Origin of the sequence: Kitasatospora aureofaciens (assembly GCF_019192735.1) — a bacterium.
In the GTDB taxonomy this organism is placed as follows: Bacteria; Actinomycetota; Actinomycetes; order Streptomycetales; family Streptomycetaceae; genus Kitasatospora; species Kitasatospora aureofaciens_A.
Map to the genome: position 1 here is coordinate 57,022 of NZ_JAHTKP010000023.1, position 57,149 is coordinate 114,170.

Genomic DNA, 57,149 nt, shown 5'->3' on the forward strand with positions numbered 1-57,149 from the left:
GAACGCCTGGAAGCCCACGCCGGCAGCCTCTACTACCACGTCCGCGGCAAGGACGAACTCCTCGGCCTGATGGCCGACCGCGTCTGCGGCCAGGCCTACGACGCCGGCACCGCCGCCCTCACCGCCCTCGGCCCCGACGCCACCTGGCAGGCCCGCATCGAGGCCCAGGCCGCCACCCTGCGCGACGGCATCCGCCGCCACCCGGGCGGCGCCGTCCTCCTCGCCGAGAGCCCCCGCATGCCGAGCCCCGGCGGCCTCTCCCTGATGGAACGCCTCCTCGCCACCCTCCGCGACGCCGGCCTCCCCACCGCCCACCGCCTCATCGCCGCCGACACCCTGCTCAGCCACGTCACCGGCTTCGTCCTCCAGGAGCGCGCCGACGACCGACCCCCGCCCGCCGTCACGGCCGACACTTACGCCGACCTGCTGACCCGCTTCCCCCTGATCATGGAACACGCCCCCGTCCTCGCCCAGGACGAGAAGTTCCGCCGCAGCATCCGCCTCCTCTGCGCCGGCTTCGCCTCGCTCGTCAAGGAGTGACCCCTGCGCCGCAGTTGAGCGCGGCGCAGGGGTGGCTCGGCGCTGCTTCATGCCCAGCGAGAACCCGCCGACCCGCAGGACGTCCTTTACGTGGACCACGGCGACGTCGCGGCCCCTCGTGCGGTCACGTCCTGTACGGGTTCTCCCCGTAGCCCGGCTGGCCCGGCTGGCCCGCATAGGGTGCCTGCGGGGGCATCGGCACGCCCTGCTGGGGGAACGAGGCCGGCGGCGGCACCGGGGCGCCCGCCTGCGGCGGGAAGGGCGGCTGGGCCTGCTGCGCCGGGTACGGCTGCTGCTGCGGGAACGGGTGCTGCGGCTGCTGCTGCGGGAAGGGCTGCGCCTGCTGCGCCGGATACGGCTGGCCCTGCGGCGCCATCTCGAACGGCTGCGAGCTCGGGTCGATCGATCCGGGCGGGAAGGCCGCGCTCAGCTGGTCCAGCTCGGCACGCCAGTAGCGGTGGACGTTCAGGCGCTTCGGCTTGGCGTCAGTCGGCAGCTGCAGGTACATCGAGCTCCAGATGGTGGCCCGCTTGACCCGGCTCACCGGGAAGGCGTGCCGCGGGAAGACCGCGACCACCTCGCCGGGACGGTTGGTCCAGCGGTTGGCCGTGTTGACCACCACGGAGCTGTTGGTGAGCGTCAGGAAGTAGAACCTGCGGGTCAGCGCGACGACCAGGCCGAGCCCGGGGATCTCGTCGAAGACCGCGTTGAGCCACGGGCTGGGGCCGGTCTCCACGTGCACGCACGCGACGAAGGTCTCCCCAGGCGGTGCCACCTGCGAGAGCTTCTCGATGACCTGGGCCTTCTGCTTTGCCCGGCGAATTGCCATGTTTCCGTTCCTCTTACCCCGTCTTGTCCGCCGATGTCGGTGCGGCGGAAATCGGCTGAGGTTAGCAGGTGTTGCTGACACACTCCCGGCCGCCCCACAGGGGCGGCCGTTGAACGGATGCCATCGAGCGGGTGAACCCGGCTCCGACCGGACCGCCCGGCTCTCCACAGCCGGGCGGTCAGGTGATCGACGCGTGAAGCTTTCACGCCCGCGACCTGGGAGCTACCGCTGCCGGGTCACTTGTGCGGGATCTGGACCGACGTCACCAACTGCTGCTGCAGGTGGCCCGGGTTGGTGCCGTCGTCGTATGTGCTGACGGAGGTGGTGTAGTCGGTCGTACCGCCCACCGTGTTGCCGAAGTAATCGCCGATGAAGGTGTTCCCGCTCTCGACCGGGGAGTCGAGTTGGGGGTCGAAGGAGTGGGCGCTGAGGCGGATGTTGTGCCCGATCGGGGTGAGGGTCGGGTCGTAGAACTGGATGCTGGTGTTCACGCAGTAGTTGGCGGCGCCGTAGGGGGCGCCGGGGTGCTTGGGGTTGGCGGTGTCGAGGGCGAGGCCGGCGGCCGTGGCCTCGGGGGTGCCGGCGGCGGGGCAGGCGAGGCGGCGGTCGTAGAAGGCGACGCTGACGGTGCCGTCGGCGGCCGTGGTGAGGTTCGGCTGGAACTCGTCGACCGGTGCCGCGTTGTCGTTGGCCAGGATCGGCGTGCTCCAGGTGGTGCCGCCGTCGTAGGAGGCGGTGAGGAGGACGTTGACGACGCCCGTGCTGTAGTCGTCGTACGCGACGTAGAGCGGGTAGTGGCCGTTCACCGGCTGCGCACCGAGGGTGAAGGTGTCCTCGATGCCGTCGCGGAACGTGGTGTTGGCGTACTCGCCGGGCGGCGGGGTGATGTTGCCCTGGACCGTGGACACCGTGGACCAGGTCTGCCCGCCGTCGTGGGAGACGTCGAGGAAGATCGTGTCGCAGCAGAACCGGTGCGCCGGATCGGAGTTGGTGAGGGTGGTGTACACCGTGCCGTCGGGGGCGACGTGCGGCAGCAGGTAGGTGGCGCCCTGCGGGGTGCTGGGCGGCTCGGGGAGCACCTGCGGGGTCGACCAGTCGGTGTGGGTGCCGTCGGGGCGGGCGTCGGCGTACGCGACGTACGGCACGGCGGTCTTGCTGTGGAAGTCGACCCACATCGCGTAGATGCGGTTGAGGTGCGGGCTGCCCGGGTTGGTGTCGATGGCGATCCACTGCTTGTCGGGGCCGTTGCCGATGCTGTCGTAGGTCGCGACGTAGTCGGGGTGGCCGCCGTGGGTGCTGAGCCACCGGGTGGCGGTGGTGGAGCCGTGCGGGCGGACGGCGACCGAGATGACCTGGGACGGGACGGCCGGGTTGGGCTCCTGCGAGGCGCCGGGGGTGAAGTCGTGGCTGCCGTCGGGATCGTAGAAGAACTGGTAGGGCAGCAGCAGTGAGTAGTAGTTGCCCCAGGTGTCGAAGGCGCCGACGGGGTCGGTGTTGTCGGTCCAGCCCTCGTAGCCGGGGATGTGGCCCTGGACCGGCCAGCTGTGCCCGCCGTCGTAGGATTCGTAGAAGCCGAGCAGGTGGTTGTAGCCCTCCGGGCTGACCACCCATTTCGAGGCGCCGATGAGGTGGTTGGGGTCGGTCGGGTCGACCCGCAGGTCCGACTCCGAGTGGCCCTTGACCAGCATCGGGGTGGCGGCCGGGTAGCCCGGGTTGCTGCCGGCCTGGGTGGCGTACGGGCCGGCGGCGCCGGTGTCCTCGCCGGTGGTGGCGCCCGTGGCCGGGCAGGGCGTCATGCCGCTGTAGCCCTCGGCCGGGCCGCTGTTGACGGTGTACGTCACCTCGGGGCGGAAGCAGCTCGTCCGACCGGCGGTGGCCAGCACGTTGGTGACGTGGTCGGCCGCCTGGCTGGCGGCGTAGGCGGCGTCGGTCTGGGTGCCCTGCGGGAGGACGGGGCCGGTCGCCGAGGCGGGGTACGGGGATAGGAGGGAGAGGCCGAGCAGAGCGGGGCCGAGCAGCATGGCAAGTCTTCTGGCACGCAAAGGGAGAAGCCTCCTGAGGGCGTGGGAGACGAGCATCGGGGGCGCGGTCATCCGCGCCCCCGAAGTCTTGTGACGGATCGTCAGCCGATAAAGGCCGCCGTCCCGTTCGGCGTGCCGAGCCCGGTCGGCCCGTCGTAGCCGGTGCCGGCCGTGCAGAGGTAGGACGGCGAGCAGCTGCCGTTGGAACCGGAGGTCACGTCGTTCAGCGCCGAAGTGTGCGCGTACGGGTCCGCCGACGGGTAACTGGCGCTCGGCGTACCGGCGTCGGCGTAGACGCCCGCGATGATCGGGGCGGCGACGCTGGTGCCGCCGTAGACCGTCCAGCCGGTGCCGCCGTAGGTCTGGTAGACGGCGACCCCGGTGGCCGGGTCGGCCACGGCCGCGACGTCGGCGACAGTGCGGTGGGTGCAGCCGCCGTCCTTCTGCCAGGTGGGCTTGCTGTCGTACGCGGAGCACCCGGAGCCCGCGCCACTCCACGCCGTCTCGCTCCAACCACGGGTGTTGGAGGCCCGGTTGAGCGAGGTGCCGCCGACCGCCGTGACGTACCGCGAGGCCGCCGGGTACTGCGCGCCGTAGCCGGAGTCACCCGAGCTCACGGTGATCGCGACACCCGGGTGGTTGTAGTAACTGGCGTCGTAGGACGTGTCGTTGGAGGACTCGGCGCCGCCGTAGCTGTTGGAGACGAACTTCGCCCCGAGCCGGACGGCAGTGTTGACCCCGGTACCGAGGTTCGCGGTGGTGGCGCTCGACGCCTCGACCAGGATGATCTTCGCGTTCGGCGCGATCGCGGAGACCATGTCCAGGTCGAGCGAGATCTCGCCGGCCCAGCCGCTGCTGTTGCGCGGGTAGCTGGTGCCGCCGTTCTGATTGACCTTCTTGAAGCAGCCGTTGGCGGTGGTGCAGGCCGGCAGGCCGAACTGCGCGCGGTAGACCGCGAGATCGGACTCGGCGTTGGGGTCGTTGTAGGCGTCGACGATGGCGACGGTCTGCCCGGCCCCGCCGTTCGCGCCGAGGTGGTAGGCGCTCAGCAGGTCGGCCGGGCCATAGCCGGAGGGAGCTGCTGCGCTCAGGGGGAGGCCCTGCGCGGTGCCGAGAACGTGGAGGGCGTGGCACGAGACGGTGTCACCGGCGGCGAGGGTGGCGCAGGACCGGACCCACGAGGTCCCGCCCTTGCTGAAGACCTGGGCGCCCTGCGCACCGGCGGGGGCCGCGGTGGCGAGCGCGGGGAGAGTGGCGAGGGTGAGGGCGGCGGTCACGAACGAGCTGTGGCGGATGCGGGTACGCAACGGGATGCCTCCTGCGGTCTGGGGGTGAACCTGGGGCAGTGCGTCCGAAACTGACGGGTCGTCCGGATCTGGGGGCGCCGGTCGACTCGGCGTGATGACGGTAGGTGACCGGGGTTACGTCAACAAGGCCGCCAACGCGAACTTGACGCTCCGTTGACCGAACCCCGGCGGCCGCTTTCCCCGCGGCGGCATGACGTCCGACGGCGAACGCCGAGGCGGGAACACCCTGCCGACCGCCGGACACCTACCGATCGTTCGGCCGGTCCGGACCAAGTCGGGCCGGGAGCGCGGACCGATGGCGCGTCAAACCCGGGCCGATCGCGGGATCCGCCCGACCACCTGGGACGATGGGAGGCATGAGCGAGGCCAGAGCCCGAGCCGGCGAACGCGGCGGACGCAGGCGCAGAGACCCCGAAGCGACGTACGCGGCGCTGGTCGACGCGCTCCTGGAACTGGTCGCGGAGAGCGGCCGGGAGCCGTCGGGCAAGGCGATCGCGGAGCGGGCCGGGGTGTCCGAGCGCACGGTGTTCGTGCACTTCGCCGACCGCGAGGCCCTGTACGTGGCGGCCGCCGTCCGTCAGGCGCAGCGCTGGCAGGGGCTGGCGGAGCCCGTACCCGCCGACTGGCCGACCGAGCGGCGGGTCGCGGCGCTGCTGGCGCAACGCGAGCGGATGTACGCGGTGATGACGCCGATCCGGGTGATCGGGCTCGGCCTGGAGAGCCAGTCGCCGGGCCTGCGGACGGTCATGCGCGAGGGCGACGCGTGGCTGCGGGCCGACGTCGCGCGCGTGCTGGCCCCGGAGTTGGACCGCACCGCGGACGCCGACGCGCCGGGCGGCCTGCTGGACGCGCTGGACGCGGCCGTGTCGTGGGCGGCCTGGAACCATCTGACGGAGCGGCGCGGCCTGTCGCCCGCCCACGCCCGGACGGCGCTCGGCCGCATGCTCTCCGCGCTACTGGCGTGACCGCCCTACTGGCGCAACCCTGCTACCGGCGCGACCGGCCGGCCGCTGAGCGGCGGGCTGCCCACGCGCCGAGCCACCCCACCGGGAGCCAGAGCAGCGGGCCGGCGACCATCCGGGTCGCGCCGAGCCAGAAGAGGTTTCCGGCCGCGTAGAGCGGGATCTCCAGCGGGTGGGTCCGGTGTCACGGCGGCCTCCGTGCCATGTCGTCGGGCAATCGGACCAGGGCGGTCGGAGCAGGGCGGTCGGAGCAGGGCGGTCGGAGCAGGGCGGTCCAGGCACATCTTGCGCACTATTACAGTCGCTCTGCAATAGTGGTTGCGGGGAAATCTCCCCAACCCTGCAGCGATGAAGCGATGGAGCGGCCATGACAACGACGAACGCGGCGCAGGCACCTGACGACCTCGCGGACGCCGACCGCGGCTTCATCGCCCGCCTCGACCCGTGCGTCGTCCGGGACCCCGACGGCCGGGCGGTGTGGGACAACGACGCCTACGCGTTCCTCGCCGAGGAGTGCCCGCCCACCGCGAACCCGTCGCTGTGGCGGCAGAGCCGCCTCACCGCCCGCCAGGGCCTGTACGAGGTGGTGCCCGGCGTCTACCAGGTCCGCGGCCTGGACCTCTCCAACATCACCTTCGTCGAGGGCGAGCGCGGCGTGCTCGTCATCGACCCGCTGATCAGCGCCGAGGTCGCGGCGGCCGCGCTCGCCCTCTACCGTGCGCACCGGGGCCCCCGCCCGGTCACCGCCGTGCTGTACACGCACTGCCACGTCGACCACTTCGGCGGCGTGCACGGCGTGGTCGACCGGCACGCGGTGGCGTCCGGCGAGGTGCCCGTCCTCGCCCCCGCCGGGTTCCTGGAGCACGCCGCCGGCGAGAACGTGATGACCGGCCCGGCCATGGCCCGCCGCGCCGCGTACATGTACGGCGCCGCCCTGCCCAAGGGCCCGGCCGGGCAGATCGGCTGCGGCCTGGGCCAGACCACCTCGCTCGGGTCGGTCGGCCTGATCGCCCCGACCTTGGACATCACCGCGACCGGCCAGGAGGAGGTGGTGGACGGCGTCCGGATGGTCTTCCAGCTCTCCCCCGGCAGCGAGGCCCCGGCCGAGATGAACATCCACTTCCCGGAGCTGCGCCTGCTCTGCGCCGCCGAGAACGCCTGCCACACCCTGCACAACGTGCTCACCCTGCGCGGCGCCCCGGTCCGCGACCCGAGCGCCTGGGCCCGGTACCTCACCGAGACCGTCCGGCTCTTCGCGGACACCACGGACACCGTCTTCGCCTCCCACCACTGGCCGACCTGGGGAGCCGACCGGGTCGTGCGCTTCCTGGAGGAGCAGCGCGACGCGTACGCCTACCTGCACGACCAGTCGGTCCGGATGATCAACGCCGGGATGACCGGCGCCGAGATCGCCGAGGAACTGCGCTTCCCGCCGGCCCTGGAAGAGGCCTGGCACGTCCGCGGGTACTACGGCACGCTCAGCCACAACGCCAAGGCCGTCTACCAGCGGTACATAGGCTGGTTCGACGCCAACCCCGCCCACCTGTGGCAGCACCCGCCGGTCGAACAGGCCCGCAGGTACGTCGAGTTCATGGGCGGCGCGGACGCCGTCGTCGCCAAGGCCCGGGCTTCGTTCGACGCCGGCGACCTGCGCTGGGTCGCCGAGGTGCTCGGCCACGTCCTGTTCGCCGAACCCGGCCACGCCAGGGCCCGCGACCTCCAGGCCGACACCTTCGAACGCCTGGGCTTCGCCGCCGAATCCGGCCCGTGGCGCAACTTCTACCTGACCGGCGCCGCCGAACTGCGCACCGGCGTCCTCGGGACGCCCACTCGCTCGGCGCCGGACATCGTGGCCGCGCTCGCCACCGAGCAGGTCTTCCAGTCCATGGCCGTCCGGATCAACGGCCCCCGCGCCGCCGAGCGCCGCCTGCTGACGCGCTGGGAGTTCACCGACACGGGTGAGGTCTGGACGCTCCTCCTCTCCAACGGCGCCCTCACCCCCATGCCCGGCGACGCCCCCCGCGACGAAGCTCCGCACGCGACCCTCCGTCTCCCCCGCACGTCCCTCAACGCCGTCATCGCCGGCACGAGCACCTTCGCCGACGAACTCGCCGACGGCCGCGTGGAGTTGGCGGGCGACGCGCTCGCCCTGCTCCACCTGAGCACGTGCTTCGACCAGCCCGACCCGGACTTCGCCATCGTCACGCCGTAACCCCGGCCCACCCACCCAACGCACAACGAAACGGCCCGCCATCGGAGATCATCCGATAGCGGGCCCATGTGCCGCTGCCGCCAGCAGGTCCCGCGTCAGGCGGACGAGGGCCGGGATCGCCGGGTGCGTCGGGGTGCCGCGGTGCCAGGCGAGGAACAGGGGCACCGGTGGGGCGTCGGCGAGCGGGCGGTAGACGATCGCGGGGTGCGTGTGCAGGCGGGGTGTGGCCGATGTCGAGATGCCCACGGCCCGGCCCACGGCGATGGAGGTCAGCCATTCGTCCGTGTTGGTGACCTCGATCGTCGTCGCGGGGCGCGCGGTGGTGGACCAGAGGTCCAGGGTGGTGGTGCCTGCCACTGTGTTCAGGGCGATCGGCCAGGTCGCGAGGTCCGCCAGCGTGAGGACGCTGCGGTCGGCGAGGTCGCTGTCCGCAGGGACGACCGCCACCCGCTCCTCGTCCAGTAGCAGCTCCGTGACGAGGCCGGGAGCGGTCACCTCCCCGCGCATCAGCGCGACGTCGACCTTGCCCTGGGTGAGGCCGGCCGTGCGGTCGTCGATGCGGCGCAGCTCCAGCGGCACGTTGGGGTGCTCGTCGGCCCAGCGGCGCAGCAGGGGGATGGTGTGGTCCCCGAGCGCGGCCCAGGGGTGGCCGAGGCGCAGCGGCAGGGCGGTCAGTGTGCGGGGGTCGAGGACCGTGTCCACGGCGGCCAGCGCGGCGGTGGCCTTGTCGCGGAAGGCCCGGCCCGCCGCGGTGAGTTCCAGGTGGTGCGTGGAGCGATCGATCAGGCGTACGCCGAGATGACCTTCGAGCTGACGCAGCGTGCGGGAGAGGGCGGGCTGGCCGGTGTGCAGCCGGGTCGCGGCGCGCGTGATCGTTCCCTCTTCGGCGATGGCGAGGAAGGCCCGCAGGTGCCGCAGTTCGATGGTCATGCCTGGTGAGCATAACGGCTGCGCGATCGGCATTTCACGCGGCACGGGCGCCTTCCTAGCGTGGGGGCATGACGAACACGAGGACACAGGTGGCGCCCGCGGGAGCACCGAACACATTGGTGGTCGGCCGTAGCCGGGCGACCACCGCGCGCCCCGGCGCCGGCATCGGGCTGGTGCTGGCCGGCACCCTCTCGGTGCAGTTCGGCTCCGCCGTCGCCGCCCTGCTCCTCCCGCGCGCCGGGGCCTGCGGCACGGTGACGCTGCGGGTGACGATCGCGGCAGTGCTGCTGCTCGCCGTCTGCCGCCCCCGGCTGCGCGGGCACAGCCGTACGGACTGGGCCGTCGCCGTCGCCTTCGGGCTCGCCCTCGGCGGCATGAACATCTTCTTCTACCAGGCGATCGACCGGATCCCACTCGGCCCGGCGGTGACGTTGGAAGTCCTCGGGCCACTCCTGCTGTCGGTCGTCGCCGCGCGCCGGGCGGTGAGCCTGCTGTGGGCCGGGCTGGCGCTCGCGGGCGTCTTCCTGCTCGGGCAGGACGGCTTCGGCGGGATCGACCCGGCGGGCGTCCGGTTCGCGCTCGGCGCGGGTGCCATGTGGGCGGCATACATCGTCCTCAACTCCCGGGCGGGGGCCCGCTTTCCGCGACTGGACGGACTGGCCGTGGCGATGGCCGTGGCCGCGCTGGTGAGCCTGCCGCTGGGCATCGCCTCCGCGGGCACCACCCTGCTCGACCCGGGGATGCTGGGGCTCGGCCTGGCCGTCGCGCTGCTGTCCTCGGGGCTGCCGTACACGCTGGAGCTGCTGGCCCTGCGCCGCCTACCCGCGGCGACCTTCGCGGTGCTCACGAGCCTGGCGCCGGCGGTCGCGGCGCTGGCCGGGTTCCTGGTCCTGGGGCAGACACTGTCGGCGCCGCAGTGCCTGGCGATCGCCGTGGTGGTGGGGGCCAGTGCGGGGGCGGTGCGGACGGGTGGAGCGGGGCGCGGATGACGGACCCGTAGGTAGGACGAAGCCCCGCTCCCTCCAGGGCGGGGCTCTCATCCACAGCGGGTCACTGGGAGATCGAGGCGATCTTGTTGGCGTTGAACTGGGTGAACCACGGGGTGCCGTCCGGGCCCAGCACGATGCGGACCGGGGCGCTGTTCTGGGTCGGGACCGGGGTCTCGGTGATCGCGGGGGTTCCGAAGGTGATGTTCCCGATCTTGTTGCCCTGGACCTCGCAGAACCAGAGGGCGCTGCCGTTGAGGCCGAGCGCGATGCCGTCCGGGACGCTGTTCGGCGTGGGGATGGCGAGTTCGACGATGGTGCCCGTCGGCGTGATCCGGCCGATCTTGTTGCCGGTGTGCTCGGTGAACCACAGGTTGCCGTCGCTGCCGGCCACGATCCCCTGCGGGTGGCTGTCGGGGGTCGGGACGGGGAACGTGGTGACGGTGCCGCCCGGGGTGATCCGGCCGATGCTGTTGCCGTTGTACAGGGTGAACCAGAGGTTGCCGTCCGGGCCTGTGGTGATCAGCTCCGGGTTGCCGGTGGCCGGGCCGACACCGGGGACGGGGAACTCGGCGATCGTGCCGTCCGGGGTGATGCGGCCGATGCTGTTGCCGCCGAACTCGGTGAACCAGAAGTTGCCGTCCGGGCCGGCGGTGATGCCGATGGGGTCGGCGTAGATGTTGTTGATGGGGAACTCGGTCATGGCGCCGTCGGTCGTCATCCTGCCGATCTTGTTCACCCTGGCCTCGGTGAACCAGACCGCGCTGTTGTCGGGGGCGGCGGCGATGCCGGCCGGCCGGCTGTTCGGCGTGGGGGTCGCGAACTCCTGGACGCTGCCGGTCGCGTAGATCTTCCCGATCTTGGCGACAGCCGACTCGGTGAAGTACGCGTAGCTGAAGATGTGCGTGATGTCCTCGGGCTGGGTGTTCGCCGTGGGAATCGGATACTCGTGGATCTGGGGACTCTGCGCGGGTAAGAACCCGGCTGCCGCGGCGCAGCACGACAGCACCGCGACCAGGTGCAGAGCGAGTCGACGGTGGATGGACATTCGGCCCCTCCTCACGAGCGGCACAGACTGTCTCCTCCAGGTTGGACCCCGCCCTGTGCGGCAGCCACTGCGGGATCACCACGAGGCATGCCATGACCATACGTATGCAGACGATGCCGGTCGGGACTACCTCTCCGACGCTTCCACCCCGGTGGGCCCCGACGGCGCCGGGCCGTCCGGACGGGCGCAGCGGAGTGGCACACGAACGACGTCTGGCCGAGGCTGGCACCCGGGGCGGCCAGTCAGATCGGTGGGTGTCGATGTTCGATACGAGCTTTGCGTTTCCGCGTGCCCTGCTGAAGCCGACGGCAGGTCCCGGCGGGCGGGTGGCCGTGATCGGAGCGGGCGTCGCCGGGCTGGTCTGCGCCTACGAGCTGCAGCGCCGCGGCTTCGACGTTGTTGTGTACGAGCGGGCGAACCGGCCGGGCGGCCGGGTGCGGACCCACCGGTTCTGGGACGGCACGCACGTGGACCTGGGCGCCATGCGGATCCCGGGCAACCACCACTGCGTGCTGCACTACGTGTCCGGCTTCCGGCTGGCGACCCGCCCGTTCGTCAACTCCAACCCGCGCGCCTACTACCACCTGCGCGGGCGGCGGGTCAGGGTCCAGGACGTCGCGGCGCTCTACCCCGCGTTCACACTCCGCCGGGCCGAGCGGCAAGCGCCGACGCCACTGCTCGACCGCCTGCTCGGCTCGGTGTGGCGCACGCTCACCGCCGAGCAGCAGCGCCGCACCCTGGAGGGGCACTGGGACGACCCGGCGCTGGAGCGGCCGGCCTCGGTGTCGCTGTGGCAGTTCGTCCACGAGCACCTGTCGCAGGACGCGTGGGACCTGGTCGGCCACGCCAGCGGCCTCGCCCACTACGAGCAGTCGTCCCTGCTGGAGGTGCTGGTCGACTACTTCGGCCTGTTCCACAGCGGGCAGGTGGAGCTCGTCGACGGGCTGGACGCGCTGATCCACGCCTTCGTCCGCTCCCTGCGCCCCGAAACCCTGCAACTCTCCACGCAGGTGGAGGAGTTGGCCATCGGCGAGGACGGCGTCCAGATCCGCGGCCGGCGGATCGGTGCCCGGCTGCGCGACGACGCCGACTTCGTCGTGTGCTGCGTCCCGGCGCCCGCGCTCGACCAGATCACCGTCTCCCCCGGTCTCCCCCACCCGCAGCGCCACGCCATTCGCGGCATCAGCTACGCGAGCAGCATCAAGACCGTCCTGCACCTGACGCGCCGCCGGTGGGAGCTGGACGACGGGATCCACGGCGGCGGGAGCTTCACCGACCTGCCCATCCAGCAGTGCTGGTACCCGTCGGACAATGCCGTTCTGGTCGAGGACGGGGCCAACGGCAGCGCCACCGCGCGCTGGGCCGCCCGCGACCTGCGGCACTCGGCCGAGCCGGCGGCCCTGCTCGGCGCGTACTTGTGGGGGGCGAACGCCCGGCGCTTCGCCGCGCTGCCGATGGCCGACCGAGACGCCCTGGTGCTGAACTGCCTGGAGAAGCTCCATCCCGGCATCACGGCGGACGTCGACGACATCGTGCACTGCAACTGGGACGTGCAGACCGGCATGGGCGGCGGCGCCTTCGCCCACCTCACGCCGGGCGAGCACACCCGCTACCTGGGCGTGCTCGGTTCCCCGCACCCGGCGGGCCGGCCGCGGATCTTCTTCGCCGGCGAACACCTGTCCGGCGCGCACGCCTGGTGCCAGGGCGCCGCGCAGTCCGCCCTGGGCGCGGTGAGCGCGCTGCTCGACCGCGCCGGGGACAGCCGGGTCGCGGCCCGGGTGGGGGCGGCGTGAACGGGCCGGGTAGGGCGGCGTGAACGGGCCGCCGCTTGGGCGGGACGAGCTCCGGTCGGTCTTCCTGCCGGGGCGGGCGGGCCGGGAACTGGTCGGCATCGAGGTCGAGTGCGGGCTCGTCGACCCGGCGACCGGGCTGGCCGCGCGCTACTTCGGCCCGCGCGGTGTCCTGGCCGTCCTGGAGGCGGTGCTGGACCGGTGGGGCGGCGAGCGGCAGGAGGACGCCGGGCGGCTGACGGGCGTCACGCTGCCGGACGGCAGCCAGATCACGCTGGAGCACGGCGGCCAGATCGAGTACTCGTCGACGCCGGCGCCGGGGGTGGGCAAGGCCGTGGACGACACGCGGGCGGCGCTGGAGCGGCTCGCGGAACTCGTCGGGCGGTTCGGGCTGGCGCTGCTGCCGGGGGGCAATCTGCCGTTCGACCGACTGGAGGACGTGTCGTGGGTCCCGATGACGCGGGGGGCCATCATGCGGGACTACTTCGCGCGGCTGGGGGCCGGGGGGCGTCGGGCGTTGCACGTCATGGCGCACTCGCTGTCGACGCAGGTCACGTTGGACTATGTGTCGGCGGCGGACTTCACCGAGAAGCTGCGGATGCAGATGGCGGCGGCGCCGGTGGTCTCTGCTCTTCTCGTCAACTCCCCGCTTGAGAGCGGGCGTTCGGACGGCCTGCTGTCCCACCGGTCCTGGGCCTGGCTGGAGATGGATCCGCGCCGCAACGGGGTCCTGCCACCGGCGTTGCGGCCCGACGTGTCCATCGACGACGTGGTCGACTGGGCGCTCGGGCTGCCGTTGATCTACTACCAGACGGCGGACGGCCGCTACCGTCCGGGGCCGGACCGTCCGTTCGGCGACCTCATGGCCGAAGGCTTCGAGGACGGATCGGCGCCGACGCTCGCCCACTGGGCCGGCCACCTCTCCCAGATCTGGACGAACACCCGGGTGCGTAGCACTTTGGAGTTGCGTGCGGCGGACGGGCCTCCGTACTCGTGTATCCCGGCGGTCCCGGCCCTGTGGGCGGGCCTGAGCTATCACCCGGAATCCCGCATCGCCGCCTGGGAGTTGCTCGGCGGGTATTCCTTGCATGACCATCGCTCCACGCTCGCCTCCCTCCCACGCCTCGGCCTCGACACGCGCCTGGGCAACGACCCCGTCCGCCCCCTGGCCACCGAACTCCTCCGCCTCGCCCGCGCGGGCCTCGCCGCCCGCATCGCTTCGGGTGTCGAGCCTCCGCACGTTTTGGGCTACCTCGACCCGCTGGACGAAATCGTGGCCACGGGACGGACCTTCGCCGAGCAGGCTCTTAGCCGCTGGCAGGGCGACCTTCGCGGCGACCCTGCCAGCTACGTCGCTGCCTACCGGGTCTGACGCGCGGCTGGCTCGTCGGCGATCGCGGCAAGGACGCGCCGACGGACGCGGGCGGACGCCTCGGGCAGCCACCGGGCCAACTCGGTTTCGAGGCGGTGGCGTTCGGCGCGGAGCAGGCGGGCGACGGGGGTGCGGGAGAAGTGGCGGAACCACCAGTCGCGGGTGCGGCCGATCACGCGGGGGCCTCCTCGGAGTCGGCCCAGCGGATGCGCAGTTCGTGCTCGCCGACGGGGAGGGTGAGGACGGGGTTGGTGGCGAGGTGCGCGGTGATGTTGCGCTCGGCGCAGGGGCTCTGGAGGTAGAGGTCCAGGAAGTTGTGCTGGGGTCTGGGGAGGGGGAGGAAGCGGATCGCGGCCCAGATCGCGTCGAGGGCGGCGGGGGTGAGGTCGAAGACGGTCGGGGGCTTGAGGCCGGTGATCTCGATGGCCACGGGGCGGTTGTCCTTCACGCGACGACCTCGCACCAGGTGATCTTGCCGATGGGGCGGCGCGGGCAGCAGCCCCAGCTCTGGGCGACGGCGTTGACGAGCTGGAGGCCGCGCCCGGCCTCGTCGTTGAGGCCGGGCGGGGAAAGGACGGGCTCGCGGTCGCCCCGGGCGTCGTGGACCTCGATGCGGAGGCGGGCGGGGGTGACGTCGAACGCGAGGTAGATGAGGTAGCCGGCGGGGGTGCCGTGCACCACGGCGTTGGTCACCAGCTCGGTGACGGCGAGCAGCCCGGAGTCGAGGAAGCGGTCACCGTCGGGGGCGCCGGCGAGGAGGCCGGAGAGCCGCCGGCGGGCCTCCGCCGGCGCACGGCGGCTGCGCGGCAGCCAGATGGAGGAGGAATTGAGGGACATCGCGAAGTCACCTTCTGGGAGAGGAGGTTGAAGGAAGGTGGCGGCCGGGCGGAGGCATAGGGATGCCCGGCGACAAGCCCACCTTGATCACTCAGGCGAACCATCGGACTACTCCCTGTAGAGTGCTCCGCGATGGCCCCATCACGCAAGCGCACTCCCACGCAATTGCGCGGCAGCGCAAGACTCTTGTGATCACAGAGGGAGGTGGCAGACTGTGACCCGACGTCAACCAAGAGGGAGCGACGAGCGTGGACAGTCCAACCGTGCTGCGCCGTAGGCTCGGCTCCGAGCTGCGACGATTGCGCGAAGGGACCGGGCTGCAGGCCAAGGCCGCTGCCGACACTCTCGGGTTCAGCGCGACCAAGGTGTCGCGCATCGAGTCCGGCCAGACGACGCTGAAGGAATCAGACGTTCGCGCGATGCTCGAACTCTACGGCGTCAGCGACGAGGCCGAGTTGCGGCAGTTCATCACCCTCACCCGCCGCAGCACCCAGCGCGGCTGGTGGCACGATTACGGGGACACCCTGCCGGAGTGGTTCCAGACCTACGTGGGCCTGGAGGCCGACGCCGCTCGCATCCGCAGCTACGAAACAGAACTGATCCCAGGGCTCTTTCAAACGCGCGACTACGCCCGAGCCATCTTTCGAGCCTCACTGGCCGGGCGAGGCGGCGACATTGAAGGCACTATCGATCGACGAGCACAGCTGCGATTGCAGCGGCAGGAAGTCCTGCACCGCCCGGACCCGCCGGAAGTCCGGGCGGTTCTCAACGAAGCAGCACTGAGCCGACCCGTCGGTGGCAACGCGGTGATGCGCGAGCAGGTTCTTCATGTTCTGAGCCTTACCGAGAGGCCGAACGTCTCTGTCCAGGTACTCCCACTCTCTGCCGACGCTCACGCTGCGATGAGCATGCCCTTTCACATCCTTTCGTTCTCGGACGTGCCGGGTCACATCGTCTATGTCGAAGCGCTGACCAGCAGCCTCTACATAGAGAAGGAAGCGGATATCGCTCGCCACGAGTTCATCTTCGACCAGTTGGCGGAAGCGGCAATGAGCCCGGAGCAATCCGCTGCATGGATGCATCAGCTAGCGAGGGAAAGGTACTGAAAATGGCAGCTGGCCTGACATGGCGCAAGAGCAGCTATAGCGGCGGCGAAGGCGGCAACTGTGTGGAGGTCGCCGACGCAGCGATCGACATCATCGCGGTCAGGGACAGCAAAGACCCTCATGGTCCGCTGCTGAACTTCACCGCTGCGGCCTGGCAGGCATTCATCGTCGGCATCGACACCGGCACCTTCCCCACAACCCCCTGAACCAGCTCCTGTGGGCGGCCCCGCGTCCCACGCGGGGCCGCCCGTTCCCCTCCGAACCCACCTCCGTATCGGCGAGGACCTGATCACCGAGATCCGAGGCGATCTGCCGGTCAGGGAGACCTGGGCCGCGGCGCTCGTGGCGACTCCAGAGGAGTAGCGCCGGTTTTCGTTCCGATGCCCCAAGCGGCGCCAATTGCATCCGATGCGAACTCGCGGCGGTTCGCGAATCGTCGTGGGCAACGGCGCCAACCAGCACGCTGACCGCTGAGGTTGGCCCGGCCTGCTGGTGGCGACGGTAGCGACGGACGTGATGATGACGCCAGCTGGTGTCACTCGTCCGGCTGACTGACCTGCGGTTTGTCCGTCGACTCGCATCAGATGCGGTTTTCTCGCACACGACGCGAGTGACGGAGGGTGGTGGACCGGTGGGGTTCAACGGGTCGATCCCAGGCGCGGCACGACTGCACCTGGTGGACGAAGTCGCGCTGCTGCGGCCGGAGGAACAGGTCTTCACCGCGATGCTGACCGGGTTCGCCAACCAGCAGCTCGCGCGGAATCTGGCCCGGACAACGGTGGAGGGCCGGGAGAACACGGTCAAGGCGTTCGCCGCGTACGTGAACTCCTACCCGTGGCACTGGACGCCGGCGATGGTCGACGAGTGGCTCGGTGACCTGCTCGCTGCGGGATCTGCGCCGTTCCACGATCCGGTCCTACTCGGAGGCGGTCCGAGCGTTCTGCCACTTCGTCACCGACCCGCTCTACGACTGGGCGGCCACGTGCGAGGAGCGGTTCGGCACCCACCCGGTCCAGGTCGTGCATGAGTGGAACACCGCGGTGCACGTCCAGGACAACGAGGCCGACGCCAAGAAGCGCGCGTTCACCAAGGCCGAGCTGCACGCGTCCTTCGAACACTGCGACGACGAGGTCGCCCGGATCCGGGCCTTCGGCCGCAAGGGCTGGCTGCCGGCGTTCCGTGACGCCACCCTGTTCAAGACCGCCTACGCCTACGGGCTCCGGCGCAACGAGACTCGGATGCTCGACGCCGCCGACTTCGGCCGCAACCCGCACGGCGCCGAGTTCGCCGCTGCCAGGTCCGGTTCGGCAAGGCCAAGAAGGGCTCACCGCCCAAGCGCCGCGGCGTGCTGACCGTGTTCGGCTGGACCCCTGACGTCTTGGACGAGTGGTTCACCGAGGTCCGCCCGTTGCTCGGCACCGACGGCAACCCGGCAGCCTGGCCGTCCGAACGCGGGCTGCGGATCGGCTGCCAGCGCATCAACTCCCGCTTCATCACCTACCGGAAGGCCCTGGGGCTGGACGACGGGCTGGACTTCCACTCCTTCCGAAGGTCCTACGTCACCCACCTCATCGAGGACGGCTGGGATCCGCGCTTCGTCCAGGAACAGGTCGGTCACGAGCACGCCAGCACCACGTCCATCTACACCTGCGTCTCCTCGGACTTCCGCACCCGCACCCTGCGCCGACACCTGGACGCCACCGTCGCCGCCGCCCTCCAGGCCCAGAGCGGGGAGCGGGCATGAAGCGCAAGGTCGGCTACACCTGGCGGCTGCGTGAGGTGATGGCCCAGCACCGCATCTTCACCGCTACCGAACTGGTCCCGCTGCTGCGCGAACGCGGCATCGACCTGTCCGCCTCCCAGGTCCACCGCATGGTCTCCGGAACCCCGGAGCGGCTGTCGCTGCAAGTCCTGTCCGCACTCTGCGACATCCTCTCCTGCACCCCGGCCGACCTGGTGGCCACCACCGCCGAGAACGCCGGTGTCCGCAAGACCGCCACCGGCGACCTGCCCGCCCCGCCCGCGAACGTCACGAAGCTCCGGCCCCGCGCGGCCCGCATCCTGCCCGACGCATGAGCCGCCCCTACGCCACCGACGAGCAGTACGAACGCTGGTACATGGCCGCGTGCTGCCGCTGCGGCCAGCGCAGACACAAGGCCGGCACCTGGCCGGACGGATACGTTTGCCGCACCTGTTCGGACCGCGCAGTGCGAACACGAGGCACCTGTCCCGGATGCGGCCAGGACCGTGCCCTCCCCGGGCGCCACCCCATCGACGGCTCCGCGATCTGCACCGCCTGCGCCGGCTTCTCCCAGACCTTCGACTGCTCGCGCTGCGGCTTCGAGGGCAAACTACTGGGCGGCCGGCTCTGCGAACGCTGCACACTCACCGACCGGCTGACCATCCTCCTGGACGACGGCACGGGCCGCGTCCGCCCCGCGCTGACACCCTTGTTCAACCTGCTGGTGGGGATGGACGAGCCCAGAAGCGGCTTGGCCTGGCTGGCGATGCGCCGCGGCCAGCCGGGAAACGCCTCCCAGATGTTGCGGCGGCTCGGTCTCGGACAGCTACCTCTGACCCACGACGCCTTCCACGAACTACAGCCCTGGCGGGCAGCGGCTCATCTGGAAGAACTCCTGATGGCCGGCGGAGTCCTGCCCGCCGTCGACAAGTACATCTGCTCCTTCCAGCGATGGCTGCCCGGCCACCTGGCCGACATCGCCGATCCCGAACACGTCAAGACGATCAAGTTCTTCGCGACCTGGCACGTCCTTCCCCACCTACGGGAACGGGCCGATCGGAGCCACATCACACCGAGCGTCCGCCGTTTCGCAGCCGAGCAGATCAAGTACGCGACCATCTTCCTGCGATGGCTCAGCGCCCGGGATAGATCCCTCTCATCCTGCGGCCAGCTCGACATCGACGCCTGGTTCGCGGAGAACACCGAACACGGCCGCACCTGCCTGAGGGCCTTCCTCAACTGGGCCAGTCAGAGCCGCCGTTGTCCACACTCTCTGTCCATCCCCGCTATGAAGATCTCCCGACGGCCCACGCTGAGCGAGGACAAGCGGCTGGCGGCTCTCGGCCGACTGCTGACCGACACAGCCACACCGATGCGCCTCCGCGTCGCCGGCGTCATCGTCCTCCTCTATGCGCAACCCCTGGCCCGGATCGTCCAACTGACGGTCGACGACGTGCTCCACGACGGGAAGACCACGCTTCTGCGGCTCGGGGAGCCCGCCTCGCCCGTCCCCGCGCCAGTGGCAGCCCTGCTGCTGGCATACATCGCGGACCGCGGCAACATGAACACCGCCACCAACCAGGCATCGCGCTGGCTCTTCCCCGGCCGCCGGGCCGGCCGACCGGCCCGTCCCGACCCCATGTCCGCACTCCTGGGCGAGATCGGTGTCCCGGTCGCAGCCGCCCGCGGCGCCGCCATCCGGCAACAACTCCTCGAACTTCCCGCCCCCGTCGTCGCGGACGCCCTCGGCTACCACGACAAGACCACCAGCCGACTCCTCAGAGAGTGCGGCGGGACATGGAGCCGATACGCCGCAGGCGACCACCTCCGGTCACCATCCGGCTGGGCTCCCCTGTAGGTTCCGCGTTTCGGTGTCCAACGACATTGCCACGACCTGCAGGGCTTCGGCGTTCCGCGCTCGTGTCATCCGAACGCGTTCCTGAGAACTGTGTCCAATCCTCGTTGGTCGGGCCCTATGACGTCGCTGGCCCTGAGCGGGGTCGGGGGCTATGCACCCGAAGCGTATTGAGCGCGCGCCTGGCAATCTCGTCGGACGTGCCGGCAGCGTCGACCGTGACGAGGAGATCCTGCCTGGCGTAGTGCTGGGTGATTGGCTCCAGCCACGCGTCGTGGGACCTGAATTTACCGCGGATGCTGTTCTCGTTGTCGTCCCCGCGTTGATAGAGCTCACCGCCGCAGACGTTGCAGACGCCATCGACGAGGAGCTGATCCACCTCTGGCTCGAAGCGGTGGGTCCGGTCGTCGCGGCAGACGCGACGGGCCGCCAGGCGGCGGACGTGGCGCTCCACCTCCCCCTCGGGAAGGCGCAGGTGCAGCACACTGTCGAGGGGTTTGCCGAGCTCGCGGAGCAACTGGTCCAGAGCGAGCGCCTGGGCGGCACTGTTCGGATATCCAACGATGAGGAAGTCCGGCTGGGCCGCCCCGTGCAGGCGGTCGCGGACGACCGCGGTGATGATTTCGTCAGGGAGCAGTCTGCCGGAGTTCATGATCTCGGCGGCTCGGATCCCCAGCTCAGTGCCCCAGGAGAGGTGGGTACGCATGAGATCGCCGAAGGAGATCCGAGGCACTGCCAGGGCCTCAGCCAGCAAAGCGGCCGGGGCTTCACGCCTGAACACTGGCGGTTGGAAGAGGACGACGCGCATCAGCCCATCATTCCTTACGTGTCACTTCTCTGTGTAGCGTCTCGAAAGCGATTCCGACTCTTCGCGATGTTCTGCTGTGCCAGTTCTGTGACGTGATTGGCGCCAGACCGCGGCCTGAACACCGCTAGCGTCGGGCCCATGATCGTATGGCTCAACGGCACCCACGGCGCAGGCAAGACGACGACCAGCGCCCTCGTGCAGCAGCTGATCCCGGACTCACGGGTGTTCGACGCCGAGAAGGTCGGCGAGACGCTCATGGACATCACGCCGGGGCTGCCCGGGACGGACAACTTCCAGCACTGGCCGCCGTGGCGGCCACTCGTGGTCGAGACCGCCCGCCGCGTGCTCGACTACACCGGCGGGACTCTGGTGATGCCGATGACTGTCCTGGTCGAGCAGTACTGGCGCGAGATCAGCACGGGCCTCGCCCAACACGCCATTCCGGTACGGCACTTCGTCCTCCACGCCGACCAGGAGACCCTCCGCGGGCGCATCGCAAGGGACACTGTCGTTGGTCCCAACTCCTGGTTCCGCCTCAAGTACCTTGAGCCCTACGCCGAGGCGGCCCGCACGTGGCTGCACGGCGAGGCCGAAGTCGTCGACACCACACACCTCACGCCCGCCCAGGCCGCCCTGCAGATCGTGGAGGCCGTCAACGGCTGAGGCTTGATCACGGCCCTCTTGAGCGTCGGCGTAACCCGAGAGAGTGAACGCGCTGACCAGCACTTCCACGTGGCCTGTCCAATTGGGCATCCGCTAGACATAGCGGTCCGGAATTGGACACCGAAACGCGGAACCTACATCCCCATCGACTCACCGACGGTTGAAGCTCAGATCACGGTTGTTATCTAGTGCTGTCAACTAAGCCTGCAGATCAGCGGCCTGAGACTATGTAAACCACGTAAGGCAAGTTGGCGGAGCATGATCCGGAACTGACGGATCGCGCAGCCGCTCGATCATCGGTCTTCGGCCGATCCGGCAGTGCCGCGCCCGCTTCGCTACGTCTTGCCGGACGGCGGCGAGAGTGCCCTTCCGCCGGGTGTGTTGGGCTTCCAGCCGCGCGGAAGCCCCGGCAGGGGCTCCTCCGGCTATCAACGGTTCGCATGGCTGAAATGGCTGTCTTCCCAGTTCGTGACGTTTGTTCCATTGCAACAGCGATGCCTTGCGGTGGAAGCTCGGGTCGCCGGGTGGCTGGTGTCCCCGGCCCCCGCCAGCGCCCAGGCGGCGCTGGACCCGCCGGACCCGGCCCGGCCGGTTCTCCTGGCGCGACATGAACTCCCGACCCGACCGGTCCTCCCCCGCCGTCGTGACCTCCGCGTCCATCACATCGAGCGGCAGCATGACCGCGCGCACCGGGTGGACGTCACGTCGCCGAGGTGCCCGGCCGCGTGGCGAGGCCAGAGCACCCACAGGCACGACGCCTGGCGTACCGCCACCACCAGCGTCCTCGCAGCAGTGCGCAGCTTGTCACCCGAGCGGTGGGAGGCGAGGACGTCCGCAATGGCCAACCGGCGGCGACTGTGAAAATCGCTGTCCGATCACCGGAGCACGGTGATAGACATCCGGCGTGGAAAAGAATCTTGAGTTCCCTGACCTGCTGCGACTGATCGATGAACGGTCGACCGCCTTCCGCGCCGCGGTCGCCGCCGCGCCCAGTCTCGACGCACAGGTGTCGACCTGCCCCGAGTGGACGCTGTTCGATCTGGTGAAGCACCTGGGTGGGGGAGACCGTTTCTGGGCCGCCATCGTCGGCGCGGGGCCTGCCGACGCTCCCCCGGCCGAGGCCACCGCTGCGCGCGCCGCTCTGGAAGTGCCGCGGGAGCGTGAGGCCCTGCTGGCCTGGCTGGCCGCGTCGACGCAGCTTCTGCTGAGCGCCCTGCGGGAGGCGGGCCCGGACGCCGGCTGCTGGGCGTGGTGGAGTGCCCTGCAGACGCCGCGGACCTCCGGCGGAGTCGCCCGGCACCGGGCCCAGGAGACCGCGGTGCACACCTACGACGCCCAGCTCGCCGCGGGCGCCCCGCAGCCGCTGCCGACCGAGGTCGCCCTCGACGGTGTCGAGGAGTTCCTGTTCACCTGCGTCGCGACGCCCAGCGCCTGGCCGCACAAGCCCACGGCCTTCGACTTCCACACCGCCGAGGGCCGCTCCTGGCGCCTCACGGTCGACGGCGACGGCGCACGCTCCACCCGCATCCCCGCGCCCACTGCCGCGACCGGCGAGGACTCGGACGCAGCCGGCGCCTCCATCCATGGCACGGCCAGTGAGTTGGTCCTCTACTTGTACGACCGTATCCCGGCCGACTCCTTGCACGTTGACGGAGACGCAGGGCTGCTCGACCTGCTCCGCGCCTGGGAGCCGGAGGAGTAGGACGTAGCGGGGGCGGTTGGCCGCGCCTCGAGCCGGTAGGACACGACTCTTCGCCAGGTTCGTCAGTCGCGGCACCGGGCTCAAACCCGCGAGGCGGCCTCGGGGCGTCACCAAGCCGACCGTCTACCTGGTCAGAGCTCGAACTCACGACCTCCGCACGATCAGAGACGAGTACATCGATAGCCGGGCAACCGCCGACCGGCTCGCTCTCCGTATCCAGCGAGCCGGCGGTTCTGCGTCGCGCCCCTGGCCGCGCTCCTGGTCCCACGAACCCGCCAGATGATCATTTGTCAGGTAGGCCATAGGTAGCTGCTCTCCTCCCCAACCCGCTCAGCGGCGACCTCCGCTCTCGCCATCGGTGTACCCACCGCCTGTTCCAGCGTGGGGAATCCAAGTGAGCATGTCTGGCCACACCTGAGCGGCGGGTGGGGAAATTCGAAGTGCCTCATCAGCATCGATCCCGCGTCACTGATCGGTCGTCGGCTGGTGCGGCTTGTGGCGTCCTGGCACGTGTATGAAGGACGAGAGCGGTCGGACCGGCTGCGGGTAGCTGATCTCGGCGATGTCCTCGGCCAGGTCTACGAGGGTGACCTCCGAGTTCAGCGATGACACGAGCTTCTGGCTCAGCGGTCGCAAGGCATACACATCGCGCACCGCTTCCAGGTTCACGGAAACCTCGTAGTAGTCCTCGGCGAAGCGCTGGAACGCTTCCGGCGAACGGTCGACCAGGAGCTCGAACAGGCCCGTTGCCCCGTCAGGGTCGGAACACCCGGCGGGGAAGTCGATCACGCCGTGCCGCCACCGATCATCCGTCGCCTCCCGCCACAGGCAGGCGGTCACGACTGGAACGTCGTCCTCGTCGGTGAACGCCGGCTCCTCGACGAAGGGCTTGAAGACCTCCGGAACCTCGTCGATCACTCCCGGCCATGGCTCGCCATCGTTGCCATACGGGCTCATCGGTGCTTCGTGGTCGAAGCCACGGACATAGGCCCCGGCCTCCGAGAACACGATGGAGTACTCGTCCCCCGACCCGTTGCGCATCGACGCCATCTCCTCGCCGTCGGCCCAGCCGGCATTGAAGGAGTAGTACCGGCCTTCCCAGTCCGGGCTCAAAATCGCATCGAGCATCGCCAGTGAGCGGCACAGGTTCCGCAGGTCAGCGATGGAAGGGAGCTGGCGAGCTACGTCATAGACAGTCACGTGCTCATCCAACCGGATGCCCCCGACACCCAGAATCTCCCCCCAAGGCTGTCACGCTCAGTAGCAGGGCCGGAGTGAGGTGGGTCAACTCGCGACGGTTGAATACGCGAGCCCACCAGTATCGGCCGCCGGCTACACGGGGAGGTTCCAGCCGGGGCCGTCCTCGTTGCCGATCCACACGCGCTGGCCGTCGCCGTCGATCGTGATGCCGAAGCCCTCCTGGTGGGGTGCTCCCTGGCTCTGCCACTCCTTGATGGCGTCCTCGACCTGGTCCCAAAGGCGCAGGGGGCCGCGCTGGGTGACGGTCCAGCCGCCATCAGGGTTCGGCCTTGTGCGGGCGTGGGAGCCGGTGGCGACGTCCATGAGGATCTGGTGGCCGCCGCTGCCGAGGACCTCGGCGGAGGGGGCGGCGAGCTGGGCGACCCACTTGCCGGTCCAGTCGGAGAGAAGCGCCGGGTTGATCTCGGCAGGACGCTCGTCCCCGGCGAGCAGGGTGAGGTTCCCGCGCGGGGGCCGGTCGTGCTGGCGGGCGATCATGAAGCTGATATGCCCCGGAAGGAAGCGGCCGGTGGCGCACCCCGGCTCTGTGACGGTCAGCAGGGCCTGGCCGAAGGCGAAGCTCCAGCCGGAGAAGGTGACGAGGATCTTCCCTTCCGGCGTGACCTGGTAGAGCCACGGCAGGGGGAGATGGCGGATCGAGCAGGTCGCGATCAGCCGGTCGTACGGGCCGCCGTCCTCGTGCCCGGCCAGGCCGTTGCCGACTACCAGGGCGGGGGAGAACCCGGCGGTCTTCAACGACGCTGCGGCACGCTCGGCGACTCCCGGGTCCACCTCGATGCTGACAAGGTTGCGCTCCCCGAGGCGGAGGGCGCCGAGCGCGGAGGAGTAGCCGGTGCACATCGGCGGGAAAGTCAGCGTGCCCCGCGCCATCCCCAGCGACAAGATCACGGGCATGCTGGACAAGGTCCCCTCCGCCTTCGGAAAGCTGTGCGTCGCCCTGGTCGCCATCCACGCCGCGCGACCGCTGGCCCTACGCTCCCTGCTCATCAGCGACCTCGACCGGGCGCACGGCCAACTGAAGGTCGGCACCCGCCTGATCTACCTCGATGAGCTCACCCTGCTGCTGATCGCCGACTGGCTTCGTGACCGCCACCAGCGGTGGCCGCTCAGCGCCAACCCTCATCTGCTGGTCACCCGCCGCACCGCCATGCACGCCGGTCGCCCGCCAATCAACAAGTTCGCAGTGCAGTACTACTTCAGGTTCACCGGGCTGACCGCCCAGAAGATCTGGAGCGACCGGATCCTCGACGAAGCCCACGAGGCCAAAGACCCACTCCACCTCATGCACGTCTTCGGCCTTTCGGCCACCACCGCGGTGAAGTACGTGCAGGCCGCCCACCCGGAGCGGTTCATCATCGACCCCACCCAGGCATAGACCCCACCAACCGGCACGCCCGACCGCCGTGGTCTCCAGTGCAACTACTGACGAAGGCAGCCGGGCGGGACCGGCGCTCCAAGTGAACTCGCCTTTCTACTCGGAGAGTTGCGCGATGGCTGCCCCATGACCAGGGGTTACTCCAAGATTCCTGCTACACCACTCCACAGGACGCCATAGCGCCTTGCCCCCGCTCACGGCAACGACGCCCGCCTCGCCGAGTGAATCACCGCCGCCCGCCACCGCACCCCACGCCAGCGATCCTTACGGCTGCGTCCTCGGTACGGTGGGGACCGATCCGGAGACGAACAGCGGCTCCGACGAGACAATGTTCGGGTGGCCGGACTTAGTGATCATTACCACGGCCTGATAGTCGACGTTGTGCGGGTTGGTCACCTGTGCCCAGGTGACTCCAGAGCACAGCACATCGACTGTCGCCTTGCCGTCCTGGGCAGGCTTCGAGGCGCGGCCGACGACGGTCCCGTTCGTTGTCGTAAGGTACGCGCTGACGGGATCTCCGCTCTGCGCGCGGTAGTCGACCTGGACAGAGTCCTTGCCCACGGGCACGCGGTAGACGGCCAGCGTGTTCGGGTCGGCCTGCCCCGCGATCTGTTGTCCGCAGGTGTCCGCCGCGGCCGGCGTCTCTTGGCCGCACGCGGCGAGCAACGGCACGAGCGAGATGGCGAGCAGAGCGGCCTTGCGCTTCAAGGGGTGCCTCCTCACGGTGGGCCCCTCTGGTGTCCCAGAGGGGCCCCGTTGCGTTAGACGTGCGGGTTCAGGTGCAGGTTCCACGCGTTGAGGATGTCGGGGGCCTCCGTCCAGAAGAAGGAGCCTCCCCCCATCGCGGACGCGATGCCACGGGCCTGCCGGGTGTTACTGCCGGAGATGCTGAACACCAGCGCCCCGGAGTCACCCGGTTCTCCCATCCAGCCCGAAGACTGCCCCTGGACGCCGCGAACGGTGTGCACCGTTCCGTCATCCCAGGTGATGTTGTATAGGACGTCCTGGTTGGTAACGGTGATGCCACAGGGCACGCCGTAGCCGTTGTAGTAGGAGCGGGCTCCGTCCTGGCAGACGGAGTCGCCGTTGTAAGAGCAGGAGGCGGAGGTCACCGGATACCACTGGCCCTGCGGCTGGTCGGCTTCGTCGGAGTTGGTTCCTGCGCCGTTGTATGCCTTGGTCCAGATGACCTGGGCGTCCCACTGGGGCTGGTCGTTGCCGATGTCCCCGACGTAGCTCCCGTAGTTGAGCTGCCAGTTTCCGACTGCGTCGCCTTCGCCGTAGATGTGGGTGCCGGATCCGGTGGCGAAGCAGTGGTCGGCGGTAATGAGGTAGTCGCCGCCGGAGCTGTCTTCGGCGGCGAGTCCTGCGGTGCACTTGCAGCGCCAAGACGTCGCAGTAAAGGACAGCAAGGCCCCCCACGGGCCGCTGCTGAACGTCACCGCTGAGGCCTGGCAGGCATTCATCGTCGGCATCCACACCGGCGACTTCCCCGCCACCCCCTGAACCAGCTCCTGTGGGCGGCTCCGCGTGCCACGCGGAGCCGCCCACTCCCCGGGTCCCGGCCGGTTTCGCAACAGGACGCCCAGTCCAGGACTCGCAACCACATCTCCGGTGCTGAGCTTGAATTGGTGATGTCGGCCAGCCGGAGGCAGGCTCAGCACGTATCGGGCTGGACGGAATCAACCGGCCGGCTCAGTCGTCGGTCCGATGGTCCCCGAGCCCGTCCAGCAGGGCGTCCAGGCCGGCCGCCAGTTCCTCCGCCGGATCGTGGTCGGCCAGCAGCCGGGCCAGCGCGCGCAGTCGCGGGTACTCCGAGATCGGCAGCCGGTGCAGCCCCAGTCGGAGCAGCGGCTCCGGTTCGTCCGGGTTGTCGACCACCTGCCGCCGGTCGACCAGCAGGTAGCCCAGCACCCAGCCGCCCACCGCACGGTAGAGGCGCAGGGTGGCGTGGTCGTCGAGCCCGGCCCGGTCGAGCAGGGCCAGGACGTGTTCGTTGAGCCGGAGCATCGCCGGGGGACGGCGGGCCAGCGGGACGTCGAGCGGGCGGGTGACCACCAGCGGGACCACCTGGGGGTGCGCATCGGCGACCGCGTGGAACACCTCGGCAACACGATGGAGCTCCGCACGCCAGTCCCGGCCGGTGCCGCCGGCGCCCTCGGCCGGCGGGCCGAGGCCCTCGTACACCTCGGCGCAGAACGCCTCCACCATGCCGTCCAGCAGCGCCTGCTTTCCGGAGGCGTACCGGTAGAGCGCCATCGGCTCCACACCGAGGTCGGTGGCCAGGTTGCGCATGGTCAGTGCGGCCAGGCCGTCGCGGTCGACCAGCGCGACGGCGGCGTCGAGCACCCGCGACCTGGTCAGCCGAGCCCGCCGGGGCGAGGGCGCGCGCTCCCCGCCGCGTGCGGCCGAGCTGCGTTCCCCTTCCCTGTCCACGGCCGCCTCCTGACCTGTACCCCGGCCGCTTGACTCACCCTCGCAGGGAGAGCAGGCTGTAAGTATACAACGTACATATCAGACATATGCGTACGGAAGACGCATACACGTCAACGGAGCGCGGGGCAGGCAGCTGCGCGCGTGCGAGTGAGATGCGAGTGAACGGAGAGAACGATGAACCAGGTCGCTGGAAAGCTCGGGAAGCTCGCCCCGCAGTTTCCGACCGCTCTCAAGGACTTCACCACCTACGCGAAGGCCCCGCTCCCGGCACCCCCGGCAGCGGTGGACTGGGCCACCAACGTCCCTGAGTGGCCCATGGACGGCAACGACCAGTACGGCGACTGCACCATGGCCGCTGCCGCGCACATGATCCAGTCCTGGAACGCCCAGACCAAGGAGCAGGACGCCATCCCGACGCCCCAGGAGGTCGTGGCCGAGTACTTCCAGCTCACCGGCGGCCAGGACACCGGCCTGGTCGAGGCCGATGTGCTCAAGAACTGGCAGTCCACCGGCCTGTGGGGCAACAGCGTGCTGGGCTATGCGCCGGTCAACGTGCACAACCTGACCGCGCTCCAGCAGACCATGTGGCTCTTCGGCGCCGTCTACGCGGGCATCCAGGTGCCGGCCAACGCACAGACGCAGTTCCAGGAGGGCCAGCCGTGGACCCTGGTGCCGAACTGGCAACAGCAGCCGATCGAGGGCGGACACGCGATCCCGCTGCTCGGTTACGACGCCGACTACATCTACGCGATCACCTGGGGCGGGGTCCAGCGGATCGCCTGGGACTGGTGGTCCACCTACTCCGACGAAGCCTGGGCCGTGCTGGCCCAGGAGTACAAGGAGGCCGGGACCGTCAACGGCATCGACATGACGGCACTCACCGCCGACCTCGCGCAGGTGTGATCCGCCAGGCCGGTTGATACGCTTCATGTCCGCCCTCCTCCAAGGCGACCAGCGCCGGATGGAAGCTCAGCATCACCGGCCCGCCAACGCCGCAGTCGTCGGCTGCGGCCAGCCAGCCGCTAAGGGCCAGGCGCGCGCGGACCCGCTCGCGCACGGCGGTCGGTGCGATATCGGTGAATTCGACGGGTGACTGGATAGCTGGTCACCGGCACCCGAGTTGATCTCGAGGCCCAGTTTCGTGATCATTGGGTCTCATGTCCCAGGCCGCGCCGCTTCCCAGCTACGAGGAACTCGCAGCGCTGGTGGTTGAGTTGCGGAGCGAGCCGGCCCAAGCCCGAGCCCGGATCGCGGACCTGGAAGCCCGGCTGGCCCAGAACTCCACGAACTCCTCGAGGCCCCCGTTCAGCCTGCCGCATCCGCTGCCGGGGCGATCCGGCAGGATGGCCGCCATGCCCACGACCCCGGAGTACACCCAGCGGTCACTCGCCCAGCGGCTGACCGAACACGCCCGCACCGCTTGGCCACAACTGACGGACCTGCACATCCGCCACCGCGGGCAGTTCGCCTACGTGGAAGGCGAACTGGCCGACGGCGAACGGGTCAAACTGATGCGCCTGCGCCACAGCGGCACCGCGAGCCGATGGGGCTTCGCCCTCTACTACGCCAGCAGCGACCGCTACGAGGACTCCCTGCTACCCACCGGCACCTTCGCCGGCACCCCCGAAGACGCCCTCGACTGCGCCTGCCAGCTCCACCTCGCCGGACCCGAACCCTGACCAAGCGAAAGACACACCAGCGACTCCGGAGTCAACCCCCGAAGACCTCCGGAGCCGACCACTTGGGGCGTAGCACCAGCGCCGAACCGCCCGCTCGGGCCGTCGGCCCGTTACATCGATCACTGACGGACCCCGTTCCGGCTCAACTCGGCGACCAGGCGGCGGAGTTCGGCCGCGAAGTCGGCCCCGAGAGCAGCGAGCACCGCTGGGTCCGCCTGGCCCTGCGCCGCCGAGAGAGTGGCGGTGAAGGTGCGTTCCTCCCAGACCTCCAGCATGAGTTCGCACTGCGGTCCGAGCGGCGGGCTCGGGAGGGGGGTGATCCGAAGCCCACCGGCCGCCCGGGCGGGCGCTGGGCGCTGGAAGAGGACCATGGTCTGGTAGAGCGGCATCCGACCGGCCTGCGGGCGTGGAACGAGGGTGGCGAGCTCATCGGTGGAGAGCGAGCCGTGAGCGATGGCGTCCAGCAGGCCGTCCCGGACTGTGGAGATCAACTCGTCGGAGAGCAACCGGGCAGGTGCAGTGATCCGGATGGGCAGATTGTTGGCCAGATAGCCGATCGTGCGGTCGAACTGCTCGCTGCGGTCCGCGACCGCCGTACCGATGACATGGTCGGCCGCACCTGTGTGCCGGGCGAGAGTACGCCACCACGCGGCGAGGAAGAGGCCGAGCAGCGGACTCCGAACCGTCGCCGCCGTCCGGCGGAGGCCCTCGACGTCGACAGCGCTGAGGTCGACCGCCGAGACGGCGGGTGGCGAACTCCACAGGGTGCGGGCGGGCACCGGGCGACAGCCCGGTATGGACAGAGTCGGGGCCTCGGCGAGGGTTCGCTGCCAGAACGCACGCAGCCGACTGTGCTCGTCCTGCGTAGGCGGCAGGTCCGCCGGCGGCGGCCCTGCGGGAGGTGGCTGGGTGCCGGCGTAGCGGTCCAGCAGGTCACCGAGAAGCACCGCCTCCGAGTCTGCGTCATAGGCGATGTGATGGACCGCCAGCAGGAGCAGGTGCTCCTGCTCGGAGAGGCGGAGCCCGCCGGCTACAAGCAGCGGGCCCTGTTCGACGTCGTGTACCTGTGCCGCGAGTTCCGACACGAGTTCACGCTCCAGCTGTCCGGCGTCGTGGCCGGCCGCGTCCCGCCAGTTGATCTTCGGGCCGGGAGCGCCGGAGAGCAGCTGTGGGCGTGGTCGGGCGCCCGCACGGGGGAAGACCGTCCGCAGGGCAGGATGGTCTGTGACCACCTCGCCCAGCACGCGCTCCAGCCTGCCCAGGTCCACGGTCCCGTGCAGGCGCGCGCGAGTGATCGCGACGTGGCCCGGGGCACCCGGGGCCAGCTTCTCCGCGAGCCAGAACCGGCGCTGGCCTGCGGTCAGCTCGATGGGTTCCGAGCCGGTCGGCGAAGCGGTCGCGGTGGGCACTGTGCGCTCGGTGTCCGCCCTGGTCAGGGCGAGCTGCTCCAGCGCGCCAACGAACGGTGTCCGGTAGACATCCCTGGGTTCGATCCGGGCACCCAGCAGCTTCGAGAAGCGCGCCGCGAGGCGAAGGACCTGCAGGGAGTTCGCGCCTGCCAGGAACAGATCCTGCTCGGCCGACAGCTCTGGCAGGCCCAGGAGTTCCCGGGCGGCTGCGAGCGCCGGCGTGCTCGGGCCGGTGTTCGGGCCGGTGTTCGCCGCCGTGGAGACCTCGGCGGTCCGGATGGTGAGGAGCGCGGCCAGCCGCTGCAGGTCGACCTTGCCGGTCGGGCCCAAGGGCAGGGCGGGCAGCTGCTCGACCCGGTCCGGCCGCAGCGGGGCCGGCAGGGCGGCGACGAGGTGCCGCAGCAGACCATCACGTGTCGCCGGTGCCTCGGGCGTGACGGTGTAGAAGCAGACGGCCTCCGAGACGGTGCCGCGCTCGTCCTTGAGCGGAAGCACCGCTGCGGCCGCCACTCCGGGGCAGTCCCGCACGGCCTGCTCCACCTCGGCAGGCTCGATCCGGTGCCCACGCCGCTTGAACTGGCGGTCCAGCCTGCCCAGGTAGTGCAGGAGTCCGTCATCGTCCATCCGCACCCGATCGCCGGTACGGTAGGCGCGGGCCGTGGTGCCGTCCGGCAGGGTGAGGTGGGCGAAGCGGCGCCGGTCCTCTTCCGGGCGGTTGAGGTAGCCCAGTGCGAGGCCGTCCCCACCGATCCACAGCTCGCCATCGGTGCCTCGCGGCACCGTCCGGCCCGCCTGGTCCTGGACGAGCAGCAGAGTGTTCCGCAGCGGTCGGCCGAGCGGGATCCCGTCCCTACGGTCCAGGTCCGGCCGGACGATCGGGTGGGTGGCGGCGAAGACCATGGACTCCACCGGTCCGTAACCGTTCGTCAGTGGGGTGCCCGGGTGGGCTTCGAGGAAGCTGCGCACGTGCTCCTCGGAGAGTCGTTCGCCCCCGATCATGAGCTGGCGGAGGCCACTGAAGGCCGTCAGGTCCTCCTCCACCAGGGCATTGAACAGCGAGCTGGTCAGCCAGGCGGTGTTGACCCCCTGGCAACGAATCAGATCACGCAGCACGTTCGGAGTCAGCAGCCGTTCGGGCGTCAGTACCAGGCTGCCGCCGTTCATCAGCGCGCCGAAGACCTCCAGCGCCGCGGCGTCCCAGTACGGCGGCGCCGTGTGCAGGAACACCGTGTCAGGGCCGAGATCGGCGAACCCGGCATCGTGGAACGTGCGGTGGAAGGCGCGGTGCGCGATGACGGCACCCTTGGGACGGCCGGTGGAGCCGGAGGTGAAGAAGACGCAGGCGGACGAGTCCGCCGTCGCGACCGGGGGCACCACGGTCGGCCGCTCTGCGGCCGGGATCGGTGTGGGGAGTGGGAGGGTCGTCGTCCCCGGCCGTGCCCATCCCTGGCCGGCGGCGTCGAGCACCACCTGCGCACCGCAGTCGGAGAGGAGACCCGCGATGCGCTCGTCGGGCCAATCCGGGTCGACAGCGGCGAAGGCCGCGCCCGCCGCCAGGACCCCGAGCGCTGCCCAGACGAAAGCGGGGCCGGCGGTGGCGATGACGGGAACCACCACGCCGGGGCCGATCCCGTGCCGCGCCAGCAGCCGGTGCACCGCATCCGCGCGCGCAGCCACCTCGGCGTAGGTCACCGTGCCGTCCGCCGTCCGGATCGCAATCGCCTCGGGAGCGCAGCGGGCGTGGGCCCGGACGGCGCCGTGCACGGTGGCATCGTCCGGCACGGGCGTGTGGTGGCCGGCGGCCATCGACGGGAGAGCGGGCTGGGGTGCGGGCATGACGGCCTGTCCGTTCCTGGGGCTCGCGGTGAGCCGGCTTCGGGGGATGGGGCTCGGGGCTACCGGGCTATCGGGCTGCGGAGCGCAGCGGTGCTTCGAGTGGTGTTTCGAGAGCCGCCTCCACCGTCTCCCAGAGCAGCTCCCAGTCCTCGGTGAGGTACATGTGACCGCCCGGGATCTCGACGAAGCGGTGACCCACCGCCGTCACCTCGCCCCACTGACGGGCCTGGGCGGTGTTGACGAGCCGGTCCTCGCTGCCCAGCAGGATGGTGACGGGCACCGGCAACGGGCCTCGGAGGCTGGGCGTGTAGGCCTCGTGCAGCGCCACGTCCGCCCGGAAGACCGGCAGCAGCAGCTCCCGCAGGCCCCGGTGGCCGAACGACTCGGGGACACTGCCCATCAGCTCCGCGACCTGCCGGACGAGTTCCTCGTCATCGGCCTGCAGGATGCCGGTCGCGATCCGGGGCACACCGGGGCCGGCGGCCCCGCTGACCACCAGGTGCTCCGGCAGCGGCCCACCGGCGGCGGCCAGCAGCTGGGCGGTCTCGTAGGCCACCACGGCGCCGAAGCTGTGGCCGAAGAAGGCGAAGGGGCCGCCGTCCGCAGCCTTGAGGACCTGCGCGGCGCAGTCCTCGGCAGCCGCCGTCAGGTCGGCGTAGAACGGCTCGGTGAAACATTCCTCCCTTCCGGCGTACTGGATCGGCTCTACTCGCAGCACCTCACCGGCGCGGCGGCGCGAGGGGCGGTAGACGCCCGCTCCCGCCCCGGCGTAGGGGAAGCAGCTGAGCGACATCGTCATGGCTGACCTCGTGAGGGATCGGTGGTCCTGAGGATCTCGGCAGTGTCGAGCACCGTGGTGGCGCCCTGCGGCCCGGCGTTCCCGATCACCCAGTGCAGCGCTGCGGCCGCCACCTGTTCGACAGAGACGGCGCCGAGCCGGGCGGTAGGGCTGTTCACCAGATCGGTGTGCATCTTGGGCGGCCTCAGCAGAAGCGTGCGCACGCCGTGGCGGCGCCCGCAGTAGGCCGCGTAGGACTCCAGCGCCGCCTTGGCCGCGGCGTAGTGGCCCCAGCCGTCGGGCGGGTCGGCGACCGCGTCCGAGGAGGCGGCCAGCAGCCAGCCGTCCCGGCGCAGCAGCGGCAGGGCGGCGGTCAGCGGGTGCAGGGCCATCCCGAGGCTGCGCTGGATGAACTCCAGCGCCGGGGCCACCGAGTCGGGGTGCAGCGTGGTGTTCTGGAGCGGCGGGGCCGCCACCACCGCCACGCCGTCCAACTCGATTCCGTTGCTTTCGAGTTGGGCGATCACTCGGGCGACCTCGGCAGGGTTGGTGGCGTCGCAGCGCAGCGGCCGGATCCGGTTCGCCCCGAACTCCTGCCGCAGCGCCTGCACACGGTCCTGGCTGCGGGCGTAGAGCGTCCACACGGTGGCGCCCTGACTCGCGAACGCGCCCGCCAGGGCGGCTCCGAACCCTCGGCTGCCACCGGTCAAGAGAATCTGACGGTCAGCCAGATTCTGACTCGGCGTCAGATGGGCGGCGACCGATACCCGGGTCGGGACGGGGACGGGAAGCCGTACGAAGGTGCGCAGTTCCAGGACCGCAGAGCCTTCCGGGCCGCTGCCGGTGGCCCGGAGGCCTACCGCACCGGTGCGTGGATCGGCCCGGGTGATCTCCATCGCGCTCTCGCGGTCCGGGGTGGGCGGCCCGTCCTGGCGGGTGAGCCGCAGTCCGGCAAAGAGCGCGTCCCGGCCGGGGGCCTGCATGCCCACCACCCAGCTGCTGCCGGCCAGCCAGAGCAGCAGCGGATCGGGTATGCCCTGGCCGCCGAGCCGGTCGGCCAACTCCCGCAGACGCTGCGGGTCGGGGTGGTAGGCCGCCGTCCAGCGGTCCGCACCGGCGAGTTCCGGCAGGCTCCACACGCGCGGCGCCGCGTCCTCGGGGACGCCTGTCCGGACGCTGTCCGCCGACAGGCGCTGCGGCAACGGTCGGTCGCCGTCCAGGGTCAGGCCGACCACCGCTGCGGTCTCGCCGCGGCAACTGATCCGCAGGCGCAGCCTGCCCTGCTCCGGCCCCTGCTCGGCCACCACCTGATAGGGGACGTCCGGGTACACCGGGCCGAGGAAGTCCGCGGTCAGCACCGTCAGCCGGGCCAGCCGGTCCGCCGGCACGACTGCCAGGGCGGTGAGCACGACCAGGGCGCCGTGCGCGATGGGACGGCCGTAGGGCGTACGGCGAGCGAAGTCCTCGTCGGTGTGCAGTGGGTTGACGTCTGCCGACGCCGCCGCGAAGTGCGCCACCTCCGCGGCCGGGAGCGTCACGGTGCGGGCGGTCATCCGGCGGCAGCCCGTACTGCCTCGGCAACGGTCGCCAGTGAACCACGGTGGACCAGCAGGACCTCCGGCAACGCGATGTCGAGGCGCGACTCGATCTCGTACACCAGGTGCACGTGCGTCAGCGAGGTCCACATCTCGACGTCCTCCGGGACGGTGTCCCCGCCGTTCGGCGCGGGCTCGCCCATGACGTCGGCGAAGGCCGCCAGGACGACGTCGAGCAGGGGTGCGGTCATGCTTGCTCCTCGGTGAGGTGGGGGCTGTCCGACGGACCGTCGAGGTCCAGGGGGTACATGTAGCTCCGGGCGCCGGCCGGTCCGCCCGCCGACTCGTCCACGGGCTGGAAGCCGAGCTCCGGGTAGAGTCCGGCGACCAGGGAGTTGCGGGAGGTCGGCACGTACCGTCCGACCAGTCGGTCGCAGCCGACGGCACGCGCCTCGGCTGCCGCGGCGGCCACCAGCCGCCGCTCTGCCGTCCGGCCGATCACCCGGCAGCTGAGCAGCAGGGTGTCGATCTCGCCGGCGGCGCCGTCCAGCCGCAGCAGCACCAACCCCACCGTCCCGTGGTCGGCGAAGCGGTCGCGCAGCGAGAGCGTGAGGCACCGCCAGTCGGGGTGGCCGAGGAGTTCTGCCAGCTCATCGCGGGAGCGGCGCCGGGTGGTCAGGTTGAACTGGTTGGTCTTCTGCAGGAGCTGAGCCGCCCGGTCGAGTCCACCCGGGGTGAGCGGGCGCAGCAGCGAACGCATCTGGAGGCTGTCGAGGAAGCCCTCCAGCGAGTCGGCCGCCACCCGCAGGCCCTCGACCTTCTGGAGCGCCTGGTAGGACGCGGCCCGCGCCCGGTCGTCGGCCGTCGGCCTGCCGGTCTCCAGCGTGGGGCGGCCGGCGAGCGCGCGCACGTACTGGGACGGCTGCGCCGGTAGCGCGATGACATCCACCTCGGGGAGCTCGCCCGCCACCTGGGACCGCTCGGCAGGGTTGTCGTCCACGAAGGCCAGGCTCTCCAGGCCGAGGCCGAGCCGGCCGGCGATCTCGCGGAGCTGCTCGGACTTGGGCCGCCAGTCCGCGACCACCACTGCGAAGTCCGAAGGGCGCAGCCGCATGCCCGGGATCTCCGCCAGTGCTCGGTGCGCCAGGTCGGCGTCGTTCTTGCTCGCGACCGCGAGCACCACACCACGACGGCGCAGCCCTCCCAGATACTCCTGGAAACGCGCATGGGCCTCGCCGACCGCGCCCTGGCCGACCTGCACCCCGTCGAGGCCGTCCTCCCCCAGGACGCCGCCCCACAGGGTGTTGTCGAGGTCGACCACCAGGCAGCGCCGGGTCAGCCCCAGGTCGGCGGCGAGCACTCCCGCGACCGTGCGGGCCAGCAGCGGCAGCGCGTCGAGCGACACCGGTTGGCGCAGCGCGTCCCAGTACCTCGGATCACGCCAGACCCGGCGCCCGACATCGGCTGCCAGCCGGTCGCAGTCGACGAAGAGCACGTCGTCACCGCCGCGTTCGAGCAGGGCGGCGTTGATCCGGCGGACCACGGCGGAGTCGCTCGACCCGACGGCGGCGCTCACGTTGCCGTACACGTCGTCGGCAGGAACGGTGAACAGGCACTGGACAACCCTGGCGCCGAGGTCCTCACGGACGCGCGTCCACAGGCCGCTCCAGCGGGCGACCGCCGCCTCGACCACCGCGTCCGGATCCGCCGCCCCGAGCTGGAGGTCCTGCTCGGTACCGGCGAGCAGCACGTAGTCCGGACGCTGGGCGCGCAGCTCGCCCGCCGGGTCCAGCAGCTCCGCTTCCACCTGTCCGTACGGAAACTGGCGGACAGTCAGATCGATGCCGACGGAGAGGGCACCGACCGGGAGGTACTCCGCAAGGAAGTCGGTCGTGTGGGTGGCCAGCACGGCAAGGGCGACCTGCCGTCTGCCGTGCCGCGCGCGTGCTCCGGGCTCCCGCCGCAGGCGTCGCGCTGCGGGCCGCCACAGCTGAGGTCGGGCCTCGCCGCGCAGCTCACCGAGCAGCTCGGGCCAGGGCAGGGCCGCAGCCGGCTGGGCGGCTGCGGGCTGGGTGCTCGCTTCTGTCACTGCTCCTCCTCGGATACCGGCAGTCGTGCGATCTGACCGAGCTGTCCGGCCCGGATCGGGGGTCCGCTCACCGCGCGGAGTACCCGGCGTCGACGGTCAGCGTCGTCCCGGTGACCCGCCGGGACTCGTCGGAGGCCAGCCAGACGGCGGCCGCTGCCACGTCTTCGGGCTCGACCAGGACGTTCATCGGCTGGTCGGCCAGGAAGGTGGTCTCGTAGTCGCTCATCGGCACGTCCAGGCAGCGGGCGACCTCGGAGAGCATCCGGCCCTCCATGCCCAGGTCGTCCCGGATGTTGCCCGGACAGAGCGCGTTGACCCGCACGCGCAGCGGCGCGTAGTCCAGGGCCGCGGCCTTGGTGAGCCCGATCAGGCCGTGCTTGGCGGCCACGTATCCGGCGAAGTGCCGGTAGCCGACCAGCCCGGCCGTCGAGGCCACGTTGATGATGCTGCCGGACCTCTGCTCCGCCAGCTGGGGAGCGAAGCACCTGATCATCCGCCAGGCGCCGGAGAGGTCGACATCTATCATGAGCTGCCATTCGCTCTCGGAGATGTCGTGCACCGGTTTGCCCGAGGGAGCGGCCAGCCCCGCGTTGTTGACCAGGACGTCCACGCTGCCGTAGCGGTTCAGGCAGCTGTCCCGCACGCGCTCGCAGTCGGCCATGCTGCGGATGTCGGCGAGCACGGTGACCGTGCCGGCACCGTACTGCCGACAGAGCTCGGCCGTGTGCTCCAACTGGCTCTCGGTGCCCAGCGGGTAGGGCACTCCGACCAGGTCGGCGCCCAGATCGGTGAGGACCAGGTCGGCGCCTTCCCGGGCGAAGGCCACCGCACAGGCCCGGCCGGCCCCTCGGGCCGCGCCGGTGATCACCGCGACCTTGTTCTCCAGGCGCATGCTCGCGTTCACTTCCTTCGTCACAGCAAACTTCGTCACAGCAGAGTTCGTCACAGCAGACCGCCAGTGGTGTCGAGCTCTTCGGGGAAGCGCTCCCCGGCACAACGTGCCTCGGCCTCCGCAAGACGGTGCAGGGTCTCGGGCAGCGCGGTCGCCGAGCGGCCGACCCGCCCCGAGCGGGCCAGCAGGCGGGCGTGGAGCAGCAGCGGGGGCAGCGTGCGCCAGAGCCCGAGCACCTCGGTCCAGGCGTCGGGGTCCGGTACCGGCACGCCCGCCGCGCGTTCCTCGGCGAGTGCCTTGGCGACGAACTCGCGCTGCCTGAGGGCCTGCCACAGATCGTCGGCCTGTTCGTAGGCGTCCGGCTCACCGGCGTGCTGGGCGAAGTGCGCCGCCAGCGCGGTGAGCGCGTCGGCACCCCCCATGCGGTCGGCCGGGGGCAGCTCCGGAGCCCCGGCGACACCGTCCTGGACCAACCAGCGGTAGGCCGGTCCGACCTGGGGGTCGGGTGTGCCCAGGACGGCGCTCTCGCGCAGCTCGTACACCGGGGAGCCGGGCGGCAGCGCGGCGCACAGCCCGGCCAGGCCGTCCGCCGGTACCGGGACGCGCACCGGCTGCTGGCGGCCCAGCTCACCGGTGAGTCCGAGCGGATCGTCCGCGACCAGCGGGTCACCGGAGAGCACGAACCAGTGCGGGGCCCGGGCTCGGCCGAACCCGGGGTGCCAGGGTAGCGAGAAGGTGTCGCCGGCCACCACGACCCGCCCGCTGCGCGCGAGTTCGCCGAGGATGCCGTCGGCCGCCCCCGACCAGTGCGGTGCGGTTCGCAGCGACAGGCCGAGGCTGTGGCAGAGCGGCCTCGGGTGGTGGTGGAAGCGGAACCGGTCACCCACCGGTTCGATGGCCAGGTACGGTCCGCCCGCGGCGAACGGACGCCACCAGTTCGAGCGGTCGTACGCCAGCCAGCTGCCTGCGGCAGCGGTGTAGCAGGTCAGCGTCTCGGCCCAGGCCGCGATGGCCGGGCGGCCTGCATCGGGGGTACTCACGCCGGCTCCGTGGCTCGGTCGTCCGCCGATTCGCGCAGCGCGCGCAACGGCCGGTTGGTGGTCGCGTACAGGATGAGCAGCAGGTAGACCCCCGCGAAGACTGCCAGGGTGCGTTGCAGACCCACGGTGGACACCAGCCAGCCACCGGTGAAGATCCCGACCGGGGCCGCTGCGAAGGCCATCGCCATCACGGCTCCGAAGACCCGGCCGAGCAGCTCCGGTGGTGTGTCGCGCTGGATCACGGTGGTGATCAGCGGGTTGAGCGGACCACTGGCCAGACCGATCAGGAAGACCAGTCCGGCCACCGGCCAGAGTCCCGGCCGGGCGACCATGACCAGCCGGGCGAGGGCGATGAGCGCGAAGGCGCCGATGAAGGTCGTGTACCGGTTGGCGAGGAGCCGACGGCTGGCCGGGACGTAGAGGAACGATCCCAGCACGGCACCGACACCGTTGGCCGCCAGCAGCAGTCCGACCAGTCTGGCGTCATGCAGGATCTGCTCGCTGTAGACCGGGAGCAGCACCGGGGTGAAGGCGTCGTCGACGAAGTTGGTGACCACGACCACGCTGATGATCGCCGCCAGCACCGGCGTCCGCAGGATGAACCGCTGACCCTCCCTCACCTCCTGCCAGAATCCCGCTTGCGGGCGTTCCGTGGAGGCTCCGCCGCCCGGCGGGACGGCGACCCGGATCAGCAGGGCGGAGACCAGGAAGGTCGCCGCGTCCACGTAGAGCACCGGCGCCGGGCCCAGCGCCGCCACCATCAGCGCGGCAGCCGGCGGCCCGGCCACCAGAGCGACCCGCTGGGCCGAGTGGAAGAGCGAGTTGCCCGTCTCCGGCCGCACCCGGGCGGTCTCCAGCACCGACGGCAGCAGGGTGAGCCTGGCCGCCGCTCCGGGGGCGTCGGCCAGGGTGCGCAGGAAGAGCAGCGCCATCAGCAGCGGCATGCTCAGGCCGAGAGTGGAGTCCAGCAACGGTACGGCCGCCATGAAGACGCCTGCGGCGAGGTCGGCGTAGACGCTGGTCGCCCGGGGGCCGATCCGGTCCACCACGACCCCGCCGACCAGACCGGCGATCACCATCGGGAGCGCGTTGGCGAATCCGGCGGCGCCGGCCTGCAACGCACTGCCCGAGACGTCCAGGACGTACAGCGGCACCGCTACCAGGGTCATGGTGTTGCCGATCCAGGACAGGTAGTTGGCGACCAGCAGACTGATCATCGGGGTTCGCCCGGTCCGGCTCATGAGGACATCCCTTCCCTGCGGTCACGGCTGATGCGGGCGAACATGTCGTTCACGGAGTCCAGCGACATACCGGCGACGCCGGCCGAGACGCCGCGGCGACCCGTTGCCAGCCGGGCGAACTCCGCCGCAGCCGTGCCCGCCGCGCTACGGATCGACTCGGCCTCGACGGCCTCCGGGTTGTAGCGCCAGGTGAAGACGGCGCTGCCGCTCTCGATGCCGACCAGCACGTCGACCGCGTGGTGACGTACCGCGCTCCCGTTTCCGTCCGGGCCGAGCTGCGCCACCGTACGGAACAGGCCGTCGGGGTGCGGCGATTCACCCAGCAACGAGCCGAGGTAGTTGAACGAGATCTCCACCCGGGGCCACCGCTGGACCTCGGCCCGGACGGCCGGGTCGGCGGACCAGCGCAGCGCGCCGTACCCCTTGCCGCCGTCCGGGACCGCGTCCAGCGCCTCACCGACCAGAGCGAGCTGACCTGCCGGATTCCCGCCCAGCGGCAGCCTGAGCGGGTAGGCGCAGGCGTGGTAGCCGACAGCGCGCATCGGGTCCCAGCCGGCCGCGGGGGTGAAGTCCCGGCCCGGCGCCACCACGTCGAGCACCACGTCGTCGCCGGGCGTCCAACAGCGCACCGCCCGACCGACCGCGGTCAGTGCCTCCGCCGTCCAGGAAGCGGCGGCAGCGGGCAGCGGGACTCGGACCGCGAACTCGGTCTCGCCAGCGAGCCGGTCACTGCCACCCGTACGGCAGGCCAGTGGTGCGGCGGCCGCCTGCTGAGCCCGCCAGTAGTCGAGTTGCCCGCCGAAGTCGTACCCGCGCAGCGCCGCGGCGTGTGCCAGGGCGGGGACGGGCTCGGGCGGCAGCTGCTCGCCGCGCAGTGCCCGGGCGAGGTCACCGACGAGCACGCCCCAGGAGAAGCCGTCCACCACAAGGTGGTTGGCGGTGAGCACGATCCGGTCCACCTCGCCGGGCAGCAGGGCCGCAGCGAAGAGCTGCCCCTGCTCCACGTCGAAACCGGCCCGCTGAGCCGCCGCCACCTGGGCGGGCTCCGCTCCGGGTTCCGCCACCTGCCGGCTCCACTGCTCACCGGTACTCGCCCGCCAGCCCTGCTCGGTACGCCGGAAGGCCGTGCACAGCCCCGGGTGGGCGGCGACCACCCGCTCGACGGCGGCCAGCGACACCTCCGGGTCGAGCGGACGGTCCGAGGCCAGGACCAGGGTGTGCGACCAGAGTTCGGTGCTCGGCAGGCCCGCCTCCAGGAGGTCCTCCTGCTCGGGGCTCACCGCGCCGGCAACTGCGGCCACCGGCCGGGCCGACTCGGAACCGGCGGACAGCAGCCCGAGCTGCCCGGCCATGGTCGGCTGGTTGAAGACGCCCCTGGCGGTGATCGCGAAGCCGGCCGCGCGCAGCGCGTGGGACAGCTCGATGGCCATGATGGAGGTGCCGCCGGCCTGGAAGAAGTCCTCGTCGGGGCCGACATCGTGGCCGAGGATGCCACGCCAGATCTCCGCGACCCTGGCCAGCTCCGCCGTGTCCGGTGCAGGGACCGGCGTCAGGGCGGGCCCGGTGGAGCCGAGCACGGTGGTGCTGCGCACCCGGGAGACGACCAGCGGCTCGTCCACGCGCTCGGCGAAGTCGCGGACCAGGCCCATCAGCCGGTGCGCGAGGCGGTCCACGGTCTCCGGCGTGAACAGCGCCGTCCGGTACTCGAAGCGTCCGTACAGGCGCGTCCCGGCCCGCCACCACCCGAGGGTGATGTCCATCGGGGAGACGCCGTCCTCGACCTCCGTCGCGTAGACCTCGGCTCCCGGCACCTCGAAGACGGTGTCGTCGAAGTCCAGTACCAGATGCATGGTCTGCAGCAGCGGGTAGCGGTCCAGGGTCCGCTCGGGCGAGACCGCCTCCACGATCTCGCTGAACGGCACCTCCCGGTGGTCGGCCACGGCGGCCGAGGCCGCCTTGGTGGCCGCCAGGATCTGAGCGGGCGTCGGGTGCTCCGGCAGCCGGACCCGGATCGGCACGTTGGTGAGGAAGAACCCGATGAGCTCGTGCGTCTCGGGCCTGGCCCGGGTGGCGCCGGCCAGCCCGACGACGATGTCGTGCTGACCGGTCTCCTCGTGCAGCAGGGCGACATAGACGGCCAGCAGCGCGTCCGAGAGGGTCGCTCGGCCGGCCCGGCCGGCGGCCAGGAAGTGGGCACTGACGTCGTCGTCGAGCAGGAAGTAGTGGTGCGCGCCCGTGTAGTCGACGCCGTTGGGCGGGGCGTCGTAGGGCAGCGCGAGCAGCTCGGGCGCACCCGTCAGCTCTGTGCGCCAGAAGTCGCGGTGCCGCTGCTGCCGTGCCCCGCTGAAGTACTCCCGCTGCCACTGCGCGAAGTCACCGAACTGCACCGGGAGTTCGGCCAGCTGCGCGGGCCGGCCCTGGAGCAGGGCGCGGTAGTGCTCCAGAAGTTCACGGTTGAAGCGCACATAGGACCACTGGTCGGTGACGGAGTGGTGCATGGTCTCGACGATCTGGTACTCGTCGTCGGCGAGCCGCAGCACCGCGACCCGCAGCAGCCCGCCTGCCAGCAGATCGAACGGGCGGCGCACCAGCGTCCGTACGGTCTCGTCCAGTTGCTCCGGCTGCGCCCGCAGGTCGATCAGCTCCACGGCGGAGGGCAGCTCCTCGTGCACCTGGAGCACGGGTCGGCCGTCCTGCACCGCCACACTGCTGCGCAGCAGATCGTGGCGCCGGACGATGGCCGCCACGGCGGCGGTGAAGACCTCGGTGTCCAGCTCGCCCACGAAGCGCAGGCCGACGCTGATGTTGTAGGTGTGGCTGCCCGGGTCGAGCTGGTCCAGGATCCACAGCCGTTCCTGGTCGAGCCCGAGCGGAGAGCGGGAGCGGTCGCCCCTCCGGGGCGCGAGCTCGGGGTCCGCGTCGGCCCGGCTCTTCAACTTGCGCTGTAGCAGGGCCCGTTGTTCGGGCGAGAGCCTGGCCAGCCGGGCGGCCAGCTCGCGGGAGTCGGCGTTGGTCACGAGGTGATCGTCTCCTCGGTGGTGGGGGAAGCGTCGGCGGAGCCCGCCGGGAGCAGCCGGGCCAGGGCCGGGAGTCCGCCGAGCACGTCCGCGGCCGGCAGCCCGAAGTCGATCAGGCAGCCCACCTCGTCCGCTCCGGCCTCGGCCAGCTTCGCGAGCACCGAGCGGGCCTTGGCCTCGGAGCCCAGCAGTGACGGGCCGGCCAGGTAGTCCTGGAACGCCGCCTCCAGCAGCAGCCGTTCGTCCGCGTCGCTGCCCCCGGTCTGGGCGCGGTAGGAGGAGAGGTAACCGTGCAGCGCGGGCCGCAGCGCCTCCTCCAGGTCCGGGCGGTCGCTGACGTAGGCGTGCGCCATGACCACGGCATCGCCCTCGCCGGGGTGCCCGGCGGTCCGCCAGGCCTCGCGGTAGCGGCGGATGTTCTCGCGAACCTGTGCCAGGGTCTGCCCCAGCAGGGCCGTCATCACGCCGTACCCGGCGGTGCCTGCCGCCTCGAAGGTCTCCGGGTTTCCGGCTGCGGTCAGCCAGACGGGCAGGCGGGGCTGCACCGGACGGGGCCCGGTACGCACCTCGGCGGTGTGCCCCGCCGTGCTGGGGAAACCGACGGTCTCGCCGGCCCACAGTGCACGGACCTGCTCGATGGTGCGCAGGGCAACGGCCTTGCGGTCGGCGTAGTCCTCGCGGGCCAGCACGAAATCGTCCGGATGCCAGCCACTGGCGAACGAGAGGCCGACCCGCCCGCGCGAGACGTTGTCGACGACGGCCCACTCCTCGGCGATCCGCACCGGGTGGTGCAGTGGTGCGGCGACACTTCCGGCGTTGATCCGGATCCGCTCGGTCCGCGCGGCCACCGCAGCGGCGAGCACCGAGGGGTTGGGGTGCGATCCACCGAAGTCGACGAAGTGGCGCTCCGGCATCCAGGCCGCATGGAATCCCGCCCGATCACCGAACTCTGCTGCCTGCAGCAGGAGTTCGTAGTAGTCGGGGGCGGAGATGGCGTCGGCGCTGGGGAAGAAGTACAGGCTCAGCCGCGCGGGCATGGTGGCGCTGGACGGATCGTCGTCCACCGCAGGCACGGCACGCTTGCTGTTCAGCCGCTCCCGCAGCAGCCTGCGCTGCTCCGGGCTGAGGCGCTGAAGGCGGTCGTCGAGGCCGGTCATGAGTTCTGCTCCTGAGTGCCGTCGGCTGCCTCCAGCTCGGCCAGCAGCCTCATGAGTTCCGAGTCGTCCCGGTCTGCGATGAGGTCCTCCACCCGGGCCGCGAAGTCCGCGAACGACGAGTGCTCGTAGATCTCCTGCAGCCGCAGGTCCACCAGCAGCCGGTCGCTGACCACGTTGAGCAGTTGCGCGGCCTGCAGCGAAGTACCGCCGAGCTCGAAGAAGTTGTCCTCGGGACGGATCGCCGGTCCACCGAAGGACTCCTGCCACAGCTCGGCGAGGATCGCGACTGTCCCGCCGTCGGCTGTCTCCGGTTCGGGCTCACGCACCACCTGCGGGACGGGCTCACCGGCCACGGCCGGGCCGGCCCAGTACCGAGTGTCGGCGAACGAGTAGCCCGGCAGCCGCACCGCTCCGGACGGGGCGGCGACCGGGGGCGTGATCCCGCAGCCGAGGGTCCAGGCCGCACCCAGCGCCGCCAGGTGGACGACGCTCTCCGCGCGGCGGCCGTCACCGAGCAGCTCGGCGACAACCGGAGTACGCCCGGCCGCCCGGGCGGCCCTGCGCAGCTGGCCGGTGAAGGCCCGGCCGGGCCCAGCTTCGAGGACCACCTGCGGGTCGAGCTCCAGGAGGGCGTCCACGGCATCGCCGAAGCGCACCGTGCTGCCGAGCTGCCGGCCCCAGTACGCGGCGGAGGTGGCCTGTTCGGCGGTCAGCGGCTGCCCGGTGAGGTTGGACAGGACAGTGACCCGCGGCGCCTTGAGCGGGAGCGTGCCGAGGAAGTCCGCGAAAGCGTCGGCGGCCTCGGCCATGGTCCGGGAGTGGAAGGCGTGGGCGGTCGCGAGCCGGACCACCCTGATCCCACGCCCGGCGCAACGCCGTTCCAGCTCGGCGACCTCCGGCTCGTCGCCCCCCAGCACCACGGTGTCGTGGGCATTGACGGCACAGACATCGAGCGCGAGACCGTCGGCGAGCTCCAGGGCCGCTGCCTCGCCCGCGCGCAGCGCCGTCATGGCGCCGGCTGCCGCAAGGGACATCAGCCGACCACGCTCGATGACGGCCGCCGCACCGTCGGCGACCGTGAACACCTCGGCCCAGGTGGCGGCCACGAGTTCGCCGACGCTGTGGCCGAGCAGCACCGAGGGCCGGATACCCTGCCGGTCGAGGCTGCGGAGCAGGGCCAGCTCCAGGGTGAAGAGCAGCGGCTGGACGACCGACGTGTCGAGCAACCGAGGGTCATCCGCCGACCAGTCGGCACTGCCCTGCAGGTCGGGCCCGCCGACCCGGCGGACCTCGCCCTGGAGGGCAGCCAGATCAGCGGCGAAGTCACTGTCGGCGCGGGCGAGTTCACGCCCGGCCCCGGGCATCGGGACTCCCTGGCCCGGCAGCAGTACGGCGATCCGAGGATTCGTCACGGCCGCCCTGGACTGCTCTGCGCCACGCAGCGCAGTGGCGAGCTCGCGCCGGGCAACGGAGTCGTCCAGGCCTTCCACCGGGACAGCCCAGCGGTACGGCAGCTGACGGCGGCCGTGCCACAGCGTTCCCAGCAGCTCCGTGATGGGCGGCTGCGCCTTGTCCAGCCGCTCGGCCAGCGAGCGGGCGGTACGCGCCAGCGCCTCGGGGTGGGCGGCGGAGAGCACGGCAAGGCCGGGCCGGTGCTGCTCGGAACTTTCGAGTGCGGCACTGTCGAGTGCGGCGGGAGCGGGTGGCTGGGCCAGCACCACATGGGCGTTGGTGCCGCCGAGACCGAACGAGCTGACCGCCGCCCGGCGCACACCGCCGCCAGGCCAGCTGACGGTCTTCCGGGGGAGGTGGAACCGCTCGGCGCCGAGCTCCACATCCGGGCCGTCACCGGGCTGGGCCGGGGTCGGCGGGATGTCGCCGTGCTGGACCGCCAGCACGGCCTTGATCAGACCGATCACCCCGGCGGCCGTGTCGGTGTGACCGATGTTGGCCTTCACCGAACCGAGCGCACACGAGTCGCCCGCCTCACCGTACGTCTCGGCCAGCGCCGAGAGTTCGACCCGGTCGCCGAGTTCGGTCCCGGTGCCGTGGGTCTCCACGAAACCGATGTCACCGGCCTCCAGCCCGGCGACCTCCAGCGCCTCCCGGATCACCGCGGCCTGGCCGCGCGGGCTCGGAGCGGCCAGGCTCATCCGGTCGGCGCCGTCGTTGTTGACCGCACTGCCGACCACCAGCGCGCGCACCGCGCCGCCGGCCTCCGCCGCGCGGCGCAGCACCACCACGCCCGCACCGCCGGCCGGGACGGTGCCCCGGCTGCCCTGGGTGAACGGGCGGCACCGCCCGTCGGGCGACACGATGTCGCCCTCGCTGTAGGTGTAGTTGGCGTCCAGCGGCAGCTGGACGGTGACGCCGCCCGCGACCGCGATGTCGCACTCGTAGGTGAGCAGACTGCGGACCGCGAGGTGCACGGCGACCAGCGAGGTGGAGCACGCCGTCTGGACGGTCAGGCTCGGGCCGGTGAGGCCCAACCGGTAGGCGATCCCGGTGGCAAGGAAGTCCTTGTCGTTGCCGAGCGAGATCTGCTGCCGCCCGGCGGCCCGGCGCAGCCGGTCATCAGTCTCGACGTACTGGTAGCGGTAGGCGTTGTCCCCGCAGCCCAGGAAGACCCCGACCCGGCCCGGATCGCGCTCGGTGTCGATCCCGGCGTCCTCCAGCGCCTGCCAGACCAGTTCGGTCGCTACCCGGTGCTGAGGGTCCGTCACCTCGGCCTGGGTCGGCGTCAGCCCGAAGAGCTCGGCGTCGAAGTCCGCCACCCGGTCGAAGTGCCCCACTCCCAGCGTGCCGTCCGGCAGCTCGCCGGGGAGTGACACCTGCTCGGTCAACAGGTTCTCCCAGAAGGTGTCCGGGTCCGCCGCACCGGGCACCCGTAGGGCCACCCCCACGACCGCCACCGCGCTGTCGAGTTCTTCCACGACGTGCTCCTCGTTTTCTCTGCCTGTGCCTGTGCCTGTGCGATTCAGCGCTTGGATCCGGCGCGGGCGCGCCATCCGGACAGGGCGCGCGCCCTGGCGGTGCCTCGGCCTGCGTCCGACGGTCCGGCCTGGTCCTCGGGGCCGCCGGACGCCTGCAGGCTCTCCAGGTGCGCGGCGAGACTCCGGGCGGTGGTGTGGCGGAAGAGATCCGCCACGGTCAGCCCGGGGTACCGGGGCCGGAGTGCGGCGAGCACCCTGAGCAACCCGCTCGACGTGCCGCCGAGCGCAAAGAAGGTGGCGTCCTGGTCGTCCGGCCCGTACTCGATCACCTGGCCCCAGGCCTCGCGGACCACGGCGGAGACAGCGCCCTCCGGGACAGTCCCGACGGGCGGCCCGGCGTCGGCCGCCGTGGCCAGGTCGGCGGCCAGGGCGACCAGTGCCCCGCGATCCAGCTTCCCGTTGGGCAGTTGGGGCAGCCTGGGCACGAGCAGCCAGGTCGCCGGCACCATGGCCGGCGTGAGCCAGCGGGTGGCGTGCTCACGCAGTTGCTGTGCCATCGCGGGCGGCGCGGGCCGTGGCTCCTGCATCGACTGATCGGACGGAGGCTGGTCGGACAGGGGCTGATCGAACGGTGGCTGATCGGCCACCACCAGGGCGGTGAGCACAGCGCCGCCTCGGGACACCGCGACGGCCGCGTCCCGTACGCCGGGGCCGGTCCGCAGCGCGGTCTCGATCTCCTCGAGCTCCACCCGCTGACCGAGCACCTTGACCTGACTGTCCCGCCGGGTCAGGAAGCGCAGCCCGTGCGGGGCCTCGAAGACGGCCAGGTCGCCGGTGTCGTACGCCCGGACACCGCTGGGTCCACCCAGATGCAGAAACCTTTCCTCGGTCAGCTCGGGCTGCTGCCAGTAACCCTCCGCGACCCCGGCGCCGCTGACCAGCAGGCGCCCCGGGCACCCGGGCGGCAGCTCACGACCGAGGCCGTCCACGACGTGGCAGCGCTCCCCCGCCAGCGGACGGCCGATGTGCACTGCCGTGTCTGCGGCGACCTGCCACACTGTCGACCAGACGGTGGTCTCCGTCGGGCCGTAGCAGTTGACCACCCGTCCGCCGACCACCGAGCGGAGCTCGGCCGCGAGGTCCGCAGGCAGTGGCTCCCCGCCCACCAACAGGGTGCCCAGCCGGGCGAGCATCTCCCGGCCGTCCTGGTCGCCGACCAGCAGCCGGGCCACGGTGGGCGTGCACTGGTAGAGCGAGCCCTCCGGGACGTCCTCCTCGGCTGCCCAGCGATGGTTGGTGAGAAGCACCGACCGGCCCCTCGCCAGCGGCCAGAACAGCTCCAACGCACTGATGTCGAAGGAGAGGCTGGTGCCCGCCAGAGTCACCGGCGCCGGGCCACCGAGCAGCCGGTCGAAGGAGCGGAACAGCGCGTCCAGGTTGCCGTGGCGCACCACCACACCCTTGGGCCGCCCGGTCGAGCCCGAGGTGTAGATCAGGTACGCGGGGTCGGCCGGGGTGCTGACGGGCAGCGCAGCCGCCGCCTCGCCGGGCACGACCGTGGTCGGCACGCCGAGCACCGGGATGCCGGGCACCAGCTCCCGGTCGGAGAGCAGCACGGCGAGCTGCGCGTCCTCGGCCATGTAGCGCAGCCGCTCGGCCGGGTACTCGGGGTCGAGCGGCACATAGGCCGCGCCGACCTTCCACACGGCGAGCACCGCGAGCAGCAGGTCCGGGGTGCGGGGCAGGCAGAGCCCGACCCGGTCGCCCGGCCTGACGCCGTGCTCGGCGAGAGCGGCCGCAAGCGCCGTCGCCCCCTCCTCCAGCGCTCCATAGGTCAGGCTCTGCTCCGCTGTCCGCACAGCGATCGCCTCGGGAGCACGGCGGGCGTGCTCGGCGACCAGCTCGTGCACCGGCCGCTCGGCCGCCGCCACCGGACCGCCGTCAAGCAGCGGCAGCTCCGCCCGCTCGGCCGCGGTCAGCAGGTCCAGCGAGGCCAACGCAAGCCCGCGCTCGTCGGTGAGCTGCCAGAGAGCCCCGACGAGATGCTCGGCCAGCCGTTCCACCTGCGCGGCGGAGAGCGCCCCTGCGCGGTACTCGACGTCCAGTCTCATTCCACCATCGGGAAGATGACAGAGCGTCAGGCCGAGATCGTACTCGACCTCGGCCGGGGGCAGCTCGGCCAAGGTCCAGCTGAGTCCCGCCCGTTCGACGGCGCCGGCGGGCAGAGCTTCGGTGCAGAGGATCTGCGTCAGCGGCTTGCGGCCCGGCTGTCGGACCACACCGGCGCAGGCCAGGATCTCCTCGATCGGCAGGTCGGCGTGCTCGACCGCGTCGAACAGCGCGTCCAGCGTCCGGTCGAGGATCTGCCCGGTATCCCCTTCGGAGAGGTCCAGCCGGACCGGCACGGTGTTCTGCAGGCAGCCGATCTGCTCCGCCCTGTCCTCCCCCCGGCAGCCCGCCACCACCGCGAGCACGAGGTCCCTGCGGTCCGCGTACCACCCGGCGACCATCCCGATCGCGGCGAGGAACTGGGTGAACGGCGTGGCGCCGGTGCTGCGCGCCCGCGCCCGGATCCGCTCGGCCAGCTCTGCGGCGACGTCCCCGGTGTGCACCGCACGCTGTCGGCCGCTCGTCTCGACGGCCTGCGGCAGTGCGGTGTCCTGCGGGCAGTCGGCGAGGTGCCCCGCCCAGAAGCGGCGCAACTCCGCCTCCCGTTCGGCGTCCGGGCCTGACGCCGCGCCGTCTTGACGAGCCGTCAGGCTTCCCGGCTCGGCGTAGGCCGCAGCCAGCTGCCGGAGCAGGATGGTGCTGGAGTCCTCGTCGAACACGGCGTGGTGGACGGAGACCAGACAGTGCGTCAGTTCCGGACCGACCACCGCCCATACCCGGCAGAGCGGTCCCTCACCGTGCACGAAGGGCGCGGCAGCCGCGTCCCGGGCGGCCAGCGGCAGCGTCCGCGCGGCAGCCGCCGGGCTCAGCTCGATGTCGACCGACACCGACTCCACCGGGTGCAGCCGCTGGACGAGGCCCTCCGGCTCCAGGTGCAGGGAGGTCCGTAGCGCGGGCTGGGCGCCGATGACCTCGCGCAGCGCGGCGTGCAACCGGTCGGGGTCCACCGGACCGTCCACCGTGATGTGCTTCACCAGAGTCCGAGCCGCGCCGCCTTCCTGACCGTCCAGCAGGAAGAAGCGCAGCTGCCCCGGGGTGGCAGGCTGACTCATGACGACGCCTCCTGGGCGGTGTCGTGGCGGGAGCGGATGAGTTCCGCCATCCGCGGCAGGGTCGAGTGGCGGAAGATCTCCCGCAGTTGCAGCGGGGGGAAGCCGACCTCGCGCAGTGCAGCGTTGAGCCGCACGGCGAGCAGCGAGTTCCCGCCCAGATCGAAGAAGTTGGCGTCCGCCTGGACCGGGGTACCCAGGACCTGCGCCCAGATCGCCACCAGCTTGGCGGTCACCGGGTCGAGGCCTTCGCCTGGCACCGACGGCACGTCAGCAGCCGTCTCGGGGGCCGCGCCGACAGCCACGCCGACCGCCATGCCGGCTGCCACGCCGGCTGCCGGGAGCAACGGCTCGGGCAGAGCACGCGCATCGAGCTTGCCGTTGCCGGTCAGTGGCAGTTCCGGCAGTGGTGTGACGGTGGCAGGCACCATGTGTCCGGGCAGCCGCTCGCCCGCCCGCCGGCGCACCGCCCGGGGGTCCGTGCCCGGCGTGGTGACGACATAGGCGTCCAGACGTGCCGCCGCCGTTCCCGGCCCGTGCACCACGACGGCGGCCGCGAGCACCTCCGGGTCCTCCAGCAGTACGTTGGTCACCTCGCCGAGCTCGATCCGGAAGCCCCGGATCTTCACCTGGTCGTCGAGCCGCCCCAGGTGCTCCAGCCGCCCGTCGGGGAGGTAGCGCCCACGGTCCCCGCTCCGGTAGAGGCGTGCCCCCGGGGCCCCTGAGAAGTGGTCCTCGGTGAAGCGCTCCGCCGTCAACTCGGCCCGGTTCAGGTAGCCGAGAGCGACACCTGCACCGCCCACGTGTATCTCACCGGCCACGCCCGGCGGCACCGGGCGGCCGGCGTCGTCGAGCACGTACAGATCCCAGCCCGGCAGCGGCCGACCCACCGACCTGCTGCCGGCCAGGGCGTCCGCCCGGGTCACCGTGTGACGGGTGCAGTGCACGGTCGTCTCGGTGATCCCGTACATGTTCTCGACCCGTGCCGTCGGGTACCGGTCGAACCACGGAAGCAGCGTCCTGGTCTCCAACGGTTCCCCACCGAACACCAGCAGCCGCACGGACAGCCGCCCAGTGGCCTCCCCGTCGACCGCGACCAGTTGGGTGAAAGCGGTCGGGGTCTGGCTGAGGACGGTCACCGCCTCGGCGGCGAGCAGCGCGTGGAACTCCTGAGGATTGCGCGAGGTCCAGTACGGGACCACCACCAGCCGGCCGCCCGTCAGCAGGCAGCCCCAGATCTCCCAGACCGAGAAGTCGAACGCGAACGAGTGGAACAGCGTCCACACATCGTCGGGCCCGAGCCCCAACTCACCCTGGGTCGCCGCCAGCAGAGCGGCCACATTGCGGTGGGTGACCAGGACGCCCTTGGGGCGCCCGGTCGACCCGGAGGTGTGGATCAGATAGGCGGTCGAGTCCTCGGTGAGTGGCGGAAGCGGCGCAGCGGGGTCGCTCGGTACAGCGTCAGGCGGCAGCACCCGAGGCCCGGCGAGGGGCTCGTCCGCCTGCCTGCCGACCACCAGGGACAGCCCGGCGTCTGCCGTGATGAAGGCCAGTCGTTCCTCGGGGTAGCCAGAGTCCAGCGGCACATACACGCCCCCGGCCTTGAGCACCGCGAGCAGCGCCACCACCAGTTCGCAGGACCTGCCCAGGCTGACGCCGACCCGGTGCCCGGGAGTCACCCCGGCCTCGACCAGGGCGCGGGCCAGCGAGCTCGACCGCACGTCCAGCTCGGCGTAGCTGACAGCTGATGTTCCGTCCGTGACGGCGATCCGGCCCGGGTCTCGGCGTACCTGACGGGCGAACAGCTCCGGGACCGTGGCCGGGGCGGCTTCGAGACGATCCGCGTTCCGCGCCTCGACCCGCTCGCCGCGCGAGCCCGTCAGCACAGCGGCCTGGTCGTCGGCGCTCAGCGACCGGACTGCGCCCAGTGCCCGCTCCGGACCATCCGCGAACTCGGCCAGCACCGCATCCACCTGACGACCGAACAGTGCGGCGGTTGCCGACGTGAACCAGGCGTGCTGGAACTGGATGAACCCGTCCAGCCCCTGCTCCTGGTCGAAGTAGGCGTAACAGGTCAGCGGGAACTGCGCGTACCCGAGGTCGGGGTCGGGGTGCGGCACCGCGTCGAGGCTCGGCGTGTGGACTTCGGGGAGTCGGCTGCATGGCACAACGACCGCCTGGGGTACCGGCGTTCCACCCATGGCCCGAGCCGGGAGCAGCCCCGTCAGAGGGACGTCGGAGTCGCGGTACGCCTGGACGCACCGACCGTGCACCTGCTGCAGGTACGCTGCGACGGTCAGCTCGTCCTCGGGCCGAACCGGCACCAGGACCGTGGCGCTGAAGTAGCCCACGGTGTCGCGCTCGCGCACCGGCCGCCGGGAGACGCTCGCCCCCACCACCGGTGCGCCCACTCCACTGTTCCTGGACAGCACCAGGCCCACCGCGCCCAGCAGGGCCGAGTACGGCGTGATCCGCAGGGTGCGGGCCGTCGCGGTCAACCGGCTCCAGGTGTCGGCTGCGACGGACAGGGCGACCCGACCGCCATCGCCCGGCGCGGCCCCGCCGTCTCCGCAGCCCCAGTCGAGGTCACAGCTCAGGTCCGCCGACGCCAGCTCGTCACGGAGGCGCTGGGCCTTGTCGTCGGCGGCCTCTGCGGCACGCTGCTGCCCGTCCACCCACGCCGGGTAGTCCCCCGCCGCGCCACCGGGTCGATCGGCGAGCAGCCGCTCGACGATCACCTCGACCGAGCGTTCGTCCACGGCGAGATGGTGCGCGACGAGGACGAGATCGGCTTGGCCGTCCGAGTAGCACAGCAGCAGCGCACGGACGAGCGGCCCGGCCTGCAGGTTGATCGGCCGACGGCACTCTCGCCTAAGCCGGCGTCTCCCGTAGGTGGTGTCCGCCGGAATCGGCAGCTGCTCGACATGCAGTCTCGGCGGCCGAGCCGGCGCCGACATCGGGCGGCCGTCCACCTCCACGACCCGCTCGGCGAGAACGAAGTGATCCTGCACCAGGCGCTCGAACCGCTGCACCAACAGGTCACGGTCGTAGCGCCCCGACAGGCGGTAGACGACAGACACGTTGTGGATCCCGGTGCTGCCCGCCCGACTGTCGGCGAGGTAGAGCCCCAACTGATTGGGCGCCAGCTGCCTCAGCCGATCCGGATGTACGGACCCGGTCATATCGACGCCTTGTCGGCCCCCTGGCCGACCGGCCCGACAGCGGAGCCGGCCTGCGCGAGCAACTCCTGCAGTGCGGCCGCATTCTGCGATTCCAGCACGTCCAGGTAGTCGATCTCGACCTGCCAGAGCTCAAATGCCCGAGTGGACAGGAGGACGGCCAGGAATGAGTCCCCGCCGTTTTCCATAAAGGACAGGTCCGAATCGGCCGAATCGCCGAGGACCTCGTTCCACACAGCAAGCAGATCCATGCCGCCCCCATTCATCGTCATGCGCAGCTACGGAAAGCATCGGCAGCAAGACAACCAGTTGTGGATCTTGCTTGGGCCGCAGCGTACACAACCTTCAACGCCAGGGCGATCCCTCCCCAACCGGCCTCGACCTGCCCTAACTCGCCCCCGGGCACCCCCGATCTGACCCTGCGAACCGCGCACCCGCGGGAGCAGCACGGCGCTCGACCGTCCGGTCACCACACGAACGGGTCGCAGGTTCACGTGACATTTGGTCAGCTATGTACCGATTATCGATCGCTCACAACAATTTGGTAACGCCATGGGGTGGCGGGCACGCCCTGGGGGGTTCCCCCAGCCATCGGACCCCTCCGCGCCATGGCCTCTCCATCGGAATACCACCGAGTTATGGCTGCTGGATTCAACGGCAACGCCGTTGCGTTTAGCGACGGGAGCGTGGGGCGATGCCGGTTTCGAAGATCACGACTTCGGTGTGGAAGGTGTAGGTCTGCGTGGTGGCCGGGTGCTTGCTGGCGTTCGGGCCGTACTTGCTGGTGGGGTTCTTGCGGCTGCGGGCCTTGACGCGGAGCCTGCGCCGGGCGGGTAGGAGGTCGCGGCCAGGACGGCCCGGGTGGCGCACTCGATCAGGACCAGCAGCCGCAGCAGCAGGTAGCCGAACTCCATCCTGTCGCCCTTGCGCTTGGGGTAGTGCCAGGCCACCTGCTCCTCGTCGGGCACGTGGAGGCTGGTGCCGTCGATCGCCACCGTGCGCAGGCCTCGGTAGAACGCACTCGGGGTCGTGCGGTGGGCGATTGGCCCGGCGAGCGTCTCGGACAGGCGCCGCAGCGGCGCGGCCCCGATCCGGCGTCTGGCCCTCGACAGCGAGGAGATGCTCGGGCGCACCGGGTTCAGCTCCTGCAGGGCGGCGGTCAGCTTGCCCCAGGTCGCCCGGTAGGAGCAGTGCTCGAACAGGGCCAGCGCCAGGACGAAGTACACCACCACCCGCGACGGCAGCAGCCGCAGCCGCCGCTCGCGCGCACCGGTCTCCTCCACCACCGCGTCCACCAGGGCGAAGTCCACTATCTGGGTCAACTCGCCCAGATGACCCGGCGCGTACACGCCCCCGGCTACCTCGACCGTCCGGGTGATGACAGACTTCTCCTGCAACGGGACCCCTGGAACTCTCGATCACCGTGCTCGACACAAGTTGATCTACCAGAGGTCCCGCTGCCCCGTCCCAGCACCTTGACGAAGCGCCGAAGGATCAAACGCAACGGCGTTGCGGTTGATACGCCATCAACACCAGCGCCCGCAACGCGCCGTCGGGGACTGCTCCTCGGCCGCGCGTTGCGCGCAGGTCGCGTATCGAGGCGAGGTAGGGGGCCACCCGGCGACGTCTGCGATTCCCCATAGGGTTGGGACGTCAAGCTCTCGCAATCGTCCGTCGTCTGTGGCTGGAAGAACCCGTGACCATCGCTGCTCGTCTCGTCACCACCGTTGCTGCACCGCTGGACCCGGCGTCGGCAGATGCTCCGCAGGTGCTGTACTGGCCCGACCGCAGGCTCCTCGTGCAGCGTGGTGACACGGATGTAGTGGCCGTCGATCTGGACATGCCCCACGCCGACCAAGCCTCCGAGGTTCGATTTCCAGCGCCGTGGCCGCGCCGCTTCGGATCGGTGACGGTGTCACCGGAGCGGGATGCGGCGGTGTTCGCCGGCGTGCACGCGGTGCGGTCGGTGGAGCCGACCGGTAGGACGCGGTGGGAGGTGCACCATGGTTGCTGGGCCGGCGGCTGCCCCCTCCTGCACCTTTCGTTCGACGAATACGCGCACGACGAGGACCACTTCTACGCCGACAGCGGTTCTGTCGCCGTCAGCGCAGACGGCAAGCTGGTTTGGGCCCACGTCCGCGGCCCGTTGGGCGGTGACGGGGACAAGGAGGACGACCAGGAACTGTGGGTGGTTCTGGACGCCACGAACGGCAGGGTCGTGGGGCGCGTGAACACGATGACCGTGGCCTCCGGCTCCGAGCACACTCCACACCCGGACCCCACGCAGATGGGATTGAGTGTCGGCGAGGGCGAAGAAGGATCGCCTGCGCTGTGGGGGCGCTGGGACGGGCAGCAGTTGACCGTCGAGCAGATCGGGATCGAGCAGGTCCTCCTTGCGGCGAGCCCGTCCGGCCGGCACCTCCTGACCGTTGACGTCGGGCAGTGGTCCCTCTGCATCCACCGGGTAGAGGACGGCTCGGAGATTCGGGAACTGGACGCCGCGGATACCGTGCCGGCACACCCGAGGAACACCGGCGAGGACAGGGTGTACTGGGACTACGACGCGGCCTTCGTTGATGAGGACACGGTTGTCGCCGGGACCTCCGAGTGCGACGCGCGGCACGGGTCGGTTCGTCACTGGCTGGTCGACGTGCAGGGGATGACCTTGCGCGGCGAGATCTGCTACCCCGCGCCCGTCTCGGGACCTGCCCGGGCTGCGGGGGGTGGCATGTGGTACACGATCTCCGGGGATGGGACTTCGGTGCATCTGTGGGAGCTGGCCAAGGACATCTGACTCGCCCACTCCCCCACCGGCAGCTACAGCGGCAGTGAGATGACAAGCACCCAGAACCGGCCCGCGATCCTGATCGACATCGGGGGCGTCATCGTCCTGGAGCGGCTCGGGGTGGGGCGTCGCCCGCCCCCTCTGGCCCAGCCCTGGAAATCCGCCGTTATTGGGGTGATCGCGGACCGGGCGTCCTGACAGACTGGCGCTGTGCAGCACAGTGAAGAGCATCCGCTCTCGGGCGGGAACGTCAGCGACGGCGTCGTCCGAGTCGGGGACACCGTCCGTCGTCCCGCCGGGCCATGGACTCCCGCAGTACATGCGCTGCTCGCGCATCTGCACGCGGTGGGCTTCCGGGCCGCTCCTCGCCCTCTCGGCATCGATGACCAGGGGCGCGAGGTGCTGACCTTCATGCCGGGCCAGGTGGTCTGGCCCGACCGGTTCTCCCTGCTGGAGCCCGCAGAACGGCTGGCCCGCGTCGCGCGCCTGATCCGGGACTTCCATGATGCTGTGCGGGACTTCACACCCCCGCCCGACGCCTGCTGGCAGGTGCTGATGCCGGCGGACGAGAGCGACATCAT

Annotated in this window: 50 protein-coding genes and 1 pseudogene (2 of these 51 only partly in view); 22 read left to right on the forward strand and 29 right to left on the reverse strand. The window is 71.1% G+C overall.

From position 1 onward, the window contains the following. Nucleotides 1-540: the 3' portion of a TetR/AcrR family transcriptional regulator gene (locus KV557_RS22500; protein ID WP_218203023.1), read on the forward strand. The gene continues 90 nt to the left of window position 1, outside the view; only the last 540 of its 630 coding nucleotides appear in the window; its start codon lies beyond the left edge, outside the window; the stop codon is at nt 538-540. A 124-nt stretch (nt 541-664) separates the two neighbouring features. On the opposite strand, the gene KV557_RS22505 is transcribed toward KV557_RS22500, so the two are convergent. The 3 genes from KV557_RS22505 to KV557_RS22515 form a co-directional block, all read right to left on the reverse strand. Then, on the reverse strand, nt 665-1,369 hold the full coding sequence (locus KV557_RS22505) for a hypothetical protein (protein ID WP_218203025.1): 705 nt from the start codon (nt 1,367-1,369) through the stop codon (nt 665-667). A 236-nt stretch (nt 1,370-1,605) separates the two neighbouring features. Next, entirely contained in the window at nt 1,606-3,390 is a 1,785-nt protein-coding gene (locus tag KV557_RS22510; protein WP_218203026.1) for a hypothetical protein, read from the reverse strand. Nucleotides 3,391-3,491: 101 nt separating this feature from the next. Continuing rightward, on the reverse strand, nt 3,492-4,697 hold the full coding sequence (locus KV557_RS22515) for a S53 family peptidase (RefSeq protein ID WP_256177792.1): 1,206 nt from the start codon (nt 4,695-4,697) through the stop codon (nt 3,492-3,494). Nucleotides 4,698-5,053: 356 nt separating this feature from the next. On the opposite strand from KV557_RS22515, the gene KV557_RS22520 reads away from it, so the two are divergent. Together KV557_RS22520 and KV557_RS22525 are read left to right on the forward strand one after the other, a co-directional pair. Then, entirely contained in the window at nt 5,054-5,662 is a 609-nt protein-coding gene (locus KV557_RS22520) for a TetR/AcrR family transcriptional regulator (RefSeq protein WP_256177793.1), read from the forward strand. A 364-nt stretch (nt 5,663-6,026) separates the two neighbouring features. Further along, complete coding sequence (locus KV557_RS22525) at nt 6,027-7,871, forward strand: alkyl/aryl-sulfatase (RefSeq protein ID WP_218203031.1); 1,845 nt, start codon at nt 6,027-6,029, stop codon at nt 7,869-7,871. Nucleotides 7,872-7,919: 48 nt separating this feature from the next. On the opposite strand, the gene KV557_RS22530 is transcribed toward KV557_RS22525, so the two are convergent. Next, nucleotides 7,920-8,801 carry a LysR family transcriptional regulator gene (locus KV557_RS22530; protein ID WP_218203033.1) on the reverse strand — a complete coding sequence of 294 codons (882 nt, stop codon included), beginning with the start codon at nt 8,799-8,801 and terminating at the stop codon, nt 7,920-7,922. A 68-nt stretch (nt 8,802-8,869) separates the two neighbouring features. Between KV557_RS22530 and KV557_RS22535 the strand changes: the two genes are divergently transcribed. Further along, nucleotides 8,870-9,790 carry an EamA family transporter gene (locus KV557_RS22535; RefSeq protein WP_218203034.1) on the forward strand — a complete coding sequence of 307 codons (921 nt, stop codon included), beginning with the start codon at nt 8,870-8,872 and terminating at the stop codon, nt 9,788-9,790. Between the two features lie 61 nt (nt 9,791-9,851). On the opposite strand, the gene KV557_RS22540 is transcribed toward KV557_RS22535, so the two are convergent. Then, nucleotides 9,852-10,835 (reverse strand): Vgb family protein, encoded by a 984-nt coding sequence (locus KV557_RS22540; protein ID WP_218203035.1) that lies wholly within the window; start codon nt 10,833-10,835, stop codon nt 9,852-9,854. 326 nt (nt 10,836-11,161) lie between these two features. On the opposite strand from KV557_RS22540, the gene KV557_RS22545 reads away from it, so the two are divergent. Then, nucleotides 11,162-12,628 (forward strand): flavin monoamine oxidase family protein, encoded by a 1,467-nt coding sequence (locus KV557_RS22545; RefSeq protein ID WP_308130012.1) that lies wholly within the window; start codon nt 11,162-11,164, stop codon nt 12,626-12,628. A gap of 19 nt (nt 12,629-12,647) precedes the next feature. Beyond that, the gene (locus KV557_RS22550) at nt 12,648-13,997 is read left to right on the forward strand and encodes a glutamate-cysteine ligase family protein (protein ID WP_218203037.1); all 1,350 of its coding nucleotides are present in this window, start codon (nt 12,648-12,650) and stop codon (nt 13,995-13,997) included. Here KV557_RS22550 and KV557_RS22555 read toward each other — a convergent pair. From KV557_RS22555 to KV557_RS22565, 3 genes are read right to left on the reverse strand one after another with little or no spacing between them, the layout of a single operon-like run. Next, nucleotides 13,985-14,173, reverse strand: coding sequence for a hypothetical protein (locus KV557_RS22555; RefSeq protein WP_218203039.1), 189 nt, complete (start codon nt 14,171-14,173; stop codon nt 13,985-13,987). The genes KV557_RS22550 and KV557_RS22555 overlap by 13 nt on opposite strands. Then, the gene (locus KV557_RS22560; RefSeq protein ID WP_218203042.1) at nt 14,170-14,445 is read right to left on the reverse strand and encodes a hypothetical protein; all 276 of its coding nucleotides are present in this window, start codon (nt 14,443-14,445) and stop codon (nt 14,170-14,172) included. The genes KV557_RS22555 and KV557_RS22560 overlap by 4 nt, the downstream gene beginning before the upstream one ends. Continuing rightward, entirely contained in the window at nt 14,442-14,834 is a 393-nt protein-coding gene (locus KV557_RS22565) for an ATP-binding protein (protein WP_218203044.1), read from the reverse strand. Before KV557_RS22565 ends, KV557_RS22560 begins: the two co-directional genes overlap by 4 nt. A gap of 248 nt (nt 14,835-15,082) precedes the next feature. Between KV557_RS22565 and KV557_RS22570 the strand changes: the two genes are divergently transcribed. The 6 genes from KV557_RS22570 to KV557_RS42855 all read left to right on the forward strand — a co-directional run bounded on the left by KV557_RS22570 (nt 15,083) and on the right by KV557_RS42855 (nt 19,539). Further along, the gene (locus tag KV557_RS22570; protein WP_218203045.1) at nt 15,083-15,940 is read left to right on the forward strand and encodes a helix-turn-helix domain-containing protein; all 858 of its coding nucleotides are present in this window, start codon (nt 15,083-15,085) and stop codon (nt 15,938-15,940) included. 2 nt (nt 15,941-15,942) lie between these two features. Then, a complete protein-coding gene (locus tag KV557_RS22575) occupies nt 15,943-16,146 on the forward strand; it encodes a DUF397 domain-containing protein (RefSeq protein WP_218203047.1) in 204 nt (67 codons plus the stop codon). 666 nt (nt 16,147-16,812) lie between these two features. Next, nucleotides 16,813-17,292: a hypothetical protein gene (locus KV557_RS42845; protein WP_256177794.1), complete on the forward strand. Its 480-nt coding sequence runs from the start codon at nt 16,813-16,815 to the stop codon at nt 17,290-17,292. Then, nucleotides 17,286-17,684: a tyrosine-type recombinase/integrase gene (locus KV557_RS42850; RefSeq protein WP_308130013.1), complete on the forward strand. Its 399-nt coding sequence runs from the start codon at nt 17,286-17,288 to the stop codon at nt 17,682-17,684. Before KV557_RS42845 ends, KV557_RS42850 begins: the two co-directional genes overlap by 7 nt. Next, nucleotides 17,681-18,016 (forward strand): helix-turn-helix domain-containing protein, encoded by a 336-nt coding sequence (locus KV557_RS22585; protein WP_218203049.1) that lies wholly within the window; start codon nt 17,681-17,683, stop codon nt 18,014-18,016. The genes KV557_RS42850 and KV557_RS22585 overlap by 4 nt, the downstream gene beginning before the upstream one ends. Then, nucleotides 18,013-19,539 (forward strand): hypothetical protein, encoded by a 1,527-nt coding sequence (locus tag KV557_RS42855; RefSeq protein WP_256177795.1) that lies wholly within the window; start codon nt 18,013-18,015, stop codon nt 19,537-19,539. Before KV557_RS22585 ends, KV557_RS42855 begins: the two co-directional genes overlap by 4 nt. A gap of 115 nt (nt 19,540-19,654) precedes the next feature. Here the strand turns inward: KV557_RS42855 and KV557_RS22595 are convergent, their stop codons facing one another. Continuing rightward, nucleotides 19,655-20,344: an adenylate kinase family protein gene (locus tag KV557_RS22595; RefSeq protein WP_218203051.1), complete on the reverse strand. Its 690-nt coding sequence runs from the start codon at nt 20,342-20,344 to the stop codon at nt 19,655-19,657. A 138-nt stretch (nt 20,345-20,482) separates the two neighbouring features. Between KV557_RS22595 and KV557_RS22600 the strand changes: the two genes are divergently transcribed. Together KV557_RS22600 and KV557_RS22605 are read left to right on the forward strand one after the other, a co-directional pair. Then, the gene (locus KV557_RS22600; protein WP_218203053.1) at nt 20,483-21,007 is read left to right on the forward strand and encodes an AAA family ATPase; all 525 of its coding nucleotides are present in this window, start codon (nt 20,483-20,485) and stop codon (nt 21,005-21,007) included. A 904-nt stretch (nt 21,008-21,911) separates the two neighbouring features. Continuing rightward, entirely contained in the window at nt 21,912-22,709 is a 798-nt protein-coding gene (locus KV557_RS22605) for a maleylpyruvate isomerase family mycothiol-dependent enzyme (protein WP_218203055.1), read from the forward strand. Between the two features lie 465 nt (nt 22,710-23,174). Here KV557_RS22605 and KV557_RS22610 read toward each other — a convergent pair whose 3' ends face one another. Further along, the gene (locus KV557_RS22610; protein WP_308130014.1) at nt 23,175-23,909 is read right to left on the reverse strand and encodes a hypothetical protein; all 735 of its coding nucleotides are present in this window, start codon (nt 23,907-23,909) and stop codon (nt 23,175-23,177) included. A 132-nt stretch (nt 23,910-24,041) separates the two neighbouring features. After that, the gene (locus KV557_RS22615) at nt 24,042-24,863 is read right to left on the reverse strand and encodes a hypothetical protein (RefSeq protein WP_308130015.1); all 822 of its coding nucleotides are present in this window, start codon (nt 24,861-24,863) and stop codon (nt 24,042-24,044) included. On the opposite strand from KV557_RS22615, the gene KV557_RS22620 reads away from it, so the two are divergent. Beyond that, a complete protein-coding gene (locus KV557_RS22620; protein WP_218203058.1) occupies nt 24,862-25,344 on the forward strand; it encodes a hypothetical protein in 483 nt (160 codons plus the stop codon). The genes KV557_RS22615 and KV557_RS22620 overlap by 2 nt on opposite strands. Before the next feature lie 264 nt (nt 25,345-25,608). On the opposite strand, the gene KV557_RS22625 is transcribed toward KV557_RS22620, so the two are convergent. Together KV557_RS22625 and KV557_RS42860 are read right to left on the reverse strand one after the other, a co-directional pair. Next, nucleotides 25,609-26,052 (reverse strand): hypothetical protein, encoded by a 444-nt coding sequence (locus KV557_RS22625; protein WP_218203060.1) that lies wholly within the window; start codon nt 26,050-26,052, stop codon nt 25,609-25,611. Between the two features lie 53 nt (nt 26,053-26,105). Continuing rightward, complete coding sequence (locus KV557_RS42860; protein WP_256177796.1) at nt 26,106-26,756, reverse strand: S1 family peptidase; 651 nt, start codon at nt 26,754-26,756, stop codon at nt 26,106-26,108. On the opposite strand from KV557_RS42860, the gene KV557_RS22630 reads away from it, so the two are divergent. Further along, nucleotides 26,716-26,850 carry a DUF397 domain-containing protein gene (locus KV557_RS22630; RefSeq protein ID WP_308130016.1) on the forward strand — a complete coding sequence of 45 codons (135 nt, stop codon included), beginning with the start codon at nt 26,716-26,718 and terminating at the stop codon, nt 26,848-26,850. The two genes, KV557_RS42860 and KV557_RS22630, sit on opposite strands and share 41 nt — an antisense overlap. A 189-nt stretch (nt 26,851-27,039) precedes the next feature. Here KV557_RS22630 and KV557_RS22635 read toward each other — a convergent pair whose 3' ends face one another. Then, complete coding sequence (locus KV557_RS22635) at nt 27,040-27,780, reverse strand: TetR/AcrR family transcriptional regulator (protein WP_308130017.1); 741 nt, start codon at nt 27,778-27,780, stop codon at nt 27,040-27,042. A 174-nt stretch (nt 27,781-27,954) separates the two neighbouring features. On the opposite strand from KV557_RS22635, the gene KV557_RS22640 reads away from it, so the two are divergent. From KV557_RS22640 to KV557_RS22645, 3 genes and pseudogenes are all read left to right on the forward strand, one after another. Continuing rightward, nucleotides 27,955-28,683: a hypothetical protein gene (locus KV557_RS22640; RefSeq protein ID WP_218203061.1), complete on the forward strand. Its 729-nt coding sequence runs from the start codon at nt 27,955-27,957 to the stop codon at nt 28,681-28,683. 254 nt (nt 28,684-28,937) lie between these two features. Further along, nucleotides 28,938-29,078 (forward strand): annotated as a pseudogene (locus KV557_RS44900) (DUF6444 domain-containing protein); the annotation flags it as partial. Between the two features lie 54 nt (nt 29,079-29,132). After that, nucleotides 29,133-29,459, forward strand: coding sequence for a hypothetical protein (locus tag KV557_RS22645; RefSeq protein WP_218203063.1), 327 nt, complete (start codon nt 29,133-29,135; stop codon nt 29,457-29,459). A 119-nt stretch (nt 29,460-29,578) separates the two neighbouring features. Here KV557_RS22645 and KV557_RS22650 read toward each other — a convergent pair whose 3' ends face one another. The 15 genes from KV557_RS22650 to KV557_RS22720 all read right to left on the reverse strand — a co-directional run bounded on the left by KV557_RS22650 (nt 29,579) and on the right by KV557_RS22720 (nt 55,180). Beyond that, complete coding sequence (locus tag KV557_RS22650) at nt 29,579-32,704, reverse strand: non-ribosomal peptide synthetase (RefSeq protein ID WP_218203065.1); 3,126 nt, start codon at nt 32,702-32,704, stop codon at nt 29,579-29,581. A 67-nt stretch (nt 32,705-32,771) separates the two neighbouring features. Then, nucleotides 32,772-33,503, reverse strand: coding sequence for a thioesterase II family protein (locus KV557_RS22655; RefSeq protein ID WP_218203067.1), 732 nt, complete (start codon nt 33,501-33,503; stop codon nt 32,772-32,774). Then, nucleotides 33,500-35,035, reverse strand: coding sequence for an SDR family NAD(P)-dependent oxidoreductase (locus tag KV557_RS22660; protein WP_218203069.1), 1,536 nt, complete (start codon nt 35,033-35,035; stop codon nt 33,500-33,502). Before KV557_RS22660 ends, KV557_RS22655 begins: the two co-directional genes overlap by 4 nt. Further along, nucleotides 35,032-35,268, reverse strand: a complete 237-nt coding sequence (locus KV557_RS22665) for a hypothetical protein (protein WP_218203071.1) — start codon at nt 35,266-35,268, stop codon at nt 35,032-35,034. Before KV557_RS22665 ends, KV557_RS22660 begins: the two co-directional genes overlap by 4 nt. Then, on the reverse strand, nt 35,265-37,106 hold the full coding sequence (locus KV557_RS44515) for an HAD-IIIC family phosphatase (protein ID WP_218203074.1): 1,842 nt from the start codon (nt 37,104-37,106) through the stop codon (nt 35,265-35,267). The genes KV557_RS22665 and KV557_RS44515 overlap by 4 nt, the downstream gene beginning before the upstream one ends. A gap of 67 nt (nt 37,107-37,173) precedes the next feature. Continuing rightward, nucleotides 37,174-37,998: an SDR family oxidoreductase gene (locus tag KV557_RS22675; protein WP_218203123.1), complete on the reverse strand. Its 825-nt coding sequence runs from the start codon at nt 37,996-37,998 to the stop codon at nt 37,174-37,176. A gap of 50 nt (nt 37,999-38,048) precedes the next feature. After that, the gene (locus KV557_RS22680) at nt 38,049-39,038 is read right to left on the reverse strand and encodes a hypothetical protein (RefSeq protein ID WP_218203076.1); all 990 of its coding nucleotides are present in this window, start codon (nt 39,036-39,038) and stop codon (nt 38,049-38,051) included. Continuing rightward, nucleotides 39,035-40,279 carry an MFS transporter gene (locus tag KV557_RS22685; RefSeq protein ID WP_218203078.1) on the reverse strand — a complete coding sequence of 415 codons (1,245 nt, stop codon included), beginning with the start codon at nt 40,277-40,279 and terminating at the stop codon, nt 39,035-39,037. Before KV557_RS22685 ends, KV557_RS22680 begins: the two co-directional genes overlap by 4 nt. Continuing rightward, entirely contained in the window at nt 40,276-43,296 is a 3,021-nt protein-coding gene (locus KV557_RS22690) for a condensation domain-containing protein (RefSeq protein WP_218203080.1), read from the reverse strand. The genes KV557_RS22685 and KV557_RS22690 overlap by 4 nt, the downstream gene beginning before the upstream one ends. Then, nucleotides 43,293-44,453, reverse strand: coding sequence for a MupA/Atu3671 family FMN-dependent luciferase-like monooxygenase (locus KV557_RS22695; protein ID WP_256177798.1), 1,161 nt, complete (start codon nt 44,451-44,453; stop codon nt 43,293-43,295). Before KV557_RS22695 ends, KV557_RS22690 begins: the two co-directional genes overlap by 4 nt. Then, a complete protein-coding gene (locus KV557_RS22700; RefSeq protein ID WP_218203082.1) occupies nt 44,450-47,386 on the reverse strand; it encodes a type I polyketide synthase in 2,937 nt (978 codons plus the stop codon). Before KV557_RS22700 ends, KV557_RS22695 begins: the two co-directional genes overlap by 4 nt. Before the next feature lie 44 nt (nt 47,387-47,430). Then, nucleotides 47,431-50,607 (reverse strand): non-ribosomal peptide synthetase, encoded by a 3,177-nt coding sequence (locus tag KV557_RS22705; protein WP_218203084.1) that lies wholly within the window; start codon nt 50,605-50,607, stop codon nt 47,431-47,433. Beyond that, on the reverse strand, nt 50,604-53,786 hold the full coding sequence (locus KV557_RS22710; protein ID WP_256177800.1) for a non-ribosomal peptide synthetase: 3,183 nt from the start codon (nt 53,784-53,786) through the stop codon (nt 50,604-50,606). The genes KV557_RS22705 and KV557_RS22710 overlap by 4 nt, the downstream gene beginning before the upstream one ends. Further along, nucleotides 53,783-54,034 carry a hypothetical protein gene (locus KV557_RS22715; RefSeq protein WP_218203086.1) on the reverse strand — a complete coding sequence of 84 codons (252 nt, stop codon included), beginning with the start codon at nt 54,032-54,034 and terminating at the stop codon, nt 53,783-53,785. Before KV557_RS22715 ends, KV557_RS22710 begins: the two co-directional genes overlap by 4 nt. A 459-nt stretch (nt 54,035-54,493) precedes the next feature. Beyond that, a complete protein-coding gene (locus tag KV557_RS22720; protein ID WP_218203088.1) occupies nt 54,494-55,180 on the reverse strand; it encodes a transposase domain-containing protein in 687 nt (228 codons plus the stop codon). Nucleotides 55,181-55,479: 299 nt separating this feature from the next. On the opposite strand from KV557_RS22720, the gene KV557_RS22725 reads away from it, so the two are divergent. The 3 genes in view from KV557_RS22725 to KV557_RS22735 are tightly spaced (at most 39 nt apart) and all read left to right on the forward strand, a layout consistent with a single transcriptional unit that may run on beyond the window. Continuing rightward, nucleotides 55,480-56,577, forward strand: coding sequence for a hypothetical protein (locus KV557_RS22725; RefSeq protein WP_218203090.1), 1,098 nt, complete (start codon nt 55,480-55,482; stop codon nt 56,575-56,577). Between the two features lie 39 nt (nt 56,578-56,616). After that, the gene (locus KV557_RS22730) at nt 56,617-56,766 is read left to right on the forward strand and encodes a hypothetical protein (RefSeq protein ID WP_218203092.1); all 150 of its coding nucleotides are present in this window, start codon (nt 56,617-56,619) and stop codon (nt 56,764-56,766) included. A 12-nt stretch (nt 56,767-56,778) separates the two neighbouring features. Continuing rightward, nucleotides 56,779-57,149, forward strand: the 5' end (the start) of a protein-coding gene (locus KV557_RS22735) for a phosphotransferase enzyme family protein (RefSeq protein WP_218203094.1). Its footprint extends 412 nt past the window's final position; only the first 371 of its 783 coding nucleotides appear in the window; the start codon lies at nt 56,779-56,781; its stop codon lies off the right edge, out of view.

Excerpts from the sequence above, each read along its gene's own strand:
- KV557_RS22505 (WP_218203025.1), bottom strand. The coding sequence starts at position 1,369 with ATGGCAATTCGCCGGGCAAAGCAGAAGGCCCAGGTCATCGAGAAGCTC.
- KV557_RS22510 (WP_218203026.1), bottom strand. The coding sequence starts at position 3,390 with ATGCTGCTCGGCCCCGCTCTGCTCGGCCTCTCCCTCCTATCCCCGTAC.
- KV557_RS22520 (WP_256177793.1), top strand. The coding sequence starts at position 5,054 with ATGAGCGAGGCCAGAGCCCGAGCCGGCGAACGCGGCGGACGCAGGCGC.
- KV557_RS22525 (WP_218203031.1), top strand. The coding sequence starts at position 6,027 with ATGACAACGACGAACGCGGCGCAGGCACCTGACGACCTCGCGGACGCC.
- KV557_RS22530 (WP_218203033.1), bottom strand. The coding sequence starts at position 8,801 with ATGACCATCGAACTGCGGCACCTGCGGGCCTTCCTCGCCATCGCCGAA.
- KV557_RS22535 (WP_218203034.1), top strand. The coding sequence starts at position 8,870 with ATGACGAACACGAGGACACAGGTGGCGCCCGCGGGAGCACCGAACACA.
- KV557_RS22540 (WP_218203035.1), bottom strand. The coding sequence starts at position 10,835 with ATGTCCATCCACCGTCGACTCGCTCTGCACCTGGTCGCGGTGCTGTCG.
- KV557_RS22565 (WP_218203044.1), bottom strand. The coding sequence starts at position 14,834 with ATGTCCCTCAATTCCTCCTCCATCTGGCTGCCGCGCAGCCGCCGTGCG.
- KV557_RS22575 (WP_218203047.1), top strand. The coding sequence starts at position 15,943 with ATGGCAGCTGGCCTGACATGGCGCAAGAGCAGCTATAGCGGCGGCGAA.
- KV557_RS22585 (WP_218203049.1), top strand. The coding sequence starts at position 17,681 with ATGAAGCGCAAGGTCGGCTACACCTGGCGGCTGCGTGAGGTGATGGCC.
- KV557_RS42855 (WP_256177795.1), top strand. The coding sequence starts at position 18,013 with ATGAGCCGCCCCTACGCCACCGACGAGCAGTACGAACGCTGGTACATG.
- KV557_RS22595 (WP_218203051.1), bottom strand. The coding sequence starts at position 20,344 with ATGCGCGTCGTCCTCTTCCAACCGCCAGTGTTCAGGCGTGAAGCCCCG.
- KV557_RS22600 (WP_218203053.1), top strand. The coding sequence starts at position 20,483 with ATGATCGTATGGCTCAACGGCACCCACGGCGCAGGCAAGACGACGACC.
- KV557_RS22620 (WP_218203058.1), top strand. The coding sequence starts at position 24,862 with ATGCTGGACAAGGTCCCCTCCGCCTTCGGAAAGCTGTGCGTCGCCCTG.
- KV557_RS22615 (WP_308130015.1), bottom strand. The coding sequence starts at position 24,863 with ATGCCCGTGATCTTGTCGCTGGGGATGGCGCGGGGCACGCTGACTTTC.
- KV557_RS22640 (WP_218203061.1), top strand. The coding sequence starts at position 27,955 with ATGAACCAGGTCGCTGGAAAGCTCGGGAAGCTCGCCCCGCAGTTTCCG.
- KV557_RS22645 (WP_218203063.1), top strand. The coding sequence starts at position 29,133 with ATGCCCACGACCCCGGAGTACACCCAGCGGTCACTCGCCCAGCGGCTG.
- KV557_RS22650 (WP_218203065.1), bottom strand. The coding sequence starts at position 32,704 with ATGCCCGCACCCCAGCCCGCTCTCCCGTCGATGGCCGCCGGCCACCAC.
- KV557_RS22655 (WP_218203067.1), bottom strand. The coding sequence starts at position 33,503 with ATGACGATGTCGCTCAGCTGCTTCCCCTACGCCGGGGCGGGAGCGGGC.
- KV557_RS22660 (WP_218203069.1), bottom strand. The coding sequence starts at position 35,035 with ATGACCGCCCGCACCGTGACGCTCCCGGCCGCGGAGGTGGCGCACTTC.
- KV557_RS22665 (WP_218203071.1), bottom strand. The coding sequence starts at position 35,268 with ATGACCGCACCCCTGCTCGACGTCGTCCTGGCGGCCTTCGCCGACGTC.
- KV557_RS22675 (WP_218203123.1), bottom strand. The coding sequence starts at position 37,998 with ATGCGCCTGGAGAACAAGGTCGCGGTGATCACCGGCGCGGCCCGAGGG.
- KV557_RS22685 (WP_218203078.1), bottom strand. The coding sequence starts at position 40,279 with ATGAGCCGGACCGGGCGAACCCCGATGATCAGTCTGCTGGTCGCCAAC.
- KV557_RS22695 (WP_256177798.1), bottom strand. The coding sequence starts at position 44,453 with ATGACCGGCCTCGACGACCGCCTTCAGCGCCTCAGCCCGGAGCAGCGC.
- KV557_RS22705 (WP_218203084.1), bottom strand. The coding sequence starts at position 50,607 with ATGAGTCAGCCTGCCACCCCGGGGCAGCTGCGCTTCTTCCTGCTGGAC.
- KV557_RS22710 (WP_256177800.1), bottom strand. The coding sequence starts at position 53,786 with ATGACCGGGTCCGTACATCCGGATCGGCTGAGGCAGCTGGCGCCCAAT.
- KV557_RS22715 (WP_218203086.1), bottom strand. The coding sequence starts at position 54,034 with ATGGATCTGCTTGCTGTGTGGAACGAGGTCCTCGGCGATTCGGCCGAT.
- KV557_RS22730 (WP_218203092.1), top strand. The coding sequence starts at position 56,617 with ATGACAAGCACCCAGAACCGGCCCGCGATCCTGATCGACATCGGGGGC.